The sequence below is a fragment of the Streptomyces sp. NPDC006332 genome, assembly GCF_040612855.1.
In the GTDB taxonomy this organism is placed as follows: domain Bacteria; phylum Actinomycetota; class Actinomycetes; order Streptomycetales; family Streptomycetaceae; genus Streptomyces.
In genome coordinates this window covers 229,043-286,713 of the sequence record NZ_JBEXRA010000001.1, presented here as the reverse complement: position 1 = coordinate 286,713, position 57,671 = coordinate 229,043, and the positions used below count along the sequence as shown (strand labels likewise).

Sequence of the window (57,671 nt, the reverse complement as noted above, 5' to 3'; positions counted from 1 at the left end):
CTTCCCGAAGGGCGTCGTCTCGATCACCTTCGACGACTCCCACAAGTCGATCCACGACCTGGCCCGGCCGGTGATGGACCAGTACGGCTTCTCGGGCACGGTCTACAACATCGCCGACGCGATCGGTACCGGCAGCTTCCTGACGGTTGATCAGATGCGCTCGATGCAGGACTTCTCGGGCTGGGAGATGGCCGGGCACTCCTACGCGAACGCCACCCACACCGCCAGCTACCCCAAGCTCACCGCGGAAGCGGCGGACGAGGACTTCCGCAAGCTGCGCGAGTGGCTGGTGGGCAACGGCTTCACCAGCGAGCACTTCGCCTACCCGCACGGGGCGTTCCAGAAGACCACGGACGGCGTGCCGGTGGACCAGATCGCGAGCCGGCACTTCACCACGGCCCGGTCGATCATCTCCGAGACGATCGAGTCCTTCGCCCCGGCCATGCCGTACCGCCTCAAGGCGCTGACCGGAGTCAACGACGGCACGGGCATCGGCGGTACCGCCCTGTCGCGGGTGACGGGCGCGGGCGGCAAGCTCGACCGCTGCGTCAACAACGGTGACTGGCTCATCCTGTGCCTGCACAAGGTCGTCGACGGCACTCCGGCGACCAGTACGGAGATCGGCAAGGCCGGTCTCGCCGAGCTGATGAAGGCGATCTCGGACCGGGGCATCCCGGTGCTCACGGTCGAGGAGGCGATGGCCTCCTACACCTGAGGCGCGGCCACGACGAAGAGGGGCGGCCGCCTGGCCGCCCCTCTTTCCTGTTCGTCCGGGCCTACCAGCCCTGGCCGTGTCCCTGGCCGTTGCCCTGCTGCCAGGACGGGTCCGGGTAGCCGCCCTGATGCTGGGGGTCGTACCCCTGCTGGTACGGGTCGTGCTGTCCGCCGCCCTGCCACTGCTGCTGCCCGGCCGGGGCCGCCGTCCCCCAGCTCACCTGCTGCTGCGGTACGTGCGCGTGCTGCTCGTCGTAACCGGGCAGCGGCTGCGGCTGGCTGGGGATGACACCGGAGGGGCGGGGCCGGGTACGCAGGGCCACGCCTTCGAGGCGCATCAACTGGAGCGTCTCGGTGACCTTCTTGTCCGAGTACGGGTCCTCCTCCTCGAAGATCTCCGTCACATCGGCCTCGTGGTCGCCTGCCACGGACACCTCGACGCCGCCCTGCCGGGTGCCCCAACTGCCCTTGTGCAGGGTGAACAGGGCGTAGAAACGCAGCGGGGTGAGCAGCGTCAGCTGGATCACGCCGTAGATCGGCGCGAGCAGGAACATGCCGAACCGCTTGATGAAGCCCATGCCGCGGCGCGGGAAGTCGAGGTAGCGCACGTTGCGGAGGTAGCCCATGAGCACCATGAAGACCAGGTAGTCACCGATGTGGTTGACGAACTGGGCGGGCTTCATGATGGGCAGGATGACCATCGAGTAGAACATCGCGGAGCCGAAGACCAGCCACAGGGCCAGTTCCATACAGGTCAGCCAGAAGGCGGGCCGGTACTTCTTCTGGTGGCGGAAGGCCCACAGGGACTCGCGGAAGAAGGACTTGTTCCAGCGGACCTGCTGGCGCAGGAAGTGCGGCAGCTTCTCGGGGACGGCCGTGTAGCCAACGGCGGTCTCCTGGAAGACCACCTGACCCTCCATCAGGCAGTAGTTGGTCATGCGGCGGTCGTCGCCGAAGACGGCCGGCTTGCCCAGGAACTGCTGGTTGAGGAAGTCGTCGAGGTACTTGCGCACCAGCGTGCCGCGGTAGGCGGACAGCGCGCCGCAGCAGCACAGGACCGACTTCAGGCGCGAGTACGCGGCCCGTTCGAAGAGGAAGGAGTTGCCGTAGCGCAGGTCCTGCAGGCGCGTGAAGATGTTGCTGTCGTGGTTGAGCGCCAGCACCATGCCGGTGGAGGCCATGATCTTCTCGTCGGCCAGCGGCATCAGCAGCTCACGGACGGTGTCCCGCGACAGGACGGTGTCCGAGTCGACGCACAGGAAGATGTCCGAGTAGGGCGCCGCCTGGAACCCCAGCGCGAGGGCCTCGCGCTTGCCCTTGTTCTCGGGCTGCACGCTGACCGTGTACTTGACGCCCTTGGCCTCGAACTCGCGGCGCATCTTCTTCGCCGTCCGGATGCCGGAGTCGTTGGCGCTGGCGTCGTCGATGATGTGGATCTCGTTGGGCAGCCGGCTCTGCGCGAGGAGGCTGCGCATGCCCTGCTCGAACATCACCGGGTCCTCGTTGTAGATCGGGATGACCGCGGTGACCCAGGCGTTCTCCAGGTACTCCAGCTCCTCCCGCCCGGCCTTGGCCGGACGGTAGAACAGGGCGCCGAACATCTTCAGCGCGAGCAGGCCCATGGCGCCCAGCGAGTACAGGTGCAGGGAGCCCGCGTCCAGCCGGGTGGCGATCAGCGCGGCGAGCCCGAGGAAGACGAGGTACGAGACCTTCAGATGCCGGCGTTTGCGGTGCCCGCGCTGGCCGCCGGAGTCGACGGCCCCGGCTATGTAGGTGTCCTCGGAAGTCACAGCTTGACCACCCGCGGGTGGTCGGCGGACTTGCCCCTGGTGTCGAAGAGCGCCCGGGCGCGGTCGGCGAGGTCGGCGAGGTCGATCTCGCGGTGCGGCTGGAGCAGGATGGTGAGGTCGGCCAAGGCGGCCTCGGCGAGGTAGTCGTCCGCCCGCTCGACGCTCTGGCCGGCGACCTTCCAGTCGTCGACACGCGGGTCGAAGTAGACGAGTTCGGCGCCGCGCGCGAGGAGGTTCTCCGCCACCGCGAGGGCCGGGCTCTCCCGCTGGTCGGAGATGTCCTGCTTGTACGTCACGCCGAGCAGCAGCACCCGGGAGCCCCGGACCGCCTTGCCCTGGTCGTTGAGCAGGTCGGCGGCGCGGTTGACCACGTGCACCGGCATGCGCTGGTTGATCTCCTGCGCGAGCTCCACGAACCGGAACGGGATGCCGAGCGAACGCACCTTGTACGACAGGTAGTTGGGGTCGATCGGGATGCAGTGTCCGCCGACGCCGGGGCCCGGGTAGAAGGGGGCGAAGCCGAACGGCTTGGTGGAGGCGCAGCGGATCGCGTCCCACAGGTCCACACCGATCTCGCGGCAGAACATAGACATCTCGTTGACGAGCGCGATGTTGACGTGCCGGTAGGTGTTCTCCAGCAGCTTGGCCATCTCGGCCTCACGGGTGCCCTTGGCCTCGACGACCCGGCTCACGAAGCGCTCGTAGAGGGCGCGGGCGGCCTTGGTGCAGTCCGCGGTGATGCCGCCGACGACCTTCGGGGTGTTCTCCAGACCGAAGGACGGGTTGCCCGGGTCGATGCGCTCCGGGGAGAAGGCGAGGTGGAAGTCGGTGCCGACCCGCAGCCCGCCGGCCTCCAGGCGGGGGCGGACGACCTCGTCCGTGGTGCCCGGGTACGTCGTCGACTCCAGCACCACGAGCGTGCCGGGCCTGAGGTGGGCGGCGATGTCGTCCACGGCGGCGTGCACCGCGCCGAGGTCGGGGGCGCCGTGATCGGTGAGCGGGGTGGGGACGCAGACGACGACCGCGGCGGCGTCGGCGATGACCTCGGCCCGGTCGACCGCCCGGAACCCCTGGTCGAGCATCGCACCGACCTCGGCGTCGGTGATGTCGTCCACATGCGAACGACCGGCGTTCAGTCCGTCGACCACGCGTCGGCTGTGGTCGAGACCGATGACCTTCAGGCCCGCGCCGGCGGCGGAGCGGGCCAGCGGCAGCCCCACGTAACCGAGTCCGACGACGACAAGATCCACCGTGGAGGATCTGCTCACAACAACATTCCCAACCCCGTTGTACCGACCTCTCGGCCGGCCCGGCGATACGTAGATCTCCCGATAAAATTCGAACAAACGCAGGGAGGCTAGCAAGGATTTTCACGCTTTAACCACAGTTTCTCGGCGTGCCGCTTGTCACGCGGACATCCGTACAACCCTGTGTGTGTTTCGTGTGTCTCAGGTCTCTGACGTACCAGCTCACGGCCTCGGGCCCTGGTGTCGCACCGCCCTCGGGGCGGGGACCTCACACCGGCCGCCAGGCCTCCAGCGCCAGGCCGGGCTCGTCCTTGCGTCGGGTCAGTTGCAGGTGTCCGGTGGACGGGGAGAGGGTGGCAGCGACCACCCGGTCGTCCTCGTCGACGGCCAGTGACACCTCCGAGTCCAGGGGGAGTTGGGGACCCGACTCGGTCCACCAGGCGCCGGCCGACTCCAGCTCGGTGGGGTACGCGGCGAAGGCGACCCGGCCGCCGACGGAGCGCTGGGCGAGCAAGGTGCAGTCGTGTCCGTCGAGTTCGCAGCGCACGGCGGCGACCGGGCCGGGGCCGGCGGAGGCGAGCAGGGTGACGGGCTTGGCGCCCGGGCGCCAGACGCACAGGTCCCCGGAGGCGTCGGTGAAGAAGAGCGTGCTGCTGTCCGGGGAGGTGGCGAGCGCGCGCAGGGTGCCGGGACGGACCGGGGCCTCGACCGTCTCGTCCAGGACCGGCTCGGCGCCAGCCTCCTCCTGACGCCAGTGCAGGAGCCGGCCGGACGTGGCCGCGTACAGCTCGACGCGTCCCGACTCCCCGGTCACGGCCGCCAACCCGTCCTGGGTGTCCTGCCCCTTGAGGTCGCGCCAGGGGTTCCAGCCGCCCTTCTCCTTCTGCGCCAGCATGCTCACCCCGCCGCCCTTGTTGCGGACGAAGACATGGGCGCGGCCCTCGGCGTCGACGGCGACGGCGGGCTCACCGGTGCGCTCGCCCGTCTTGTCGGGGTGCCCGATCGCACTCCAGTCGAGGGCCGCCAGCCGGGGCCGGAAGTGGGTGGAGTGCACCAGGGCGGACTGGCCGGGCTTGGTGGTCCGCCAGGCGACCAGATGGGCGTAGCCGTCGCCACCCTGCCCGACCGCGAGCACACCCTGCACTTTCTGGTCGCCGCCCACCCGGCGGGGAGCGTCCCACGGTCCGCCCGGGCCGCGCTCGGCCCGGCACAGGACGGCGTCATCCACGGGCAGGTACACACTGAGCCGGCCGTCACGGCCGCGTATGAGCCAGTCGCCGTTCACCGGTTCACCATAAGCGCAGGCGGCTGCTCGGCGCGTTCCGCCCCCCTGGCCGGCGGCCCCCGTGGGCTGTCGTCGCCGCGAGGGGGCAGGCTGGTGCACGAGAACCGCCGTACGAGAACAGGAAGTCGACGTCATGACCGACACGATCACCGTAAGCGTCCTGGGCACCGGGATCATGGGAGCGGCGATGGCCCGCAACCTGGCCCGCGCGGGGCACACCGTCCGGGCCTGGAACCGCACCCGCGACAAGGCCGAACCGCTCGGCGCCGACGGCATCACGGTCACCGGCACCCCGGCCGAGGCCGTGCGGGGCGCCGATGTCGTCCTCACCATGCTGTACGACGGTCCCGCCGCCCTCGACGTGATGCGTCAGGCGGCGTCCGGCCTGCGCCCGGGGGCCGCCTGGCTCCAGTCGACGACCGCGGGCATCGAGGTGATCGACGAGCTGGCCGACTTCGCCCGCGCGCACGGACTGGTCTTCTTCGACGCGCCGGTGCTCGGCACCCGCCAGCCCGCCGAGGCCGGACAGTTGCTCGTGCTGGCCGCCGGGCCCGCCGGGAGCCGCGACGCGGTGGCTCCGGTCCTGGACGCGGTCGGCGCCCGCACTGTGTGGACCGGCGAGGACGGCGCCGAGGGCAGCGCGACCCGGCTGAAGCTGGTGGCCAACAGCTGGGTCATCGCCGCCACCACGGCCGCCGGTGAGGTGCTGGCCCTGTCCCAGGCGCTCGGCGTGGACCCGCAGAGCTTCTTCGAGGCCATCGCGGGCGGCCCGCTCGACATGGGCTATCTGCGGACCAAGGCCCAGCTGGTGCTCGACGACCGGCTCACGCCCGCCCAGTTCGCGGTGGCCACGGCCGCCAAGGACGCCCGGCTCATCGTCCGGGCGGGCGAGCTGAGCGGCGTACGCCTCGACGTGGCCGCCGCGAGCGCGGAGCGGCTGGAGCGGGCCGCCGGGCAGGGGCACGCCGACGAGGACATGGTCGCCGCCTACTTCGCCAGCTTCGACGAGAAGCCTCAGCACTGAGGGATGGCGGCGCGGGCGTGGCACCCTGGCCGCATGGACGACAACGCCCCGCTGCTGGTGATCGTGGACGCCGCGAACGTCGTCGGGTCGGTGCCCGACGGTTGGTGGCGGGACCGGCGAGGGGCCGCGGAGCGGCTGCGGGACCGCTTGGCGGCGGACGGGATGCCGGGGCGTGATGGCCCCGTGGAGATCGTTCTTGTGGTCGAGGGCGCGGCGCGGGGGGTGGAGCCGGTGCCCGGCGTGCGGGTCGAGGCGGCGCCCGGCAGCGGGGACGACCACATGGTCGAGCTGGTCGCGCGGGCGGCCGGGCGGGCCGTGCTCGTCGTCACGGCGGATCGTGAACTCAGGCGCAGGGTGGGCGAGTTGGGGGCGGAGGTGACCGGTCCACGCACGGTCAGGCCGTCCTGACCGGGCCCACCGCCCCTGAAGGTGCCCGCTACGGCGCCGCGGTCGTTTCCTCCGTTCCGTGCGGCGGATCCGCCGACTGGTCGGCGGCGTCCCGCTGTTGCCGTCCGAGGCGGCTGTGACCGCGGCCGTAGAGGAAGTACACGACGAAGCCGATGGCCATCCAGATGCCGAAGCGCAGCCAGGTCTCGGCCGGCAGGTTGAGCATCAGCCACAGGGACGCGAGCACCGACACGATCGGCAGCACCGGCACCAGTGGGGTGTGGAAGGCGCGGGGCAGGTCGGGGCGGGTCCGGCGGAGGATGAGCACGCCGATGGCGACCACGATGAACGCGAACAGCGTGCCGATGTTCACCAGTTCGGCGAGCTCGCTCAGGCTGGTGAAGCCGGCCAGGATCGCGATGACCACGCCGAGCAGGATGGTCGGGCGGTGCGGCGTCTTGAACCGCGGGTGGACGTGGGAGAAGAAGCGGGGCAGCAGCCCGTCGCGGCTCATCGCGAAGAAGACCCGGGTCTGGCCGAGCAGCAGGATCATGCAGACCGTCGTCAGACCGACCGCGGCGCCGAAGCTGATGAAGCCCGCGAACCAGGGATGCCCGGTGGCCTTGAACGCGTCGGCGAGCGGAGCGTCCACCGACAGCTTGGTGTAGTGCTGCATGCCGGTCACCACGATCGACACCAGGACGTACAGCGTGGTGCAGATCAGGAGCGAGCCGAGGATGCCGCGTGGCATGTCGCGCTGCGGGTTGCGGGTCTCCTCGGCGGCCGTGGCCACCACGTCGAACCCGATGAACGCGAAGAAGACGACGGAGGCGGCGGTGAAGATGCCCATCACGCCGAAGTTGGACGGGGCCCAGCCGACCATCAGCTGGATGAGCGGGGCCTTGAGCCCGCTGCCCGCGTCCACGGCCTGCTCCTTGGGGACGAACGGGTGGTAGTTGTCGCCCTTGACGAGGAAGGCGCCCGCGACGATCACGGTCAGGACGACGGTCACCTTGATGGCGACCACGACGGCGGTGAAGCGCGCGGAGAGCTTCGTGCCGACCACGAGGATGCCGGTGAGGACCAGGACGAGGGCGGCGGCGAGGATGTCGAAGCCGAAGCCGTCGGCCCCCTCCCTGCCGCTGAGCGCCGCCGGCAGGTGCCAGCCCGCGTTGTCCAGCAGTGAGGCGATGTAGCCGGACCAGCCGACGGCGACCACCGCGGTGCCGAGCGCGAACTCCAGCACCAGGTCCCAGCCGATGATCCAGGCGGGCAGCTCACCGAGTGAGGCGTACGAGAAGGTGTACGCGGAGCCCGCCACCGGGACGGTGGAGGCGAACTCGGCGTAGCAGAGCGCGGCGAGCGCGCAGACGACACCGGCCACCACGAAGGCAAGGGCGGTGGCGGGACCGGCGTTGTTCTTGGCCACCGTGCCGGTCAGGACGAAGATGCCGGTGCCGATGATGACACCGACGCCGAAGACGGTCAGGTCCAGCGCGGAGAGGGACTTCTTCAGCGCGTGCTCGGGTTCCTCGGTGTCGAGGATGGACTGTTCGACCTTCTTCGTCCGGAAGAGGGTACTGCTCATGGGTACCTCCCACGCTGTGTCGCCCCGACATGATCGGGAGGGGGCGTAGTGCGTATGCCCCGGCGCGGGTATTTTCACGCGAACGGGCCGGTCATACCACTGTCAGGACAAGAGTGGGATGACCGGCCCGTTCGCTGGGGCCTGTGTCAGTCGCGGGCGGGCTCGACCTCTTCGACCTCGGCCGCCGTGCTGCCGATGGCGCTCCCCCCGCTCGTGCGGAGCCGGGAGTGGGGGATGCCGTCCAGCTTCGAGACCAGGCCGGTGACCTGGCGGGCGATGTCCGGCGCGGTCAGCCCGATCTCCGCCATGACCTCGGCGCGGGAGGCATGGTCGAGGAAGCGGGGCGGGATGCCGAAGTCGCGCAACGGCACGTCCACACCCGCGTCCCGCAGGGCCTGCGCGATCGTCGAGCCGACGCCGCCGACGCGGGAGTTGTCCTCGACGGTGACGACCACCCGGTGCCGCTCGGCGAGCGGGGCCATGGCCTCGTCGACCGGTTTGACCCAGCGCGGGTCGACCACGGTGGTGGAGATCCCCTGCTTGTCGAGCAGGTTGGCGATCTCCAGGCACATCGGCGCGAGGGCGCCCACCGAGACGAGCAGGACGTCCGGGGTGTCGGTGCCCGGTTCGCGCAGCACGTCCATGCCTCCGACGCGCCCGACGGCCGGTACGGCGGGGCCGACGGCGCCCTTGGAGAAGCGGACCACGGTCGGCGCGTCGTCGACGGCGACGGCCTCCCGGAGTTGGGCGCGGACCTGGTCGGCGTCGCGCGGGGCGGACAGCCTGAGGCCCGGCACGACCTGGAGGATCGACATGTCCCACATGCCGTTGTGGGAGGCGCCGTCGGTGCCGGTGACGCCGGCCCGGTCCAGTACGAAGGTCACACCGCACTTGTGGAGGGCGACGTCCATCAGGACCTGGTCGAAGGCACGGTTGAGGAAGGTGGCGTACACCGCGAACACCGGATGCACCCCGCCCGCCGCCAGCCCCGCGGCGGACACGGCGGCATGCTGTTCCGCGATGCCGACGTCGTAGATGCGGTCCGGGAAGGCGTCCGCGAACTTCTTCAGGCCGACGGGCTGCAGCATCGCCGCGGTGATCGCGACGATGTCCTCGCGCTCCTTGCCGAGCTGGACCATCTCGTCACCGAAGACGGAGGTCCAGTCGGCGCCCGAGGCCTTGATCGGCAGGCCGGTGTCCGGGTGGATGGGGCCGATGCCGTGGAAGCGGTCGGCCTCGTCCTGGAGGGCGGGCTGGTATCCGCGGCCCTTCTCGGTGAGGCAGTGCACGATGACGGGCCCGCCGAAGCGCTTGGCGCGGGCCAGCGCGGACTCCAGGGCCTCGATGTCGTGGCCGTCGATCGGGCCGACGTACTTCAGGCCGAGGTCCTCGAACATGCCCTGGGGCGCGATGAAGTCCTTGAGACCCTTCTTGGCGCCGTGGAGGGTCTCGTACAGGGGCCTGCCGACGACCGGGGTGCGCTCCAGGAGGTCCTTGCCGCGGGCCAGGAAACGCTCGTACCCGTCGGTGGTCCGCAGCGTCGCGAGGTGGTTGGCGAGGCCGCCGATGGTCGGCGCGTACGACCGCTCGTTGTCGTTGACGACGATGACCAGCGGACGGTCCCCGTCGGCGATGTTGTTGAGCGCTTCCCAGGCCATGCCGCCGGTGAGGGCGCCGTCACCGATCACGGCGACCACGTGGTCCTCGCGGTCGAGGATCTGGTTGGCCTTGGCGATGCCGTCGGCCCAGCCGAGGACCGTGGAGGCGTGGCTGTTCTCGATGACGTCGTGCTCGGACTCGGCCTGCGAGGGGTAGCCGGACAGACCACCCTTCATCTTCAGCCTGGAGAAGTCCTGACGGCCGGTGAGCAGCTTGTGCACGTACGACTGGTGTCCGGTGTCCCAGAGGACCTTGTCCTTGGGTGATTCGAACACGCGGTGCAGGGCGATGGTGAGCTCGACCACGCCGAGGTTGGGGCCGAGGTGGCCGCCGGTCTTGGAGACGGCGTCGACGAGGAAGGTCCGGATCTCCTCGGCCAGCTGGTCCAGCTGCTCCAGGCTGAGCCGGTCCAGATCGCGCGGTCCCCTGATGCGGGTCAGCAGCGGCACCCGTACCTCCTTGCAAGTAGAGCTGATCGAGCTGTTGCCGGGCTCGTCGAGTCTAATGTTCCGGCTGTGCGGCCGACGCCCGGGCGGTGCGTGATAGGTCACGCGATCGGCTGTACCCACGATGTGCCGTTCCTACGACATGACTGTGCCCGGCACCATCGCGGGCGCCGGGCACAGCAGTTCGTGCGGTTACGCGCGACCCGCGGTCTTCTGTGTCTTGCGGGTGACCGAGTCGATCACGACGGTGGTCAGCAGAACCGCCGCGGTGATCATGTACTTGACCGGCTCGGCGATGGACTCCAGCTGGAGGCCGTACTGGATCGAGACGATGACCAGCACACCGAGGAGCGCGTTCCAGGTCCGGCCACGGCCACCGAACAGCGAGGTGCCGCCGATGACGGCCGCGGCGATCGCGTTCATCAGCAGGTCACCGGTGCCGGCGCTCTGGTTGGCCGACGCGATCTTCGACGCCAGGAACAGGCCGCCGACCGCCGCGAGACCGCCGGAGATCGCGAAGACCGAGATCCGGACCGCGGTGACGTTGATGCCCGCACGCCGGGACGCCTCGACACTGCCGCCGAGCGCGAAGATCTTGCGGCCGTAGGCGGTGCGCCGCAGCAGGAAGTCGGTCGCGATCAGGAACACCAGGAACACCACCGTGGCCAGCGGCAGACCCTTGTACTGGTTGTACATGTAGGCCGCGGCGAAGGCGATGACGGCCAGCAGCACGGTCCGCAGGACGGTGTCGCTGAGCGGCCGGGACGGGACGCCCGCGGCCTCCCGGCGCCGGTTGCCCAGGAACGAGGTGAGGAAGAACACCGCGACCATGACCGCGGCCAGCGCGTACGCGGCGGCCACATCCGTGAAGAAGTACGTGGTCAGCTTGCCGATCAGACCGTCGCTGTCGAGGTTGATGGTGCCGTTCTCGCCCAGGATCTTGAGCATGAAGCCCAGCCAGAACAGCAGACCGGCCAGGGTCACCGCGAACGCGGGAGCGCCCAGTACGGCGAAGAAGAAACCGTGCGCCGCGCCGATGGCGGCGCCCGCGGCCACGGCGACGAGCACCGCCAGCCACTCCGGCCAGCCCTGGTTGACCGCCAGGACGGCCGCGATGGCGCTGGCCGCGCCACTGACCGAGCCGACCGACAGGTCGATCTCGCCGAGCAGCAGCACGAAGACGATGCCGACGGAGATCATGCCCGTGCCGACCATGGTGACGGTGATGTCGCTCAGGTTCTGCGCGGACAGGAAGTTGGAGTTCAGGCTCTGGAAGACGACGCAGATGACGATCAGGCCGATGACGACCGGGATCGAGCCGAGCTCGCCGGTCTTCATCTTGCGCTTGAACTCACCGAGGTAGCCCGTCAGGCCCTGCTCCCGGACGAGGAGCCGGGGGTCGACCGCGGTCACCGCGGCCGCTGCCGCATCGGGGTTGTCGACGGCGACGTCGGTCTTCGATGTCGCGGAGGTCTTGTCGAAACTCACTTGGAAACCTCCCCGTTCGTGCTGGTCGTGCGGGCCGCACGACGGGTCACGGCGTTTTCGGTGGCGCCGGTGATGGCGGAGATGATCTCCTCCTGAGAGGTCGTCTTGACCTCGAAGACACCGTTGTTGCGCCCCAGGCGCAGCACGGCGACCTTGTCCGCCACCGCCTTGACGTCGGCCATGTTGTGGCTGATGAGGATCACCGCGTGGCCGCGCTCGCGCAGCCGCTCCACGAGGTCGAGGACCTGCGCGGTCTGCTCGACACCGAGGGCGGCGGTGGGCTCGTCCAGGATGACCAGCTTGGGCTCGCCGAGCATGGAGCGGGCGATGGCCACCGTCTGGCGCTGGCCGCCGGAGAGCGAGGCGATCGGGATACGGACGCTCGGGATACGGATGGACAGCGTGCGCAGCAGCTCCTGCGAGCGTCGCTCCATCTCGACCTCGTCGAGCACGCCCCACTTCCTCACCTCGCGGCCGAGGAAGAGGTTGCCGACGACATCGATGTTGTCGCACAGCGCGAGGTCCTGGTAGACCGTCGCGATACCCAGGGCCTGGGCGTCGTGCGGCCGGTTGATCTGGACGGACCTGCCGTCCCACTCGATGACACCCTCGTCGATGGGGTGCACGCCGGCGATCGTCTTGACCAGCGTGGATTTTCCGGCGCCGTTGTCGCCCACCAGGGCGACCACTTCACCGGCGTGGACCTCAAGCTCTACGTCGGTGAGCGCCTGAACGGCACCGAACCGCTTGGAGACCCCGCGCAACGCCAGCACGGGCGTAGCGGACACGTGAACCATCTCCTTCGCCGCCTGACCCGGCGGGAGGTTGTGCAGAAAGAAGTCTGGGGGATGTTCCGTCCGGCGCCCCGCAACGAGCTTGCGGGGCTGTCTGATGTGCGGGGCGCCGGCGGAGCCTGGGGAGCAGCCGTGTCCCCACGGGAGATTCCGGTACGGGGGCTCTTGGCCGAACTCCCGTACCTGGAAGGGGACTTGAGGCTGCTTACTTGATGCCGGCCTCGTCGCAGGCGGCCTTGTACTTGCCGGTGCAGATCTCGGCGGCGGTGTAGAAGCCTTCCTTGATGACCGTGTCGTTGACGTTGTCCTTGGTCAGCGAGACGACCGGGACCAGGACGGACGGGACGTCGTTCGCGCTGCCGCTGGAGACCTTGTCCTTGGCGATGGAGCCCAGGCTCTCGCCCTTGGCCAGCGCGACGGCCATCTCACCGGCGACGCCGGCCTCCGTCGGGTACGACTTGAACACGCTCATGTACTGGTCGCCGACGAGGATCCGCTGGACGGCGGAGAGTTCGGCGTCCTGGCCGGTGACGGGGACCTTGAGACCGGCGGCCTTGAGGGCGGTGATGACACCGCCGGCCATGCCGTCGTTCGCGGAGTAGACGCCCGCGATGTTCTTGCCGCCGACCGCGGAGATCGCCGCCTCCATCTCGGAGTTGGCGTTGTCCGGCGACCACTCCTTGGTGTCGTACTCCTTGGCGATCGTGACCTTGCCGTCCAGGGCGGAATGGGCGCCCGCCTTGAACTGGGCGGCGTTCGGGTCGGTGACCGAACCGTTGACCATGACGATCTTGGAGGACTTGGTGGCCTTGGCACCCAGGGCCTTCAGCAGGGCGGCGCCCTGGGTCTTGCCGACCTCCTCGTTGTCGAACGAGGTGTAGGCGCTGATCGGGCCTTCGGCGAGGCGGTCGTAGGCGACGACCTTGATGCCCTGGTCCACGGCCTTCTGGACCGAGTTCTTGATGGCCTTCGCGTCCACGGGGTCCACGATGAGCACGTCCACCTTGTTGGTGATCATCGTGTCGACCTGCTGGGACTGCAGGCTCGCGTCCTGCCGCGCGTTGTTGTACAGGACCTTGGCCTTGTTGTCCGTGAGCTCCAGGATCTTCTTCTCGATCAAGGGCCTGTCGAACTTCTCGTACCGCGCGGTCTTGTTCTCCGGAAGGAGCAGACCGACCTTGATGTCGTTGCCCTTCGACGGGGAGCCGGAGGACTCGGCCTTGTCCCCGGACTCCTTGGCGCTGCCACAGGCGGCCAGTGAAACCGCCATGGCACTGGCGGCGACAGCAACGGCGGCACGACGCATACGCGTATTCACTTCAGAAACCTCCCTGACGAGGCCGCGTCATTGCGGCCGAGGTGGCTGGAAGTCAACTCGGCCGCACGTGCGACGTCAAGAAGTAAATCCTTAACGGGTTGGCAACGGTGCCATCCGTTCTCTAAGTGAAGGCGGGTGTCGCCGCATGCAGCGTGCCGTCCAAAAGGGTCGAATCGCCCATCTCGCTGAGCGCGAGGGCGAGCGCTCCGAGCACTTCGGCACGACCACCGAGGGCCCCTGGGAGAACGGAGAGCTGGCGTGCCGCACTGGGGATCGCATAGCGGCCCACGGACTCCCTGATCGGCCCGAGCACCAGCTCACCGGCCTCGGCGAGATCACCGCCCAGGACCACCCGGCTCGGGTTCAGCAGATTGCAGAGGTTGGCGACTCCACTGCCGATATGGCGGCCGACGTCGGCGATCACCCGACGGCAGCCAGGATCTCCGTCCCGCGCCAGGCGCACCACGCCTTCCATCGTCAGGTCGGTGCCGTGGCTGGACTGGAGCAGCGGCAGCACATAGCGCGCGGCCGCGAAGGTCTCCAGGCAGCCCCGGTTTCCGCACCGGCAGACCGGGCCGGACTCGTCAAGTGTAATATGTCCGATTTCTCCTGCGGTGCCCCCGGGCCCGCGGTAGATCTTCCCGCTGATCACCAGGCCCGCGCCGACACCGCTCGCGACCTTGATGTAGGCCAGGTCGCGCACCCCCCGCCCGCTCCCCCAGACCAGCTCGCCCAGGGCGCCGAGGTTGGCGTCGTTGTCCACGTGGACGGGCACGCCGAGCCGGCCGCGCATCTCCTCCGCGGGCCGGGTGCCGGACCAGCCGGGCAGGATGGCGGTCGAGCCGAGGGTGCCGGACTCCACGTCGATCGGGCCGGGGACGCCGAGCCCCACGCCGGCGATCTTGGAGCGGTCCACTCCGGTGGCCTCGATCAGCCGGGTGACCAGCTGTTCCGCCCGATCGAACCCCTGCGCCGAGGAGGCGTCCACATCCAGCGGCTCGGACTCCTCGGCCAGCACCTGATGGGCCAGGTTCCCGACCGCCACCCGCAGATGGGTGTGCCCGAAGTCGACCCCTATGACGATGCCGGCGTCCCCGCTCAGGGAGACGCTGCGGGCCCTTCGACCGCCCGCCGAGGTGGGCGTGACCTCGACGGTTCCGCCGTCCTTGAGTTCGCGCACGATGTTGGAGACGGTCGCAGCCGACAGGCCCGTCGTCCGCGCGATCTCCGCCTGCGTGAGCGACCCGGCCAGCCGCACGGCTCGTACGACCCGCTCCAGGTTGGCTCGGTGCAGCGACGACTGCGACCCCGGAGTCTCCACGACGACCTCCTGCGCGCGGGGCCGCTTCAACGAGGCCCCGTCTATGTCCAACTAGTGAACTCTAAGCTGACGCGTTCGGGTTGCCTCCCGTCAAGAGGTTGAACCGCATCCGGATTCTTGAACAGGCAAGCGAACGCCGCCCCCGGTCAGCCGGGAGCGGCGCCGCACACCGTGGTTCGAGCGGTTACTTCAGGGCTCCGGCGGTCAGTCCCTGCACCACCTGACGCTGGAAGACGATGTACGCCGCGAGCACCGGCAGCATCGCCATGACCAGGCCCGCGAACAGGCCGGACCAGTCGCCCTTGTAGCCCTGGCTGACCGCCAGCTGCACCAGGCCCTGGGTCAGGACGCGCTTGTCCGGGTCGGTGTTCAGCACGGTCGGCAGCATGTACTGGTTCCACTGCCCCAGGAAGTTGAAGATCCCCACGCTGATCAGGCCGGGCTTGGCCATCGGCAGCATGATCTGGAAGAACGTCCGGGAGTGCGAGGCCCCGTCCACGAACGCCGCCTCCGCGACCGAGGTCGGCAGGGTGCGGAAGAACGCGGTCAGGAAGAACACCGTGAACGGCAGCGAGTAGGCGATGTAGACCAGGATCAGCCCGTGGATCGTGTTCAGCAGGCCCATGTTGTTCACGACGTAGAACAGCGGGACCAGCGCCAGCATGATCGGGAAGCTCATGCCGCCGATGAACAGGTAGTAGATGAACCTGTTGCCCGGGAAGTCGAAGCGGGCCAGCACGTACGCCGCCATCGAGCCGAGCACCAGGGTGCCGATCAGCGACCCTCCCACCACCAGGATGGTGTTGAGGAAGTAGTCGCTCATGTTGGCCTCGGTCCAGGCCCGCGACCAGTTGTCGAAGTGCAGCGCGTCCGGCAGTGACCAGGGCGAGCCGAAGATGGCGCTGTCGCTCTTGAAGGACGTCATGACCGCCCAGACCAGCGGCAGCACGACCATGATCGCCCAGATCACCAGGATCCCGTGCGAGAAGGCGTTGAGGACGCCGCCCTCCTTCTTCTCCTTCCGAACGGGGCCGGCCGGGACGTCGACCTTGGCGACGGGCACACCGGACTCGGCCGGCAGCGGGGCGGGGGGCTCGGTCGTCTTCATCTGTCAGAACTCCAGCCGCTCGCGTCGTCCGAGCCGCATCACGAGGGCGGCGAAGGCCAGCGTGACGACGAGCAGGGCGACGCCGATGGTGGTGGCGTAGGCGGCCTGCCCGTCACGGAACGCCTTCTGGTACACGTACAGGACCATGACGGTGGTCGAGTAGTCGGGACCGCCCGGCCCGGTCGTCATGATCTGCACGACCGCGAACGACTCGGCGCCCAGGGCGAGGATGCCCATGTAGACCCAGCCGGACTGCACGGTGTCCCACAGCAGCGGCAGGGTGATCCGGAAGAACGTGGTGGCCCGGCCGGCCCCGTCGAGCAGCGCCGCCTCGTACATGTCCGCCGGGATGGAGGCCATACCGGCGGAGAAGAGGACCACGAAGAAGCCGACCGTGGACCACACGAGCACCGCCATCACACACCACAGGGCCAGGCTCGGGTCGCCCAGCCAGAGCGGCTGGACGCTGTCGAGGCCGATCCCGCGCAGCAGCGAGTTGATGGCACCGCTGTCCGGGTTGTACGCGAAAGCAAACAACAGGGCGACGATCGCGATCGAAAGCACCTGCGGGAAGAAATAGACGATCTTGTAGAAAGAGGAACCCCGAACTCCGGAAATGACCGGGCCGCCCCTCCTCCTGCGCCCGCCGACATTGATCATGAAGGCGAAGAACAGCGCCAGGCTGATCGTCACGAGCGGCAGCACGACCGCGAACATCAAGCTGTGCTGCAAGGACTTCCAGAAGATCTCGTCGTCCAGCATCCTCCGGTAGTTGTCCAGGCCGACCATCTTGAATTCGGGGCTCAGGCCGGTCCAGTCCGTGAACGAGTAATAGATGGACTGGATGAACGGCCAGACCACGAAGAGCGCGTACAGTCCGAGGGGCAGAGCCAGAAACCCCACGATGAACCGGTACTTGCCGTGCTGCATCGCTTCTCCGGTCCGTCTACTGGTGCTTGTAGTGCTTGATCGAGCTGTCCTTGGCGGTCTCGTCCGCGTAGCCCTGGATCTTCTTGATGGCCTCGGCGGGAGTGAGTCGGCCGGCCATCATCTCGCCCAGGCCGGAGACCCCGATCTTCTCCTTCTGCAATTGCACGTACCAGTCCTGCATCCGCGGATTCACCACGTTGCTGCCGGCCTTCTCCAGCGCCGCGACACCGGACTTCAGGCCCGGGGTGAGGGTGATGCCGTCGGTGCCGCCGTTGTACGCGGTCAGCGACTTGACCTTGCTGGTGAAGTTCTTCGAGGACGCCTCGCTGAGCATGATGCGCAGCTGCTCCATGCCGCCCTCGCCGTTCTTCGCCTTGGCCGGGACGATGAAGGGCTCGCCGCCGGAGGCCCAGATGGTGCCGAAGGGCATCTTGTCGGAGGAGTCGATGCCGGTGGGCGCGGAGACCGCCAGGTTGAAGTCCTTCGGGATGACGTTCGCCGACTCGTTCTCCACCCAGGAGCCGTTCGGGATGAACAGCGCCTTGCCCTTGGCCCAGGCGGTCTGCGACTGGATGTGGTCCAGACCGGGGGTGCCCTTGAGGATGTAGCCCTTCTTGTAGAGCTCGTAGTAGGCCTCGAAACACGCCTTGACGGCCGGGTGCTTCCAGGCGTTCGGCTCCAGGTTGTCGATGGCGTCGAGCACCTCGACACCGCCCACCTTGCCGATCATCGGGTAGAGCGAGAAGGGGAGGTAGTACGGGTACTTGCCCGCGTACGTCCAGCCCGCCATGCCCTTCTTCTTGGCCTTCTCGCACACCGCGAGCATCTGGTCCCAGGTCTCGGGATAGGTGGCGTCGAGCGAGTCCAGGGCCTTCTGCGAGTACCAGACGCCGTACACCGTGTAGGCGTAGTACATGATCCAGACCGGGTCGCCGTCGAGCTGGCCCATCTCCACGATGCCGGGGCGCAGCGTGTCGCGGACCTTCTTGTTCGGGTCGTCGTAGGAGGGGGCGTCCAGCAGCGGAGTGAGGTCGGTGAGCTGGTCTTTTCCGGCCAGGACGCCCATGTCCATCTGCTCGGCGCCGGAGTTGTCGATCAGGTCCGGCGGGGTGCCCTGGTTGAAGCGGGGCTGGAGCGTGGACTGGATCTTCTGGGTGGCGGAGAACTTCACCTTCGCCTTGGGGAAGTTCTTCTCGTAGATCTTCACGGCGTCCTCGGCGTACTCCTTGCCGAAGCCGCCGTCGAACAGGACGAATTCCATTCCCGCCGTGTCGTTCACGGCCAGCGGGTTCTTCGCGGTCTTCTTGCCCGCCTTGGCCTTGTCGCCGCTGTCGTCGCCGCCGCTGCTCGCGCAGGCCGACAGGAAACTCATGGTGGGAACGGAGATCAGGCCCAGCGCGGCCGACCGCTTGATCAGATCACGGCGGCCGACACCACCGGTGCCGTTGTTCTCGGCAGAAGTGGATCCCATGCTCAAGTCCTCGCCTTCTCCAGGACTCAGGCGGTGAACCGGATCCTCCCGGGCACCGCGGTCAGGTCAAACCGGGTCGTGCAGGAATTGCAGATCGTCACGATGGTCATGACGTGCGGATCGTGTGAATTGCCGACAGGTATAGTCCACTCCCTGCCAGCGGAGCAAGATCGAACGCAGGGTTGGCCACGGGTCTTTTCCGAGTTGAGACCTCGCGGAAATATGAGCGGGCTGTGTACCGCTTGCCGGAAAAATCCCTGACATAGCCCCCGAATGCCGCAGTCAACACCCTTGACATCACTGTCCACTTGAGCAACTACTGGTCCTTGCGCACAGAAGTTGACAACGTTGTCCCCAGCGCAGGAGGGGTGCTCGCGTATGCGGCAGCACAGGGTTCGGCTCAGACGGGGTTTATCGGGTGGGCGGGGTACGGCGGTCGTGCTGACGGCCGCCTTCGCGTTGGCGGTGAGCTCTCAGGGGGCGGCTGTGGCCCTGCCCCAGGCGCCCGCGGCCGCCGAGAGCGGGTTCGCGTCCTCGTTCGAGGCGGACGATCCGGCACCCGACTGGCTCAACACGGTCGACACGACGCCGGACGGCGGCAAGCGCGCCTCAGGCGTCGACGGCGGCTACAGCACCGGCATCCCGGGCAACATCACCGACCATGTCACGGAGGTGAGGGCGAGCGCCGAGAACACCGGCGGCGGCGAGGTGAAGGGCAACCTCGTCGACGGCGAACCCGGCACCAAGTGGCTCGCCTTCGAGCCCGCCGGCTGGGTGGAGTTCGACCTCGACCGGCCCGCCAAGGTGGTCACCTACGCCCTGACCTCGGCCAACGACCACCCCGAGCGCAACCCGAGGGACTGGACCCTCAGGGGCTCCACGGACGGCAAGGACTGGAAGACGCTCGACACCCGCGCGGACGAAACCTTCTCCGAACCGTTCCAGACGAGGTCGTACGACATCCCGGCGGACGCCGTCGGGGAGTACCAGCACTTCCGGCTGGACATCACGAAGAACAACGGCGCCTCCGACATCGTCCAGCTCGCCGACGTGCAGTTCTCCAAGGGCGGGAGCACCGGGCCTGTTCCGCAGGACATGCTCTCGCTGGTCGACCGGGGGCCGAGCGGCTCGCCCACCGCGATGGCGGACGCCGGATTCACCGGAAAGAGGGCACTGCGTTACGCCGGTCGCCACACGTCGAAGGGGCGGGCGTACTCGTACAACAAGATCTTCGACGTGAATGTGGCGGTCGACCGGCTGACCCGGCTGTCGTACCGGATCTACCCGGCGATGGCGAGCACCGACCGGGACTACGACGCGACGAACGTGTCGGTGGACCTGGCCTTCACCGACGGCACCTTCCTGAGCGAGCTCGGCGCGAGCGACCAGCACGGATTCGCGCTGTCGCCCGAGGGGCAGGGCGCCTCGAAGGTGCTCTACGTCAACCAGTGGAACAACGTGGTCTCGCGGATCGGGTCGGTCGCGGCCGGGAAGAAGGTCGACCGGATCCTGGTGGCCTACGACTCCCCGAGCGGGCCGGCGAAGTTCCGCGGCTGGCTGGACGACGTGACGCTGGAGCGGGTCGCGCCGGAGAAGCCGAAGGCGCATCTGTCGGACTACGCGCTCACCACCCGCGGCACCAACTCCAGCGGCGGCTTCTCGCGCGGCAACAACTTCCCGGCCGCCGCGGTCCCGCACGGCTTCAACTTCTGGACGCCGGTGACCAACGCGTCGTCGCTGAGCTGGCTGTACGACTACTCCCGGGCCAACAACGACGACAACCTGCCGACGATCCAGGCGTTCAGCGCGAGCCACGAGCCGAGCCCGTGGATGGGCGACCGGCAGACCTTCCAGGTGATGCCGTCGGCCGCGTCCGGCACCCCGGACACCGGTCGTGAGGCGCGTGAGCTGGCCTTCCGGCACGAGAACGAGACCGCGCGGCCGTACTACTACGGAGTGCGGTTCGAGAACGGGCTCAAGACGGAGATGGCGCCGACGGACCACGCGGCGGTGCTGCGCTTCACCTATCCCGGTGACGACGCGAGCGTCGTCTTCGACAACGTGACGGACCAGGCGGGGCTGACGCTCGACACCTCAGCCGGTGTGGTGACGGGGTACTCCGACGTGAAGTCCGGGCAGTCGGCGGGAGCCACCCGGCTGTTCGTGTACGGCGAGTTCGACAAGCCCGCCAAGGAGGGCTCGGCGAGCGGGGTCAAGGGCTACCTGCGCTTCGACGCGGGCGCCGACCGGACCGTCACCCTGCGCCTGGCCACTTCTCTGATCAGCCTCGACCAGGCGAAGGACAACCTGCGCCAGGAGGTCCCGGACGGGAAGTCCTTCGACGACGTCAAGCGCGCCGCCCAGCGTGCCTGGGACCGGATCCTCGGCAAGGTCGAGGTCGAGGGTGCCACCCAGGACCAGCTGACCACCTTGTACTCCAGCCTGTACCGGCTGTACCTGTACCCCAACTCCGGCTTCGAGAAGGTGGGTTCGAAGTACCAGTACGCCTCGCCCTTCTCCCCGATGCCGAGCCCGGACACCCCGACGCACACCGGCGCGAAGATCGTGGACGGCAAGGTGTACGTCAACAACGGCTTCTGGGACACCTATCGGACCACCTGGCCGGCGTACTCCCTGCTGACGCCCTCTCAGGCGGGCGAGATGGTCGACGGGTTCGTCCAACAGTACAAGGACGGCGGCTGGACCTCACGCTGGTCCTCCCCCGGCTACGCGGACCTGATGACCGGCACCTCCTCGGACGTGGCCTTCGCGGACGCGTACGTCAAGGGCGTCGACTTCGACGCGAAGTCGGCGTACGACGCGGCCGTGAAGAACGCGACGGTCGTACCCCCGTCCGCGGGTGTGGGCCGCAAGGGCATGGCGACCTCGCCGTTCCTCGGCTACACGAGCACCGACACCCACGAGGGACTGTCATGGGCTCTGGAGGGCTGCCTCAACGACTACGGCATCGCGAGGATGGGGCAGGCGCTCTACGCGAAGACCCACGAGAAGCGCTACAAGGAGGAGTCGGAGTACTTCCTCAACCGCGCCCAGGACTATGTGAACCTCTTCGACTCGAAGGCCGGTTTCTTCCAGGGCCGCACCGAGACCGGTGACTGGCGCGTCGAGTCCTCGAAGTACGACCCGGCGGTGTGGGGCTTCGACTACACCGAGACCAACGGCTGGGGGTACGCCTTCACCGCCCCGCAGGACAGCCGGGGCCTGGCCAACCTGTACGGCGGACGCGCGGGGCTGGCGAAGAAGCTGGACGCGTACTTCTCCACCCCTGAGACGGCCTCGCCGGACCTCATCGGCTCCTACCCCGGCGTCATCCACGAGATGACGGAGGCACGGGACGTCCGGATGGGCATGTACGGGCACTCCAACCAGGTGGCCCACCACATCAACTACATGTACGACGCGGCCGGCCAACCCTGGAAGACCCAGAAGAACGTCCGCGAGGTGCTGCAACGCCTGTACGTCGGCAGCGAGATCGGGCAGGGCTACCACGGCGACGAGGACAACGGCGAGCAGTCGGCCTGGTTCCTGTTCTCCGCGCTCGGCTTCTACCCGCTGGTGATGGGCAGCGGCGAATACGCCGTCGGCTCCCCGCTGTTCACCAAGGCGACGGTCCACCTGGAGAACGGCCGGGACCTGGTCGTCAGGGCGCCGAAGAACAGCACGAAGAACGTGTACGTGCGGGGACTGAAGGTCAACGGCCGTTCCTGGACGTCGACTTCGCTGCCGCACTCGCTGCTGGCGAAGGGCGGGGTCCTGGACTTCGACATGGGAGCGAAGCCGTCGTCGTGGGGCACCGGCAAGAACGCCGCCCCTGTGTCGATCACCCAGGACGACCGGGTGCCGGCCCCGCGTGCGGACGTACTGAAGGGCGCGGGTGCCCTGTTCGACAACACCTCGGCGACGGACGCGAGGGTGGCCTCGGCCGTGGACCTGCCGGTCTCCGGGCGGGTCAAGGCGCTCCAGTACACGCTGACCTCGTCGGCGGACCGGACGAAGGCGCCGGCCGGCTGGACGCTCCAGGGCTCCGCCGACGGGACCACGTGGAAGACGCTGGACGCACGTTCCGGGCAGTCCTTCGCGTGGGACAGACAGACCCGTGCGTTCTCGGTGAAGACCCCGGGTAGCTACCAGAAGTACCGTCTGGTCGTCGATGGCGAGGCGGTGGTGTCGGAGGTGGAACTGCTCGTCTGAGCAGCCGAGTTGGGGGTTCCGTGCCGTTGAGCGTGCCTGTCCTGCCCGAGGATGCCGACCCGGCCTGGCTGCCGCCCGAGGCCTTTCGGCCGCTCGGCGGGCGGCGGACCCTGATCCGCGGATCGGGGCCGCTGGTGGAGACGGTGCACGCGGAGGTGGCCGAGGCCTGCGCCCGGTTCGGTGGTCGTGTCGTACGCGACCCCGAGCCGGGCGCTCCCGGGTACGACCTGGTGCTGGAACTGACGGGCGCCGAGGAGTCCGAGGCCTTCACCTTCCTCCGCGAGGGCGGCCGGACGACCGTGACCGCGTCCGGGCAGGCCGGGCTGCTGTACGGCCTGTTCCACGTCGTCCGGCTCGGCGAGGAGGCCTTCGCGGGGGAGCCGACTCGGCGGAACCACCGTCCGGCGGTGGCGCTGCGGATGGTGGACCACTGGGACAACGTGGCGGTGCACCCGGTCATGGGCCAGGTGGAGCGCGGCTACGCGGGCGGTTCGCTGTTCTGGGCGGACGGCCGGGCGCGCCGGGAGCAGGCCCGGGTGCGCGCCTACGGTCGGCTGCTGGCCGCCTGCGGGATCAACGCGGTGGCGGTGAACAACGTCAACGTGCACGAGACTGAGGCGCACCTGCTGACGGACCGGATCGGTGAGGTCGCCGACATCGCGGCCGCGTTGCGTGCGTACGGGATCAGGACCCATCTCTCGGTCGGCTTCGCCTCGCCCCTGGTGCTCGGCGGGTTGCCGACGGCCGACCCGCTGGACGAGACGGTGCGCGGCTGGTGGGCCGAGGTGACCGCGCGGGTGTACGAGGCGATACCGGACTTCGGCGGCTACGTGGTGAAGGCCGACTCGGAGGGGCAGCCGGGCCCCTTCGCGTACCGGCGCAGTCACGCGGACGGCGCGAACATGCTGGCCGCCGCACTCGCGCGGTACGGCGGGACCGTGCACTGGCGGGCCTTCGTCTACGACCACCGGCAGGACTGGCGGGACCGGACGACGGACCGGGCGCGGGCCGCGTACGACCATTTCACCCCGCTGGACGGGGAGTTCGCCGCCAACGCGATCCTCCAGGTGAAGCACGGTCCGCTGGACTTCCAGGTGCGCGAGCCGGTGTCACCGCTGATCGGCGCGATGCCGCGGACCCGGCTGGCGGTGGAGGTGCAGGCCACCCAGGAGTACACCGGGCAGCAGCGGCACGTGTGCTGGCTCGGGCCGATGTGGAGCGAGGTGCTGCGGTTCCGGCCGGCCGGGCGGGAGCCCGTCGGGGAGTTGGCGCGGGGCGGCCTGGTGGCGGTGTCCAATGTCGGCGACGACCCGTTCTGGACCGGGCATCCCCTCGCCCAGGCGAACCTGTACACCTTCGGACGGCTGGCCTGGCGGCCGGACGCGGATCCCGGCGACCTCCTCGACGAGTGGATCCGGCTCACCTTCACGCCCGGCGCGACCTCGGACCCCGGTCGCCTGGAGGCGGGGCTGCACGCCGTGCTGGACGGTTCGTGGCGGACGTACGAGAAGTACACCGCGCCGCTCGGGGTGGGCTTCATGGTGCAACCGGGCCATCACTACGGCCCGAGCGTCGACGGCTACGAGTACAGCCCCTGGGGGACCTACCACTTCGCCGACCGGGACGGCATCGGTGTCGACCGGAGTGTGGCGACCGGGACGGGCTACGCGGGCCAGTACCCGGGGCCCTGGGCCGAGGTGTACGAGCCGCCGGACACCTGCCCCGACGAACTGCTGCTGTTCTTCCACCACATGTCCTACGGGCACCGGCTGCACAGTGGGAAGACGGTGATCCAGCACATCTACGACACCCACTTCGAGGGCGTGGAGGAGGTGGCGGAGGCCCGGCGGGCCTGGGCCGCTCTGGTGGACCTCGTCTCCCCGGCGCGCCACGCGCGGGTCGCGGAGCGGTACGAGGAGCAGCTCCGCAGTGCCCGCGAGTGGCGCGATCAGGTCAACAGCTACTTCTTCCGCAAGTCAGGTGTGCCCGACGCACATGGGCGCCGTATCTACTGAAGCCGCGGCTACTGAAGTCGCCTCTACTGAAGTCGCAGGATCACTGTGCCGAGCGGATCGAGGGTGAGCGGCTCGCCCTGGGCGACGTGTTTGCCGGTGAGCAGGTCGGTGGCGGTGACGTGGGCGGTCAGGTGGGCCGGTTCGGGGGCGTGGTTGAGGAGGAAGAGGAGGCGGGTCCCGTCGGGGGCGACGCGGGTGGCGGACTCGACGGTCGACTGGTCGGCGTACGGGCCGAGCAGGTCGTGGCGGGCGAGGACCCGGCGTACCACCTGGTCGACGCCCGGCTGGTCCAGGGCGGTGGCGACGTACCAGCCCTCCCCCTCGCCGAACCGGTTGCGGGTCACCGCGGACGTGCCCGCGTAGAAGTCGGCGCCGTAGGTGCCGACCGGCTCGGCGCCGCGCGGCTGCACGATCTCGAAGACGAGGCGTGCCTCCGCCTCGAGTTCCGGGATGTGCTGGGCGAACTCCGGTGACCGGGCGTCCCATTCGTCGACACGGATGCCCATGAGGGAGGCGAGTGGACCGGGGACGTCGGCGAGGAAGGCCAGGTCGTGTTCGTCGACGCGGCCGGAGAGGAAGGTGGACAGGACCGTGCCGCCGCGAGCGGCGACCGCTTCGAGGCGGGCGGCCAGGTCGCCCTTGACCATGTGCAGGACGGGCGCGAGCACCACGTCGTACGGCGTGAGGTCGGCGGTCTGCGGGACCACGTCCAGGTCGGCGCCGGCCTCGCGGGCGGCCCGGTAGTAGGCGTGGACGGTGTCCTGGTAGCGGACCAGGCGGGACGGGCCGTCGGAGATCTCCAGGGCCCACCAGCTGTCCCAGTCGAAGACCAGGGCGGTGCGGGCGGGAGTGCGGGCACCCAGGGTCGCGCTGCCCAGCAGCTCCAACTCCCGTCCCAGGTCCGCTACTTCACGGAAGACTCGGGTGTCGTCGCGGCCCGCGTGGCCGATCACCGCCCCGTGGTACTTCTCGCAGGCGCCGCGGGAGGCGCGCATCTGGAAGTAGAGGGCGGCGTCGGCGCCGTGGGCGACGGCCTGGAAGGTGGCGAGCCGCAGTTCCCCGGGTCGCCGCAGCGGGTTGACGTCACGGCAGGCGGTGGTGGACGGGGTCTGTTCCATCAGCCAGAAGGGGGCGCCGTCCCCCAGGCCGCGCATCAGGTCATGGGCGAGGGCGGGCCAGGTGGGCGGGGCGTCGAGGGGCGGGTAGCTGTCCCAGGACACGAAGTCGAGGTGGGGCGCCCAGCGGTGGTAGTCGAGGGGGCGAAACATGCCCATGAAGTTGGTGGTGACGGGGGTGTCGGGGTCATGGACGCGGATCACCTCCTTCTCGGCGAGGAAGCAGCCGAGCAGCGCGTCGGTGGTGAAGCGGAAGTAGTCGAGGGTGGTGCCCTGGAAGGCGGTGTGGTCGGGGCCGCGCCAGTGTTCGGTGAGGGCGCTGGGGGGCTCGATCTCGTCGAAGTCGGTGTAGCGGTGCGACCAGAAGGTCGTGTACCAGGCGTCGTTGAGGGCGTCGAGGGTGACGTACTTCTCGCGGAGCCAGCGCCTGAACGCGTCGGCGCACAGCTCGCAGTAACAGGTGCCGCCGTACTCGTTGTTGATGTGCCAGGCGAGCAACGCCGGGTGGTCCGCGTACCGTTCGGCGAGCCGTGCGGCCAGCGCGGTGGAGAGTCGTCGGTACGCGGGTGAGCTGGGGCAGAAGTTGTGGCGCTGGCCGTAGCGGTGCCGTCTGCCCTCGAAGTCGGTGCGGCACACCTCGGGGTACTTCCTGGCGAGCCAGGGCGGCAGGGCGGCCGTGCCGGTGGCCAGGCAGACCTGCCGTCCCTCGGCGGCGGCCCGGTCGAGGATCCGGTCCAGGATCGTGAAGTCGTAGGTGTCCTCGGCCGGTTGGGTGAGCGACCAGGAGAAGACACCGACGGTGAGGGTGTCGATGCCGGCCCGGGTGAACAGGCGGTGGTCCTCGTCCCACACCTCCTGCGGCCACTGCTCGGGGTTGTAGTCGCCGCCGTAGGGGATCTTCGGGGTGCGGGGCGGTGTCATGCGGTGAAGTCCTCCTGGGTCTCGGCGATCACCGACCGGCTGCCGTGCAGCAGGGACAGCAGCAGTGGGGCGGCGAGCAGGGCGGGCAGGGCCTCGGTGAGCAGGACGGTCATGGCGCTCGTGAGGACGAGCAGCGAGGCGGCGCCGAGGGTGGCTCGGCCGCGGCGGATCAGGAAGTACCCGGCGAGGCGGGCGGTGTCCCGGGCGCGGAAGGCGAACAGCGAGGTGAGCACGAGCGCGTGCGCGCCCCACAGGAGCGAACCGACGCCGATGACCGCGAGCAGGGCGGCCCACCAGCGGGGCAGTCCGGTGGCGGAGAAGTGGGTGAGGGTGAAGCCGATCACGGTGAGCCAGGCCAGCAGCGGCGTCCACAGCTTCAGGGCCGGGAGCGCGTTGAGGCGCCAGCCACGCCGGTAGGCGCGGGCCGGGTGGAGGTCGGTGAGGTCACGGTCGCGGTGATGGAGCGCGTACAGGGCGGCTGACAGGGCCGGGCCGAGAGGCAGCAGGCATACGGCGGCCAGCGGCAGGTTGGCCGGGTCGGTGCCCACGACCAGCAGCCCGGCCAGGCCGGGTGCGGCCGCGCAGAGCAGCAGGACCTCGACGGTGACCAGGGTGTGGATCAGCGCGGCGGCGCGGGAGAGGGGACCGTCACCGAAGGCGGTGGCCTGAGGTGTGCTCACTGCGCGTGCTCCCTTCCGGGCAGCCAGAACCGGCCGCACGGCTCGGCGGGGACGCGGATCACCCGTTCTCCTTCTGGTAGCGGTCGTACGCCTTGTTGTGCATGTCGAGGAGCCGCTGCACGTTCTTGGCCTTCAACTCGCTGACGTAGGTGTCCCATTCGGACAGCGGGCGTTTGCCGAGGACGAACTTGAGGGTGTTCTGCGTGACGTGGTCCCGCAGCGGGGTGTCCCACAGCGACGCCTGCTCCTGCTCGACGGACTGCAGCGGGTGGGCCGGGGCGACGGGCAGTTGCTTGCGCTGGGTCATGGCGTCCTGGAACTTCTGCTCGTCGGGGCTGAACATGGAGGAGACCAGTTCCCAACTGCCGCCGTAGGCGAAGACGCCGTTGTAGAAGCCGTAGTCCTTCTGCATGTCCTTCGGGGCGTCAGGGTCGGAGCCCATCAGGCTGATGCCCTTCTTCGGCCGGTACCGGCCCCCGGAGCGGGTGTAGGTGACGCCCTCGACTCCCCACCGGGCGAACCGCTGGCCCTCGTCCGAGTACCAGAGCCAGTCCACGAACTGCATCATCGCGACGAAGGAGTCGCTCTTGAGGGCCTTGCTGGAGATCATGACGCCGTTCTCCAGCCGGATGCCACCCAGCACCACCGGTCCCGCCGGACCGAGCGGCACCGGGATCATCTCGATCCTCGCTCCCCTGACCTGCTTCTCCAGGTTGAAGCGGTACTCCTGCACCAGCACCTGGGGGTTGGCGCTGATCGCGAAGGACTTCTGCCCGAGCAGCTTCTGCGTCGCGTCGTCGTCGGTCTGGGTGAAGCTCTCCGGGTCGACCAGTTTCTCGGCGACCAGCTTGCGCACGAACTCCAGCATCTGCCGGAAGGCGTCACTCGCGCCGGTGAAGACGAACTCACGCGCGTTCGCGTCCCAGCTGATGTTGTCGTACGTCCAGCCCGCCCTGACCCCGTACGCCTGGCCGAGGTAGCTGAAGAGCGCGGCGGCCGGGTAGGGCGTGTTCTTGCTCCAGCGGTCGGAGAAGGGGTAGCGGTCCGGGTACTCCCGTCTGATCGCCGTGAACACGTCGTGCACCTCGTCCCAGGTGGTGGGCGCGGTCAGACCGAGCCGGTCGAGGACGTCCATGCGCAGCGCCAGCGAGTAGCCGGACCTGGCCTTCTCGTGCAGGCCGGGCAGCAGGTAGAACTTGCCGTCGGACTGGCGAATGGAGTCGAGCTCCGGCTCCAGCTTCCACTTCTTCACCTTGTCGCGGAAGTTGGGCATCAGGTGCAGGTAGTCGCTCACCGGGAGGATCGCGCCCGACGACACGAACGCGACCTCCGAGGGGTGGTACGTCTTGGGGATCAGGAACGGGGCGTCGCCGGAGCCGATGAGGACGCTGCGCTTCTTCTCGTAGTCCATGAGGGGGACGGAGACGGGCTTCAGGGTGACGCCGGTGCGCTTGGTCAGCTCCTTCCAGAACAGCCAGTCGTTCTTCATCGGGTAGACCGGGTTCTCGTTGTGCAGGACCGAGAACGACAGTGGCTCGGCCGCCTTGAACTGCTGGCCCGCCCGGTACTCCTTCATCGCGCCGTTCTGCTTCTTCGACAGGTCCTTGGAGCCGCCGCCGTCGTCGCCGCCCCCGCAGCCGGTGAGGGTGGCGAGGCCGACGAAACCCGCGGCGGCCAGGATCTGGCGGCGCGACAGCTGTCCTGCGTTCTTCACGGGAACTCCTTTGTTCCGTACGCCGGTTGAGGAGAGGTGCGGCACGTGCCGAGGCGGTCAGCCCTTGACCGCGCCGAGCATCACGCCCGACACGAAGTAGCGCTGCACGAAGGGGTACACACAGAGAATGGGCAGTGAGGTCAGCACGATCGTGACGGCCTGGATGTTCGCCCCGACCTGGCTGAGCTGCGCGTCGGCGGCGCCGGCGTTGCCGCCGGTGGTGGCGCCGGAGATCAGGTTGCGCAGGTAGACGGTGACCGGCATCAGCTCGGTCCGGTCCATGTAGAGGAACGCGCTGAACCAGGAGTTCCAGAAGGACACCGAGTAGAAGAGCACCATCGTGGCGACGACCGCCTTGGACAGCGGCAGCACGATCCTGAGCAGGATGCCGTACGCGCTCAGGCCGTCGATCTGCGCGGCCTCCTCCAGTTCGGTCGGCAGGCTCTCGAAGAAGGCCTTCATCACCAGCAGGTTGAAGACACTGATCGCGTTGGGCAGCGCGATCGCCCAGACGCTGTTCTTCAGGCCGAGGTCGGTGACCAGGATGTAGTTGGGGATGAGGCCGCCGGTGAAGAACATGGTGAACACCGCGATGCCGACGAGCGCGCCGCGTCCCTTGAGGTTCCTCTTCGACAGGACGTAGGCGTAACAGGTCGTCAGGACCATGGCGACGGCGGTGGCGACCACCGTGTACAGCACCGTGTTGCCGTAGTTCCGCCAGAACATCGAGTCCTGGAACACGATCTTGTACGTGGTGAGGTTGAACCCCTTGGGCCACAGCGTCACCTGGCCGGCCCGGATCTGGCGTTCCGCGCTGAAGGAGCGGGCGACGATGTTGAGGAACGGGTACAGGGTCACCCCCACCACCAGGGTGAGGACCACCCCGTTGACGCCCTGGAAGACGCGGTAACCGCGGGTCGGCTGGTTGACGGACGTACGTGGACGGGCGGGGCGCCCGGACAGCAGGTTCACCACAGGCTCGTCCCCACGGTGCGGCGCGAGAGCTGGTTCGCGGTCGTGATCAGCACCAGGCCGATGACCGCCTCGAACAGGCCGATGGCGGCGGCGTAGCTGAAGCTGTTGGACTCGACTCCGGAGCGGTAGACGTACGTGGAGATCACGTCGCCGGTCGGGTACGTCAGCGGGTTGTACAGCAGCAGGACCTTCTCGAAGCCGACCGCCATGAACGTGCCGATGTTGAGGATCAGCAGCGTGACCATGGTGGGGCGGATGCCGGGCAGGGTGACGTGCCAGATCTGCTGCCAGCGGCCCGCGCCGTCGATGCGCGCGGCCTCGTACAGATCGTCGTCGATGGTGGTGAGCGCGGCGAGGTAGAGGATCGTGCCCCAGCCGGCGGTCTGCCAGATCTCCGAGCCGACGTAGATGGTGCGGAACCACCCCGGTTCCTGGATGAACCGGATCGGATCGTGGCCGAGCCACCCGAGGACGTGGTTGACGGGACCGTCGGTGGCGAGCATCTGCAGGGTGATGCCCGCGACGATCACGATCGACAGGAAGTGCGGCAGGTACGACACCGACTGCACGAACCGCTTCAGCGACCGTCTGCGCACCTCGTTGAGCAGCAGTGCCAGCACGATCGGGATCGGGAAGCAGAACACCAGCGTGAGTCCGCCGATCCACAGGGTGTTGCGGAACACCTGCCAGAACGTGGGGTCGGTGAGGAACATGCGCACATAGCGCAGTCCCACCCACTGCTCACCGAAGAGGGAACCGCCCGGCTCGAAGCGCCGGAAGGCGATCACGTTGCCGATCATCGGCAGGTAGCGGAAGACGAGGAAGAACAGCAGGGGCAGAACGGCGAGCGAGTACAGCTGCCAGTCCCGGCGCAGTGCCCGGCGCCAGCCGGTGCGCGCGGGTGTCCGCGCGCGGAGACGGGGGGCTGCCCCGGCCGGTGGCGGGTCCTGGGTGCCCGGCGGTGGGGCCGATGTTGTGGACGTGCTCATGCTCGGGCCTCCCGTGGCATGGGACGCGGAACCGAAACTTTCGAGCTCTTACCGGTAACTTCGCGGCAACTTAGGGGCAGCAGAAAGCGCTGTCAATGGGGGCCGCGTGAGGGGATGTTGGGCCGTGGGGCGGTTGTGGCGCTCTGGATTCACCACGGGACGAGGGTGGAAGAGATGAAGGGATCGACGCGATCACGTCAAAAGTTTCTGACTTCTGACCGCAACGATCGGACCGGTCTGCCCCGTTGACGCCTGTGAGGTACCGCCGTGCCAGCGTTCGACCTGCCGCTGAAGGAACTCGAACACTACCGACCGGAGTTGGAGGAGCCCGCCGACTTCGACGAGTTCTGGCTGAGCACCCTCAAGGAGGCCGGGCAGACGGACCCGGTGGTCTCGGCGCGGCCGGTGGCGACGGGCCTGCGGCTGACGGAGACCTGGGACGTGACCTTCCGCGGCTTCGCCGGCGAGCCGGTGCGGGCCTGGTTCAGCCGGCCGGCCGGGGTGCCCGAACCGCTGCCCGCCGTCGTCGAGTACGCCGGCTACGGCCGCGGCCGAGGCCTCCCCCACGAGCGGCTGACCTGGGTGAACGCCGGGTACGCGCATCTGCTGATGGACAACCGCGGGCAGGGCGACCAGTACGGCTGCGGCGGCGACACCCCGGACCCGCACGCGAGCGCGCCCGGCGGCCCGGGCCCCGCGGTACGCGGTCTGCTCGACCCGCGGGACCACCACCACCGCCGCCTGATCACGGACGCGGTCCGCGCGGTGGCGGCGGTACGGGCGTTGACGGGGGTGGACGCGTCCCGCACCGTCGCCGTCGGCAACAGTCAGGGCGGCGGGCTCGCCCTCGCCGTCGCCGGGCTCGTCCCGGATCTCGCGGCGGTCCTGATCACCGCGCCCTTCCTGTGCGGGATCCGGCGGGCACTGGACCTCACCGACGCGGGCCCCTACGGCGAGATCACCGCGTACCTGTCCGTCCACCGGGGCGCCGAGCGCTCCGCGTACCGCACGCTCTCCTACCTGGAAGGCGTCTCCTTCGCCCGGCGCGCGCAGGCCCCGGCGCACTTCGGGGTGGGCCTGCGAGACACGGTGTGCCCGCCGAGCGGGGCGTACGCCGCGTTCAACACGTGGGCGGAACTGACCGGCGTGGACCCCCGCAAGGAGATCCACTCCTATCCGTACAACGGTCACGAAGGCGGCGACGCGGTGCATGTTCGTCGGCAACTGGGCTGGCTGGCGGAGGTGTTGAGTGTCAGTGAGGCCGCCCCCGGGTCGACGTGAACCCGGGCAGGTCCGTGTTCTGCCACGGCTTCACGCCTGCGAGGCGCTCGCCCTCCGTGGGGCGGTGACGGTGGTCGAGCTGGGATCTGCCCCGCACCAGGGCAGGTCCCGCGCTGTCACAAGCCAGTCATCGACGTCAGAAAACGACGTGCTTCCGCATCGTCCTCGGCATTTCCGCGAGTGCGGATGCCGGGATGCTCGATGGGAAGGGCGGGGCCGCGGCTGATCTCGTCGTACGCCGATTGTCGGAGGCTGCTGGCAATATCGCCGCCATGAACACCGTCCGTACCACCCCACCACGGCCGTTGGACGTGGCCGCGATCTTCCTTCAACTGGCCCCGCTGGCACGCACGACAACCCGGCTGCATCCCCGCCCCGGTTCTCCGTCACCGTACGACAGTTCGGTCGGCGGGCCGCTGCTGTGGCCCGCCGGGCAGCCATGGCTGTACTGCGACAAATGGCATGAGGGTCCGGTCTCCCCCCTTCTGCCCGTGGCGCAGCTGTACGTGCGCGACGTGCCCCAGCTGCACCCGCCCGGACGGACCGATCTGCTCCAGGTGCTGTGGTGTCCCTCCGAGCACCCGCCGGAGTACAAGCCTACGACGGAGCTGTTCTGGCGAACTGCCGCCGACGTCACCCACACCCTCGCTTCGCCGCCCACACCGACCGAGGCGCAGTACGGCTACACGCCCGAGCCGTGCGTGCTCGCACCGGAGCAAGTCACCGAGTACCCCAACATTCTGGAGCTGGACGAGGAGTTGAAGCAGCAGCTGAGGGACTGGACCGCGTGGCAGGCGGCCGGCGTCGAGATAGCTGATTCCTATGAGGAACCGGATGAGTTCTACTCCGCCGAGTTGTCCGAAGCTCCCGGATGGAAGGTGGGTGGCTGGCCGCCGTGGGGCCTCACCGATCCCATCGCCCGGTTCTGCATCAACTGTGGCTCCGCGATGAGCCCGTTGCTGACCATCGCCTCGGATGAATGCCGCGACTACAGGAGGGGTTGGGTCCCGAACGAGGAGCAGGCCATCGCCGTGATCGACAACGACATTGTGTCGAACCCGCCCGGTATCCAGGTCTCCGACGCAAACAATCTGCAGATCTACTTCTGCCCGAAGTGCTATACGCATACCGACCTGATCCAATAAGCCATTGCTGAAGGCCCCGCGAGGGCTGGGGCGTGCGGCTGTTCCATTGGCCCGGCCACTCAGCATGTCGCTGGGGCGCTGAAGCGTCCCGGCAACATCGTCTTGATCACGTCTCCGACCAGGATCGGTAGTCCGGGTGTCCCGCTGGGGTCGCGGCTGCCTCATCGTGCGGGGTGCGTGGGCCAGGCACCGTCGTCAGGATGGACAGGTCCAAGTCGAGGCTGTGCGCGTCCAAGCAGTCCTGGACGACGAGATGGCCGCTGTCCTGGACCGGGCCGGCGTTCCCGCCTGACCGTCGAGCAGAACCGCCCGGCCCGGCGCCGTTCCCTACGGGGCGTTGGCAGGTGGTGCGTGTACCGGTCCAGCACCTCAGCAGGTCCTGAAGAACGTCAAGGACCTGGTGGACGAGGGCGCTCGGGCGGCGGGGTGGCCGTGCGGGTGCGGTCTCTCATTCGTGCGGTGCCGGCCGGATCAACTCCGGTGGCACTGAGCAACTCCAGGAGATCTGACTGCCACTGGTCAGCCACACAAGGGACCAGCTCATCATGCCTGTTGCGTGCAAGAGATCCAGATAACGGCCTGTTGTACCAGCCGACCACGATCGTTCTCACCGATAACCGCTGTACCGATGTTCCGACCGCCGCGGAAATCACGGCAGTTGAACCAGGCAACGGGGTGGCAGGCCAGGGCACGGCCTGACCTGCCACTGCCTCACGAAGCCGTCGGTGTCTGCTCGTGGCTGCCATAGGGGCGCGTGATGATCTCCATGCCGTGCCCGGCCGGGTCCATGAAGTACAGGCCGCGTCCACCGTGGTGGTGGTTGATCTCTCCGGGCTGCTTCAGACGCGGATCGGCGTAGTACGTGATCCCGGACTGCTGGATACGGTCGAAGGCCGCGTCGAACTCCTCGTCGGAGACGAGGAACGCGTAGTGCTGCATGACGATCGACTCCGCCGGGATGGCGGCGAAGTCCAGGGTGACCCCGTTGCTGGTGGCCACGGGAATGAACGGGCCCCACTCGGCCCCGACCTCAAGCCCCAGGATGTGTGCCAGGAACTCGGCCGACTCCCGGTTGTCCCGGGCATGGATGATGGTGTGATTCAACTCGACTGACATGTGTGGAATGCCTCCGTAAGGCACCTCACGGCACCTCCATGCCTCACCCAGCCGGTGACCGACACGCGATGCGTGCGCATGATCTTAAACAGCCGCGCCTACACCGTCGAGGCAACTTCCGAGGAGGTAGACCTTTTCGGCCACGGAGCGTCACCCCGCCCCCCAGGCCAGGTCGAGAACTGGCGACAGTTGAATACGCGAGTCCACCAGTACCGAGGCCGGGTCGCCGTCGAAGGCGCCGGTATGGTCGGAAGCCGACTCGTCACCCCCGCCGGGTGAGGCAACCGGTTCCGCGCCGAAGGCCGTCGTCGCGGGTGAGCAGACCGGGTTCCCGGGCCCGGCCGGGAGGCACGCGGCCGTCACGCGGACCCGGTGAAGACACCCGCCCACCGGGTCCGCCTCTGGATCCTGTCCGAGTCCGCTGCCGACGCAGGTTCAGCCGACCCGGCAGGGCAAGGTCGTCGTACTGTCCCCGCCGGCCCCGGAGACGACGTAGCCGAACGTCGTACTCTTCCCCGGCGCCAGTGAGCCGTTCCAGTCGGCGTTGTGCACCATCACGTTCTGTCCGGTGTAGGTGGCGTTGCCGCTCCACAGGCTCTCGACCTTCTGGCCGCCCGGCAGCGTCCAGTCGACCATCCAGCCCAGCATCGGGACGTCGCCGGAGTTGGTGACCGTCACCTCGGACTGGTAACCGCCGTTCCAACTGCCCGTCGTCTTGCGGGTGGCCGTGCAGGTGCCCGGTACCGGATCGGTCGGGTTGCCCGGCTCGTGGATGCCGGTGACCTCGCCGTTGCCGCCGTCGAAGACGACGTCGGAGCAGGAGTAGAAGGTCTCCGCGCTGTCCGAGCGCTGCCACACCATGTAGATGATGTGCCGCCCCGACTTGTTGGCCGGGAGCTGACCGGACCAGGAGTAGTTGGCCTCGACCGTGCCCGGGCTTCCGTTGAGCGGCGGGTGGTCGACGCTCAGGAACGGCTGGGCCTCCATGGCGTCCCAGGTGAGGGGCTTCTTGGGGTCGAAGCCGTCCTTGGTGACGTAGACGTAGAACCAACCCGGGTGCGCGGCCCAGGCGTTGTAGGAGAAGTCGACCGTCTTGCCCGAGGTGAGGTGGGTGAGCGGCCAGTCGTCGCGGGCCGCGTTGAAGCCCGTGAAGTTGGTGTTGCCGCCGCTGCACAGCTCACCGTCCGGCACGAAGCCGCGGGTGCGGCCGGCGCCGTCCGAGCGCAGCACCGAGAACCAGTTGTAGAACGGCGTGGTGCCGCTGACCTGTTGCGCGTTCTTGCAGGCCGGGTTGATCGGTTTGATCTCACCGGTGTTGGTCAGTGCGTCCTGCCAGCACAGGAAGGTGCGGCTGGCGGGCTTCATCGGGGTACCGTGCGCCTCCGCCTCGCCGCCTGCCGTGACGACCAGGCTGAGCGCCGGGATCGTGGCGAGCAGGGAGACCAGTACGAGGAAGAGGGCACGGGCACGGGTGGGGAGCGGGAAGCGGGGGCCGGGCGTCGAGCGGCGTGGGGAGTCCGGGGACTCCACATCTGTTTTTGTCGTGATCATGACATATCAGTCCGTTCCTTGAGGTACGGGCCGTGGATGCGTGCATGCGGATGCGTGCGCGCGATCACGCGTGTGCGGATACGCGTATGCGCGCGTGCGGATGCGGGGGGTGGGAGCGACCCCGGGCGGGTTCCGGTCCACCATGTGGGAGCGCTCCCACCCACCTCTTTGGGACGCTAGCGCCGACCAGCCGACTTGTAAACGGCTGACGCACGGAGGTTGTTGGTGCCCTACCGGGGAGATGGGGCAGCCTACGAGGCTTCCTCGCTCGGGACGGCTGTCGGCAACGTTCCGGCCCTCGGCCGGTCCGGGCGCACCGAGAACGCCGTGTCGCCCGCGACGGCCACGATCGCGTCCTTGACGAGCAGCAGGCTGGGGATCGTGTTCTCCGCCGAGGTTCCCGGGTCGTCGAGCTTGCCGGTGTTCCATCGCGCCCTCCCGGTGTCCCGGTCTAGCGCGAGGAGGCGGCCGTAGCGGTTGGCGAAGTACAGGGCGTCGTACGTCGTGGACAGCACCGGTGCGGACAGGTTCTCGACCTGGGTGGCCCGCTGCCACAGGCGCGCCCCGTCACTCGCCCTGATCGCGGTGACGGTTCCGTCGGGGCGGACGAAGTACACGGTGTCGTCGACGAGGGTGGCCTCGCCGCGTGGGGTGTCCGGCAGGAAATTCCGGATGACCTTGCCTTCGACCGGGTTCACGTGCAGCAGGGCCGCGTACGGCTCGTCGCGGCCGTCGCTCGACTCGGACTCGGCGCTCTTGCGCTCCGCGAACAGCGGCTGCCCGTCGACCGCGCCGAGCGGCGTCGCCGTCTGGGGCAGCGAGGCGATCTCGTGGGCCGCGCCGTCGGCCGGGCCGAGGCGCAGAAGACCGACCGGGCCCGTGGTGGGATCGACGGCGTCGGTGCACACACCGTAAGGGGCGCCGCCCAGGACCATCGGGGCGCAGCCGGTGCCGGCCTTCGACTTCGCCGGGGTTCGCCACAGGTCCCTGCCCGTCCGGGGGTCGAGCGCGACGAGCTCCGACGTCTTGTCCGACATCGTCAGGACGCCGCCGTTGAAGAGGGCGGCGGGATGACCCGTGTCGACGGTGCGGATCCAGACCCGCTTCCCGGTGTCCGCGTCGAGAGCGATCACCCGCTGGTCCGCGTTCACCTCGTCCGGCTGCTCGTACACGTACACGATCCCGTCACGTACGCCGAGGGGCCGGTCGGCCGCCTGCGCGCTGTTGCCGTAACGCCACTCGACGCGGCCCGTGGCGGCCGCGATCCGGGCGACCGTGAAGCCGGTCCCCGCGCAGTACAGGGAGGCTTTGGCGGACACGCAGCCCGCCTCCACGGCGCTCACGTCGATGGCCGTGGGCTCCTCCTTCACGGGGCGCGTGAGCTTCGCCTGCCAGGGCCGCCAGCCGGTGAGCAGCTCCGGGCCGGCAGTGGCGGCGGAGGGGTCGGCGGTCGTGTCCGGGCTCGTCGCCAGGTGGTACGCCGACACCCCCGCCGCGGTGACGGCCAGGGCCGCGCCGAGGACGACGAAGCGGCGCACCCGGCGTCCGCGGCCGCCGGCCCGGGTGGTGGCGGTGACGGCTGTGGTGGCGGTGGCGGCTGTGTTCGGTGTCGCCGTCGTGTCACCGTGGCCTCGGTGGTTCCTGCGGATCACCGGGGCGGTCGGCGGGGTCGCCGTCGCGGCCGCCGTCGCCGTGTCGGGGAGGCTCCTGAACATCCGGTGCAGTTCGGCCAGTTGGGGTCTGGCGGCTGGGTCCTTGTCGAGGCAGCGCTCGACCATGGTCCGCAGCGGCTCCGGCACACCGTCCAGGGAGGGCTGCTCGTGCACGACCTGATAGCCCGTCATGTACGGGCTGCCGCCGTCGAAGGGACGGTTGCCGGTGGACGCGTACACCAGCAGCGAGCCCAGCGAGAACACGTCCGAGGCGGCGGTGACGTCCCGGGGCGAGGCGAACTGTTCCGGGGACATGAAGGGCGGGGTGCCGATCAGGTGTCCCGTCATCGTGAGGGCCTCGTTGTCGGCGGCGCGGGAGATGCCGAAGTCGATGACGCGCGGGCCGTCCTCGGCCATCAGGACGTTGCTCGGCTTCAGGTCCCGGTGCACGACTCCGGCCTGGTGGATGTCCCGCAGTGCCTCGACGAGGCCGAGGGCCAGGGTGCGCAGCGCGCGCCCGCCCAGCCCGCCCTCCCTGGCGACGATGCCCTCCAGGGTGTGGCCGGGCACGTACAGCGTGGCCATCCACGGCAGTTCGGCGTCGGGATCGGCGTCCACCACGGGGGCGGTGAAGGCCCCGCTGACCCGGCGGGCCGCCGCGATCTCCTGCCGGAAGCGGGTGCGGAACTCCTCGTCCTGGGCGTACTGGGCGTGGACGACCTTGACCGCGACCTGCCGTCCCGAGGCCGAGCGGCCGAGGTAGACCACCCCCATGCCGCCGCTGCCGAGCCGGTCGACGAGGGTGTAGCCCCCTATGGACCCGATGGACTCCGGCTCCCCCGTGCTCAGCGACATGTGCCGGTCGCCCCTCCTGAATCCCTGTGCCCCACACGGCTGTTCGGACGCATCACCCTAGTACCTCGCCCGTGGGCCGCCGCGCGTAGGGCCTGTCGGGCGGATCAGGTCGCAGGAAATGGGCGGTGCCCCATGGACGCTGGTGAGCGGGGCCTGGCGCGTTTACCTGCGGCGGCCACCTCCGCACGCCCGTCGGGCGGTCCACGGCCAGGATGCCTAGCCCGCAGCCGTGCGCCTCACGCGGCAGACCTTACGAGGGTGCCGGACTCATGTGACGGCACGATCTACGGAGATCGCCAATTGCCATGGCCGAAGGGGGCATTGGCACTCCTCGGCCACAGGATTCCCTTGAGCCGCTTTCCACGCAGCGCTCACTCTGATCACTGGCTTCCGCTCACCAGGCCGGAAGCGTCGTCAGCGTTCAGGGGAGGACGCCACCCATGCGAAGACACCACGCCTTCTGGGCCGTGGCAGGAGCGGCCGGATTGCTCACGGGCGCGATCGTGCCTGCCGCGGCCGGTTCCGGATCGCAGGCCACCGCGCCGGACGCCACGCCCACGCACAGCGGCGCCGGGGCCGGTGCCACGAAAACGCAGACCGTCACTCTCATCACCGGTGACACCGTGTCCGTCACCGCCGGACCGGACGGCAAGTACGCCGTAGACGTGCAGCGCGGTAAGGGCCGCGAGGCCGCCACCTTCCTGTCCAGTGAGAAGGACGGCGAGGTGAGCGTCCTGCCCTCGGACGCCGTCCCGCTCGTCCAGGCGGGCCGTCTCGACCCGGCCCTCTTCAACATCACCCAACTCGTGGAGCAGGGGTACGCCGACGCGAAGACCGGCACCACCCCCGTGATCGCCACGTACACCAAGGGCAACGCGACCCCCGACGGCGCACGCCGGGTACTCGCGCTGCCCACCATCGACGGCGCCGCACTCAGCGCCAAGAAGTCGACCGCCTTCTGGTCGGACATCGCCCCCGCGCTCGGCACCGAACCCACCACCAAAGCCGCGAAGCAACTCGGCGAGGGCATCGACAAGATCTGGCTCGACGGCAAGGTCGAGGCGTCCCTCGATGTGAGCGTGCCGCAGATCGGCGCGCCCGAGGTGTGGAAGTCCGGCTACGACGGCAAGGGCGTCAAGATCGCCGTCCTGGACACGGGCGTGGACACCGGCCACCCGGATCTCGCCGGGAAGCTCGCCGAGACGAAGAGCTTCGTGCCGGACCAGGCGGTGCAGGACGGCCACGGACACGGCACCCACGTGGCGTCCACGATCGTCGGCTCGGGCGCGGCCTCGGACGGCAAACGCAAGGGCGTGGCCCCGGGCGCGGAACTGCTGGTCGGCAAGGTGCTGGGCAACGACGGCCGCGGCCAGGACTCCTGGATCATCGCGGGCATGCAGTGGGCGGCACACTCCGGCGCGAAGATCGTGTCGATGTCGTTGGGCGGTGACGCGTCCGGCCCCTCGGACGTGCTGAGTGAGACGGTCGACGAGCTGTCCGCGTCCACCGGCACCCTCTTCGTGATCGCCGCGGGCAACTCCGGCCCGTCCGAGCAGACCGTCGGCACCCCGGGCATCGCCGACTCGGCGCTGACGGTCGGCGCGGTCGACAAGGCCGACAAGCTGGCCTCGTTCTCGAGCCGGGGTCCGCGCCTCGGGGACTCCGCGGTCAAGCCGGAGATCACCGCGCCCGGCGCGGCCATCACCGCCGCCCGCGCGGCCGGCACCACCATGGGCACGCCGGTCGACGACTACTACACGACGTCGAGCGGTACGTCGATGGCGACCCCGCATGTCGCGGGCGCCGCGGCGCTGGTCGCGCAGGCCCACCCCGACTGGACGGGCCAGCAGATCAAGCAGGCACTGGCGACCACCGCGAAGACGAACACCGTCAACTCCGTGTTCGAGCAGGGCGACGGCCGAGTCGACGCCGTACGGGCCGTCAACCAGGGCGTCTTCGCGACACCGGCCCTGAGCTTCGGCAAGTACGAGGAGACCGACACCGAAGCCGACAGCAAGGACATCACCTACACCAACACCACTGACAAAGCGGTGGAGTTGAAGGTTGCCTCGTCCCTCCCCGATGCCGCTCTGAACGCGGGCACCGTGACCGTCCCGGCGAAGGGCACCGCCACCGTCCGGGTGACCGTCGACCCCGCCGAGGAGGAGACCGGCCGGTACACCGGCCACATCACCGCGACCGCCGACGGCGTCCAGGTCACCACCGCCATCGGCTTCGAGAAGTTGGCGAAGACCTATGACCTGAAGGTGTCGCTGCTGGGCCGCAACGGCAAGCCGTCCACCTCGGCGTCGGTCTTCATGCTCCAGGAACTGAACGGCGCGTATGAGGACACGTACGGGTTCCTCGGCAGCGGCTACACGTTCAAGGTGCCTGCCGGTACGTACAGCATGGGGTCCTGGATCTCGGAGCGGGACGCGGCCGGACTGGAAGTCGCCACCTCGGTCGTCGGTGATCCGGAGATCAAGGTCGACGGCGACACCGAGCTCGTCCTCGACGCCCGCAAGGCGGTCGAGATCAAACCGAAGACCAAGGAGGACTCCGAGTTCCAGGGCTTCAGCACCAACTGGCACCGAGAGGGCCCGGGCACTGCGTGGGGCCTGACCTACAGCCAGAACTGGTGGACCGACCGCATCTACGTGGCGCCCACCAAGAAGGTCACCCAGGGCATGTTCGAGTTCTCCTCGAGGTTCCGGCTGTACGCGAAGGAGCTGACGGCGAGCGTCACCAGCCCCGAGAAGTACGCGCTGCCCCTCGACTACGCGCAGACGTCCACCGGCTTCCCGGTGAAGATCAACGGTGACCGCACGGTCCGGGCGGTGGACGCGGGCAGCGGCACCGCGGCCGACTTCGACGGGCTCGACGTCAAGGGCAAGGTGGCGGTCGTCCGGGTGGGCGCCGGCGCGACGGCGGACGAGGCACTGGCCAACGCGACCGCGGCCGGGGCCGGTTACGTCCTCGCCTACCACGAGACGCCCGGGTACTGGATCTCCTGGGTGAAGAGCGCGACCATCCCGCTGATGACGGCCACAGGCGAGGACGGCGCGAAGCTCGGTGCCCTGCTCAAGAGCGGGAAGAAGGTCAACCTGAGGCTGAAGGGCACCGCGGTCAGCCCGTACGTGTACAGCGTGATGTTCCCGCAGGCGGGCGCCGTCTCGGCCAACCAGACGTACGACCTGAACGGCTCCACCACGGTGAAGCAGACGGTTCGCTACCACGCGGGCCAGGCCGGCCAGGTCGGCAAGGACGCCGTGTACCGGTACCGCCCCTGGCAGAAGGCCGACATCGCGACGACCAACAATGTCCGGCTCGGCACGGAGCGCACCGAGTACTACAACGTCTCCGACAGCCGGATCTGGCACGCGGTCTATCCCGACTCGAACGCGAACAGGCCCCAGTGGGACTCCGTGCAGACCTTCGACAAGGCGGGCAGGCTGCCCTCCGAGGACTGGCTGCGCCAGGTCGTCCGCCCGGCGGCCAGTGAGCAGTACGGCCTCTCCCAGCGCACCGGCGACAAACTCACCTTCACGATCCCGGAGTTGAGTGACTCCACGCCGGGTCACTACGCCTCGGTGGACAACGCCCAGGACACCGCGAAGGGCAAGCTGTACAAGGACGGACAGCTGGTCGGTGACACCACACTCGGCGGACTCGGCACCTTCGACGTCCCGGCGGCGAAGGCCGCGTACCGCCTCGTGCTCGACGCTCGGCGCACCGCCGGCTGGGCCGCGTACTCCACCGGCACCCACACCGAATGGTCCTTCGCCTCGGCGCACACGGACCAGCGGACGGCGCTGCCGCTGCTCTCGGTCGACTACGACGTGGACGGGCTCGACCTCCTCAACCGCGTCGACCGCAAGCACAAGTCGGAGCTCGGTCTCTCCGTACGGAATCAGTCGGGCGGCGTCACGACCGGTGACCTGAAGGCATGGGTCTCCTACGACGACGGCACGACCTGGAAGGCGGTGAAGGTGAAACACGGCGAGCTGAAGCTCAAGCACCCGAAGGGCGCCAAGTTCGTGTCGCTGCGCGTCCGGGCCGCCGACCGGAACGGCAACGCGGTCGATCAGACCGTGCTGCGGGCGTTCGGTCTGAAGTAGGCGACCGGAAGCTGGTGACCTCAAGCCGGCCACCTGAAGCTGGTGATGTGAGGCTGGTGACCTGAGGCTGATGACCTGAAACGATCGGCCTGAAGTCAACGGCCTCCCAGGATGGTCAACAGCCTTAACAAAGATCGCCTACCGTGCCGAGCCATGGTGAACACGGCGTATGACACGGCAGGGCAGACCCCCGCCGCGAGCCCCTGGGCCGCGGTGGGGGTCTCCGCGTTCGACGAGCTGCTGTACCAGGCGATCCTCAACCAACCCGACGCGGGCGCGGCCGGCTGGGCTTTGCTCACCGGTGCCTCCCCGGCCCGGGTTCGCGAGGCCTGCAACCGGCTGCTCACGCTGGGGTTGCTGCAACCGCCGGACTCCATGGGCGGGTTACGGGCGGTCGACCCCCGGGTGGCGATCCGCGCGCTGATCCGGCGGCGCGAGACGGAGTCCGAGCTGCTGGCCGCCACTGCCGAGGAGATGGCGACCGCGTACGAGGCGGGGCTGCTGCGCGAGGAGCCGTCCCGGCTGGTCGAGGTGGCCTCCGGCGAGGGCGCCATCGCGGCACGCCTGGAGGAGATGTACGCGCGCGCGGAGCACGAGGTGTGCCTGTTCGACACACCGCCGTATCTCGCCCCGGCGGGTCCGCAGGTGGATCTCCAGGCCGATCTGCTCAACCGCGGCATCGTCTCGCGTGGCATCTACGCGGCGACCGGCCTGGAGGACCCGAAGGTCCTGTCGCGGGCCCTCAGGATGGTCGAACTCGGTGAGCAGGCCCGGGTGTTGCCGTCCGTTCCGCTCAAGCTGCTGGTGGTCGACGGATGCCGGGCGCTGCTGCCGCTGACGGCCTCCGTGGCCGGCGGCTACTGTGCCGTCGTGGTGTGGCACTCGGCGGTGACCGAGGCCCTGCAGAAGCTCTTCGAGCTGGCCTGGCAGCAGGCGACGCCGCTGGGCCAGGCCGCCGACGACAGTGAACTCTCCGAGAGCGAGAGGACGTTGATGCGACTGCTGGCGGCCGGAATGAAGGACGAGGCGGTGGCTCGCCATCTGGGGGTGAGTCTGCGGACCCTGCGGCGGCGGGTGAGTGAGCTGCAGGAGCGGCTGGGTGCGGCGAGCAGGTTCCAGCTGGGGATGCGGGCTTCCCAACGCGGCTGGGTGTAGCGGCGCGCAGGCCGGCCGTCGGCTGCTGTGTCCGAAGCGTGCATTGGCACGCTTCGGCCACAGGAATCCCTTGAGGCACCTCCCGCGCACCGCTCACTCTGTCCATGGCTTCGGCCCACCAGGCCTGAAGCCTTTTCAGAGTTCAGGGGAGGAAGTCCACACATGCGAAGACTCCACGCCCTCTGGGCCGTGGCAGGAGCGGCCGGACTGCTCGCGGGGGCCATCGTCCCCGCGACTGCCGGCCCCCGGTCCCCGGTCGCCACGTCAAGCGCCACGAGCACACCGGACCTCACCGGGTCCGGCGCCACGAGTACGCAGACCGTCACTCTCATCACCGGCGACACCGTGTCCGTCACCGCCGGACCGGACGGCAAGTACGCCGTAGACGTCCGGCGCGGCAAGGGCCGCGAAGCCGCCACCTTCCTGTCCAGCGAGAAGGACGGCGAGGTGAGCGTCCTGCCCTCGGACGCCATCCCACTGGTCCAGGCGGGCCGTCTCGACCCGGCCCTCTTCAACATCACCCAACTCGTCAAGCAGGGATACGCCGACGCGAAGGCCGGCACCACACCGGTGATCGCCACGTACACGAAGGGCAACGCGACCCCCGACGGCGCACGCCGGACGCTCACGCTGCCCGGGATAGACGGCGCCGCACTCAGCGCGAAGAAGTCGACCGCCTTCTGGGCCGACATCGCCCCCACCCTCGGCACCGAACCCACCACGAAGGCCGCCAAGCAACTCGGCGAGGGCATCGACAAGCTCTGGCTCGACGCCAAAGTGACCGCGGCCCTCGACGTCAGCGTGCCGCAGATCGGCGCGCCCGAGGTGTGGAAGTCCGGCTACGACGGCAAGGGCGTCAAGATCGCCGTCCTGGACACCGGCGTGGACACCGCTCACCCGGATCTCGCCGGGAAGCTCGCCGAGACGAAGACCTTCGTGCCGGACCAGACGGTGCAGGACGGCCACGGACACGGCACCCACGTGGCGTCCACGATCGTCGGCTCGGGCGCGGCCTCGGACGGCAAACGCAAGGGTGTCGCGCCGGGCGCGGAACTGCTGGTCGGCAAGGTGCTGGGCAACGACGGCCGCGGGCAGACCTCCTGGATCCTGGAGGGCATGGAGTGGGCGGCGAAGTCCGGCGCGAAGATCGTCTCCATGTCCCTCGGCGGTACGGCCTCGGGTCCCTCGGACGTGATGAGTGAGACCGTCGACGAGCTGTCCGCGTCCACCGGCACCCTCTTCGTGATCGCGGCGGGCAACGCGGGACCGGGCAAGCAGACCGTGGGCACCCCGGGCATCGCCGACTCGGCGCTGACCGTGGGCGCCGTGGACAAGGCCGACAAGTTGGCCTCGTTCTCCAGCCGCGGCCCTCGCCTCGGCGACTTCGCGGTCAAGCCGGAGATCACCGCACCGGGCGTGGCCATCACGGCGGCACGCGCCGCCGGCACGACGATGGGCACACCGGTCGACGACAACTACACGACGGCGAACGGCACGTCGATGGCGACCCCGCATGTCGCGGGCGCCGCGGCGCTGGTCGCGCAGGCCCACCCCGACTGGACGGGCCAGCAGATCAAGCAGGCGCTGGCGAGCACAGCGAAGACCATGCCGGACGCCAACGCCTTCCAGCAGGGCGACGGCCGGGTGGACGCCGTACGGGCGGTGCGGCAGGGCGTCTTCGCGACGCCCGCACTGAGCTTCGGAAAGTTCGAGGACGGCGACACCGAGGTCGTCACCAAGGACATCACGTACACCAACACCACTGACACAGCAGTGGAGTTGAAGCTGTCGTCGAGTCTCTCCAAGGCCGCCCCGGCCGCCGAAACGGTCACCGTACCCGCGAAGGGCACCGCCACGGCCGCGGTCGGTGTCGATCCGGCGAAGGTGGAGCAGGGCCAGTACACCGGCCACATCACCGCGACCGCCGACGGCGTCCAGCTCACCACGGCCATCGGCTTCGCGAAGGCGCCCAAGACGTTCGACCTGAAGGTTTCCCTGCTGGGCCGGGACGGCAAGGCGGCAGGCTCGGCGATCTACACGCTCCATGAGCTGAACGGCGCGTATCCCAAGGAGTACGGCTTCATGGCCGCCACCGAGACCTGGGAGGTCCCGGCCGGTACGTATTCCATCGCCACCTGGATCCCCGACCGGGACGCGGGCGGCGTGGCCGTCGGCACCTCGGTCGTCGGCGATCCCGAGATCAAGGTCGACGGGGACACCGAGGTGGTCCTCGACGCCCGCAAGGCGGTGGAGATCAAACCGAAGACCAAGGAGGACTCCGAGTTCCAGGGCTTCAGCACCAACTGGCACCGAGAGGGCCCGGGCAGCGCCTGGGGGCTGACCTACAGCCAGGGCTGGTGGACCGACCACGTCTACGTGGCGCCCACCAAGAAGGTCACCGAGGGAACGCTGGACTTCTACGCCAAGTTCCGGCTGTACGCGAAGGAGCTGACGGCGAGCGTCACCAGCCCGGAGAAGTCCGCGCTGTCGCTCTACTACAGCCAGACGTACAACGACTTCCCGACGAAGTTCAGCGGTGACCGCACGGTGCGGGCCGTGGACGCGGGCGGCGGCACCGAGGCGGACTTCAAGGGGCTCGACGTCAAGGGCAAGGTGGCGGTGGTCGGACTCGGCGCCACCGAGTGGGCGGACGAGGCGCTGGCCAACGCCACGAAGGCGGGGGCCGGGTATGTCATCGCGTACCGCAAGAACCCGGGCTTCTGGCTCACCGCCGTGGACCGTGCGACCAGCGTCCCCCTCATGATCGCCACCGGCGAGGAGGGCGCCAGGCTCACCGGCCTGTTGAAGACCGGCAAGAAGGTGACACTGAAGCTGGGCGGCACACCGGTCAGCCCGTACGTCTACAACCTGCTCGCCACCCAGAGCGGCGCCATCTCCGCGAACCAGACGTACCGCTTGGACAGCTCCAACACGGCGAAGTCCAGGGCCAGTTACTACGGGGCCAAGGCCGGCCAGATCGGCTCGGACACCGTGTACACGTACCGCCCCTGGCAGCTCTACGCCATCGAGAGCAGCCAGTACATGCAGCTCGGTACCGTGCGCACCGAGTACAACTACGTCGACCCCGACACCCGCGTCTGGCACAACGTCTACCCCGACTGGCAGGCGGGCAAGGCCCAGTGGAGTCCGCTGCGGACCTACACCAAGGCGACCACGGAGCCCACCGAGGAGTGGCTGCGGCAGGTCGTCCGCCCGGGGGCCAGCGAGGAGTACGGGCTCTCCCAGCGCACCGGCGACAAACTCACCCTCTCCGTACCGGAGTTGAGCGACGCCACGCCGGGCCACTACGGATACGTCGACGGCACCCAGGACACCGCGCAGGGCAAGCTGTACAAGGACGGACAGCTGGTCGGCGACTCGCTCCTCGGCGGCTACGGCACCTTCGACGTACCGGCGGGCAACGCCTCGTACCGTTTCGTACTGGACGTGCAGCGCCGGGCCGACTGGGCCGCGTACTCGACGAGCACCCACACCGAATGGTCCTTCGCCTCCGCGCACACCGACGCCGAGACGCCGCTGCCGCTGCTCACCGTCGGCCTCGCCCCGAAGAAGCTCGACCTCCTCAACCGTGCTGACGGGAAGAAGGAGTTGGAGATCGGGCTGCCGGTCAGCGATCAGCTGGGAAGCGTCAGGGCGAGCAGCCTGAAGGCGTGGGCCTCCTACGACGACGGCACGTCCTGGAAAGAGGTGAAGGTCAAGAACGGCAAGGCGAAGTTCAAGCCCGCCAGGGGATCGCAGTTCGTGTCGCTGCGTGTGCGGGCCGCCGACAAGGACGGCAACCGGATCGAGCAGACCGTGCTGCGGGCGTTCGGCCTGAAGTGATCTGAAGTGGGCCGTCCACGACGGTCGGGCCGCGCTCCCCATGAGGGAGCGCGGCCCTTCGCCGTTCGGCTTACCTGCGGGGCAGGCTGCTTACTCGCGGTGCAGGCTGCCTACTCGCGGAGCAAGCTGCTTACTTGCGGATCAGGCTGCGCAGTACGTACTGCATGATGCCGCCGTTGCGGTAGTAGTCCGCCTCGCCGGGGGTGTCGATGCGGACGACCGCGTCGAACTCCACGCCGGTGTCGGTGGTGACCTTGACCGTGCGCGGGGTGGTGCCGTTGTTGAGCTCCTCGACGCCGGTGAAGGAGAAGGTCTCCTCACCGGTCAGACCGAGGGAGGCGGCCGAGGCACCCTCCGGGTACTGGAGCGGGAGCACGCCCATGCCGATGAGGTTCGAGCGGTGGATGCGCTCGTAGGACTCGGCGATGACGGCCTTGACGCCGAGGAGCGCGGTGCCCTTGGCGGCCCAGTCGCGGGACGAGCCGGAGCCGTACTCCTTGCCGGCCAGGACGACCAGCGGGATGCCCTGCTCGATGTAGTTGCGCGAGGCGTCGTAGATGAACGACACGGGCGCGTCGGGCTGCGTGAAGTCGCGGGTGTAACCGCCTTCGGTCCCCGGCGCGATCTGGTTGCGCAGGCGGATGTTGGCGAACGTGCCGCGGATCATGACCTCGTGGTTGCCTCGGCGCGAGCCGTAGCTGTTGAAGTCACGACGCTCCACACCGTGCTCGGTGAGGTACTTGCCGGCCGGGGTGTCGGCCTTGATGGCGCCGGCCGGGGAGATGTGGTCGGTGGTGACCGAGTCGCCCAGCTTGGCCAGGACGCGCGCTCCGGCGATGTCGGAGACCGGGGTGGTCTCCATCGTCATGCCCTCGAAGTACGGGGGCTTGCGGACGTAGGTCGACTCGGCGTCCCACTCGAAGGTGTTGCCGGTCGGGATCGGCAGCGCCTGCCACTGGGCGTCGCCCGCGAAGACGTCCTGGTAGGACTTGTTGAACATGTCCTCGCCGATGGCGTTCGCCACGACGTCGTTGACCTCGGCCTCGGAGGGCCAGATGTCCTCGAGGTGGACCGGGTTGCCGTCCTGGTCGATGCCCAGGGCGTCCTTGGTGATGTCCACCTTCATGGAACCGGCCAGGGCGTACGCGACGACCAGCGGCGGGGACGCCAGGTAGTTCATCTTGACGTCGGGGTTGATCCGGCCCTCGAAGTTCCGGTTGCCGGAGAGGACCGAGGTGACCGCGAGGTCGTGGTCGTTGACGGCCTTGGAGACCTCCTCCGGCAGCGGGCCGGAGTTGCCGATGCAGGTGGTGCAGCCGTAGCCGACGAGGTTGAAGCCGACCTTGTCGAGGTAGGGGGTCAGACCCGCCTTGTCGAAGTAGTCGGTGACGACCTTGGAGCCCGGGGCGAGGGTGGTCTTGACCCACGGCTTGCGGGTCAGGCCCTTCTCCACGGCCTTCTTCGCGACCAGCGCGGCGGCGACCATGACGTACGGGTTGGAGGTGTTGGTGCAGGAGGTGATGGCCGCGACCGTCACCGCGCCGTGGTCGATCTCGTACGTCGAGCCGTCGGGGGCGGTCACGGTGACCGGGTTGGACGGGGCGCCGTTCGGGGCGACGGCCGGGGAGTCGGAGGCCGGGAAGGACTCCTTGCCCGACTCGTCCACGGAGTCGACGTAGTTGAGGACGTCGGACTTGAACTGCTGGGCGGCGTTCGCGAGGACGATGCGGTCCTGCGGGCGCTTCGGGCCGGCGATCGAGGGGACGACCGTGGAGAGGTCGAGCTCCAGCTTCTCGGAGAAGTCCGGCTCGGCCTTCGGGTCCAGCCAGAGGCCCTGCTCCTTGGCGTACGCCTCGACGAGCGCGACCTGCTGGGCGTCACGGCCGGTCAGCCGCAGGTACTTCAGGGTCTCGTCGTCGATCGGGAAGATCGCGGCGGTGGAGCCGAACTCCGGCGACATGTTGCCGATGGTGGCGCGGTTCGCCAGGGAGGTGGCTGCGACGCCCTCGCCGTAGAACTCGACGAACTTGCCGACCACGCCGTGCTTGCGCAGCATCTCGGTGATCGTGAGCACGAGGTCCGTGGCGGTGGTGCCGGCGGGCAGCTCACCGGTCAGCTTGAAGCCGACGACGCGCGGGATGAGCATGGAGACCGGCTGGCCGAGCATCGCGGCCTCGGCCTCGATGCCGCCGACGCCCCAGCCCAGCACACCGAGGCCGTTGACCATGGTGGTGTGCGAGTCGGTGCCGACCAGGGTGTCGGGGTACGCCTGACCGCCCCGGGTCATGACCGTACGGGCCAGGTGCTCGATGTTCACCTGGTGGACGATGCCGGTGCCCGGCGGGACGACCTTGAAGTCGTCGAACGCGGTCTGGCCCCAGCGCAGGAACTGGTAGCGCTCGCGGTTGCGGCCGTACTCCAGCTCGACGTTCTGCGCGAAGGCGTCGTTGGTGCCGAACTTGTCGGCGATGACCGAGTGGTCGATGACCAGCTCGGCCGGGGAGAGCGGGTTGACCTTCGCCGGGTCGCCGCCGAGCTCCTTGACGGCCTCACGCATGGTGGCGAGGTCCACGACACAGGGCACACCCGTGAAGTCCTGCATGATCACGCGGGCCGGCGTGAACTGGATCTCCTGAGAGGGCTGGGCCTGCGAGTCCCAGCCACCGAGGGCGCGGATGTGGTCGGCGGTGATGTTCGCGCCGTCCTCCGTGCGGAGCAGGTTCTCGAGCAGGACCTTGAGGCTGTAGGGCAGGCGGGCCGAGCCCTCCACCTTGTCCAGCCGGAAGATCTCGTACGACTCGTCGCCCACCTGCAGCGTGCTGCGGGCGTCGAAGCTGTTCGCCGACACGACAGTCTCCTTCATTTCTGTGCGCTTACCACCGCATCCTGCCGCCACGCCCTCTTGGCTCATCCGCTAAGGTAAGGCTAAGTTAGGTAGGCCTTACCGCCAGACCTGGCGGAAGCGTGCGACTGCAGTACGCCTCGGCAGATATCTCGATGTCGAGATAACTCTAGTACACGGGCGCGGAATGGTCATGCCCGGGCCCCGCTGTCCGTCATTGGGCCGGGATCGCGGGTTCCCGCAGAGCGCCGCGGATCAAGCGCGCCGGCCGGAGAGGCGCATTCTGGAGGTGCTGGACGGCTTGCCGCCGGCTGCCCCTGTGGGGCCAGAGAGCCGGGCGGGCCCGCCTGTCGGACGTGGCCACCGCACCACCCCGGAGGCTTCGACTCGTTCCGGGAGGTCTGCGGTGGCCACCAGCGGCGCTGAAGGGAAGCTCAGGCGCTGCCCACTTGGTTACATCCCGACCGGGTTGAGGTAGGTGGCCGGGTGGGTGGCGCCGTCCTGCTTGAGGATCTGGCCGCCGAACGGCCACTTCAGGGTGAAGTGCTCCGTCTCGTTCGGCGGGGTGACCAGGAACTTCGCCGGAACGAACTTCTCCTTCTGGGGCGTGGAGCCGGCCACCGGGAGCAGGGTGATGCTGAAGTCCACCGTGTCCCCCTGCTCCAGGGTCATCTTCACGGGCTTCTTGGAGGAGCGCGCCAGCGACCAGGTGCCGTCGGTCGTCTGAGCGCCGACCATGTCGACACCGGCGAAGCCGGACAGGGTGCAGGTGCGCCGGCTCTTGTTGGTGAACCAGATGGACGCCTGGGTCTGCTTCTCGGTCTGCGCCATCTCCGGCGCCGCGTCCTCGCCCGTGGCGAAGCCGGCCTTCAGGTCCGCGGTGTGGCAGCGGGTCGGCTCGGCGGGAGCGGCGGAGGCCGGGATGACGGCAGCGGCAGTTCCGGCGACGACGACGGCCGCAAGGGTCACGGCGGTCAGCTTGTTCTTCATGAAGTGTCGGGTTCCCCTCGAATACGAATCAGCGCGCGAGGTCAGTGCGCGCTTGCGCACCTGAAGATGTGCAACGCCCGGTAGGAGTTCGGTCTGTTGGAGAACTTTTTCGACAGCCACGCCGACCGTCATGCCCCGGCGCCTTCCGGGTATCCGGTACGGAACGAAAGGGGGCGGGCATGCCGCTTACGTTCCGCAAGAGTTTCCGGATCCTTCCCGGAGTGCGCCTGAACATCAACAAGCGCTCCTGGTCCATCACGACCGGCGGCCACAACGGGCCGCGGCACACCCACAGCAGCACGGGACGTCGTACGACATCGATGGATCTACCCGGACCTTTCGGGTGGCGTCGCACCACCAACGCCAAACGGCGTTGACCGTCCATCACCCGAACGGACCTCCCCAGGAGGCGCCATCTCATATCTGAGATAACCTCAGCCTCATGGCAGACGACTACCTCGTACGTATCGGCAGGCTCATCCGTGACGCCCGACAGCACCGGGGCTGGACACAGGCACAGCTTGCCGAGGCGCTCGGCACCAGCCAGAGCGCCGTCAATCGCATCGAGCGCGGCAATCAAAACATCAGCCTTGAGATGATCGCCCGAATCGGTGAAGCACTGGACAGCGAAATCGTCTCTCTGGGCTATGCGGGCCCGATGCATCTTCGGGTGGTCGGCGGTCGTCGGCTGTCCGGCGCCATCGACGTGAAGACGAGCAAGAACGCGTGTGTGGCACTGCTGTGCGCCTCCCTGCTGAACCGGGGGCGCACGGTGCTGCGCCGGGTGGCCCGCATCGAGGAGGTGTACCGCCTGCTGGAGGTGCTCAACTCCATCGGCGTACGCACCCGCTGGATCAACGACGGCGTCGACCTGGAGCTGGTGCCGCCGGCCGAGCTGGACATCGCGGCGATCGACGCCGAGGCCGCCGTACGGACGCGGTCCATCATCATGTTCCTCGGTCCGCTGCTGCACCGCATGAACCACTTCAAGCTGCCGTACGCCGGCGGCTGCGACCTCGGTACCCGCACCATCGAGCCGCACATGATCGCGCTCAGGCGGTTCGGGCTGGACATCGCGGCCACGGAAGGGCAGTACCACGCGGTCGTCGACCGTGCCGTGCGTCCGGACCGGCCGATCGTGCTGACCGAGCGCGGGGACACGGTCACCGAGAACGCGCTGCTGGCCGCCGCGCGGCACGACGGCGTCACCGTCATCCGCAACGCGTCCTCCAACTACATGGTCCAGGACCTGTGCTTCTTCCTGGAGGCGCTCGGCGTCAAGGTCGAGGGCATCGGCACCACCACGCTCACCGTGCACGGCGTTCCCACCATCGACGTGGACGTCGACTACTCCCCCTCCGAGGACCCGGTCGAGGCGATGAGCCTGCTGGCCGCCGCCGTCGTCACCGCGTCGGAGCTGACGGTCCGCCGGGTGCCGATCGAGTTCCTGGAGATCGAGCTGGCGGTCCTGGAGGAGATGGGCCTCGACCACGACCGCACGCCGGAGTACCCCGCCGACAACGGCCGCACCCGGCTGGTGGACCTCACCGTCCGGCCCTCCAAGCTGGAGGCGCCGATCGACAAGATCCACCCGATGCCGTTCCCCGGCCTGAACATCGACAACGTCCCGTTCTTCGCGGCCATCGCGGCCATGGCCTCGGGCAAGACCCTGATCCACGACTGGGTCTACGACAACCGCGCGATCTACCTCACCGACCTCAACCGCCTCGGCGGACGCCTCCAACTCCTCGACCCGCACCGGGTGTTGGTGGAGGGCCCGACCCGCTGGCGGGCCGCCGAGATGATGTGCCCGCCGGCCCTGCGCCCCGCCGTGGTCGTACTGCTCGCGATGATGGCGGCGGAGGGCACGTCGGTACTGCGGAACGTGTACGTCATCAACCGCGGGTACGAGGATCTGGCCGAGCGGCTGAACTCGGTGGGGGCGCAGATCGAGATCTTCCGGGACATTTGATACGAGGATGCCGCCCGCGCTGGGCGCTGCGGGCGCCGGGGATCGGTACGACGTGCTCACCCCGGGTGAGCAGCCAGGCCAGGGGCCAGCTGGGAGACGGTGACGGCCTTGGCCGCGGCCAGGTCGCCGAGCGTGCCCGCGGCCTCGACGGTTCTTCTCGACGTTGTCGGGCTGCCGGCGGGGGCGACGTTGGGTATGTCGGTGACGTCGTATTCGTCGGAGGGCTTGGCGGGATGGGGAGAACAGCGGGACGGCCCAATCGGCCCTCTCATCTGCATGGTGCCGGACGTCCTCCGGCACGCGTTCTCACGGGGATTGCTGTTTGTCGTCGGGCCGTGGCGCTTTCAGGCCCGCGCGAGCGTCGACCGAGGCCGCACCCGACGGAGCTGACCAGCACCGGGCGACTCGATCGCCGCAGAGACGCCGCCGCCTGGAAGCGAACAGGGCCACGCGTATGTCGCCCGGACCCGGCTCCCGCCCGTGCGCCTGCCCGGGCCCCACCCGTCGCGACCGGCTGCCGACTTGCCCCGGTGTGCTAGACAGGGAGTAACCAAAGGGGCATTTTGCAGCAGCTCACGCTCGGAATCATGTCGCAGACCCGCAAGGAAAACGAGCATCGTCTGCCCGTTCACCCCGCTCATTTCGACCGCATCGACGCCGGTCTCCGCAAGCGCATCTACCTCCAGGAAAACTACGGAGAGCATTTCGGCGTCCCGGACAGCCGGCTCGCCCCGCTCGTCGCGGGCTTTCGCACGCGCGAGGAACTCATCGCCGACTGCGATGTCATCCTGCTGGCCAAACCACTGAACGAAGACCTGGCGGAACTGCGCGAGGGCCAGGTCCTGTGGGGCTGGCCGCACTGCGTCCAGGACGAAAGGCTCACCCAGACCGCCATCGACCGACGGCTGACCCTGATCGCCTTCGAAGCGATGAACCACTGGACCCGCAGCGGCGCCTTCAACCTGCACGTCTTCCACAAGAACAACGAGCTGGCCGGGTACTCCTCGGTCCTGCACGCCATGCAACTGACCGGCGCGACAGGCGACTACGGGCGGAGGCAGCGCGCGGTTGTCATCGGCTTCGGCGCGACCGCCCGCGGGGCGGTGACCGCGCTCAGCGCCCTGGGCGTGCACGACGTCGACGTGCTCACCGCACGTGGCGTCACCGCCGTCAGCTCCCCCATCCACTCCGCGCGGATCGTCCACTTCGACCACGACAAGGCCGACGACACCCTCGACCCGCGACGCAGTGTCGCCCTCACCGAGGACGGCCCGCTGCCACTGGCCGAGTTCCTCGCCGGGCACGACATCATCGTCAACTGCGTACTGCAGGACACCGACGCGCCGCTGATGTTCCTGATAGACGAGGACCTGCCCAAGCTGGCCCCCGGCACCCTGGTCATCGACGTCTCCTGCGACGAGGGCATGGGCTTCGACTGGGCCCGGCCCACCACCTTCACCGACCCGATGTTCACCGTCGGCGACCACGTCCGGTACTACGGGGTGGACCACAGCCCCTCCTACCTGTGGAACTCCGCGACCTGGGAGAACAGCGAGGCCCTCCTGCCCTATCTGGACGTCGTGCTCCAAGGGCCCGACGGCTGGGACACCGACGACACGATCCGCCACGCCATCGAGATCCGCGAGGGCGTCGTCCAAAACCCCAAGGTGCTCGCCTTCCAGCACCGCACCGCAACGTACCCGCACGCCCACGAGGAGACCCGGGCGGCGTCGCGGCCATAGCCTGCAGGCATCCGGTGTTCAGCCGTCCTCCGGCCGCTGTCCCGAGCCGCCGCGCGGCGGGCACCTCGCGGAGCAGTTCGAATCCGGCTCGTCCGTAAAGCTCCGAGACACTGACCGATCTTGTCCCGCTCGTCCGACGGAAATAGGGGTGCCGGATCTGGGGCGCGCGTCCTGTGGCGCCGCAGGGCTGGTCCGCCGGCTGTGGGACCGGGTCTGGTCATTCATCATCCAGCGCCGCTTCCTGGGCGTCGTGCCGGATTCGCGGAGCGGCATGGCCCTCAGCCGTGCAGCCGGTCAACGTCCGGTGCGTCGGCCCGCGTCACAGCACGGGGCAGCCCGTGAGCCCGGCCGCGCCATCCGCATCCAGGCCGAGGAGTCACGTATGCCGCTCAGTCCGACCACGTCCACGACGGTCACACCGTCGGACACCGTCCCGCTGCCCCAGGGCTACGAAAGGGACGTCCCTCGTCCCGGCGCTGTGCCTCCTCGCCCTCGCTCTGCTCTGGTTCGGCGAGAGCGGGCACAACCACCACCACGCGGACTCCGTCGGCCGAGTCCGGCCCGCGTCGCCACCCGCCGCGCCGGACATCAACCATTCTCCATGTACGGCAGTTGGCAGGAGATCTCATGACCACCGCACTACAACCCCCGCTTCCCTCCCATCCCCTCCTGCGCCTGCGCCTGGCACCGCGCGGCGGCATGCCACGCCCCATCGATGGAGCGTGGTGGCCTCGTTCGTACGACCTGCTGACCGAACTCCCCCAACTGCTCGCCGGGTTGCCGCGCGCGTGGGGCCATATCACCAGCGTCACGGTCAACGGGGCGACCTGGTCCGCGGTGCCCGGCCGGATGCTGGTCGCCAACCAGGTCGTAAGGCTGCACAGGACCCTCACGGCATCTGCCGCGCACACCATCGTCCTTCTCACACCCGGCCAGGGGCGCTGGGATCTGCTGGTCGTGCCACCGAATACGACCGAGGAGGCCGCGGAACCGCTCATGGCAGCCGGGGCGGACGGACAGGCGCGAGAAGCTGTGAAGAAACCTCGATGTTGATCTCGTGGGCCCGGGCGGGGGTCAAGCGTGTCTCGCGACAGAGCCGCGCCGTCCGAGCTCGGCCGGGTCACTCGCAACAGGCGACGGCAACGCCGAGGCAGGAACGACCGCGTCTCCGGGAGCCTGAAACAGGCCGTGGAGAAGACCAAGGACGCCTTCAGGCGGAACGGAAGTGGCCCCCGATGATGTACGACCAGACACGCGCCCGGCAATCCGCCGGCCAGACTCCGGCCGCGGCCGGACGCCGCAGCCCGAGCCCGGAGCCGCTGCTCCCGTCGGACGAACAGGACAAGATCGTCCAGCGCCTCCGGCACGCCCTCAACACCTTCGCCGACACCCCGCTCGAGGCGCTGGAAGAGGCCGAGAGCGCCTACGACGAAGCCACCGCACAGCTCGTGAACGCCCTCGCGGAACGACGGCGTCTCCTGCGCGCCGGCCGGCAGGACCAGCAATCCGACGCGCAGTCCGACGAACTTCGCCATGCGCTGAGGCAGTACCGGGAGATCACCCAGAGACTGCTCCACCTCTAGGCGGTCACTACTCCGCGTCGCGGTCGAGCGCGGAGTAGTGTCGACAGTACCGAGGGCATTTCGCGCACCGGCTTCCACGCCGGGTCGTTCTCGGCGAGAGATGAACCCGGGCCGCCGCAGAGGCGGCCCGGAGACGGGTCCGCATCATGTCGGCGACCTTGCACCCGACCCTGCCGCACCTCGAACCCGTCGCAACCCCGGCCGCGCGTCTCGCCCTGAAGACGGACGGCGCCTCCCGTGGACTCCTGGATGGCGCCTGGTGGCCCCGCTCCCGGGATCTGCTGAGTGAACTGCCCGCGCTGACCGACCTGTTGGACCCTTTGTGGGGCCGCATCACGCGCATCGCTCAGCCCCAAGGGGTCTCAGGCGGCGCCGCTCCCGCAGACGAGACGTGACGGGCGTCGCGGCCACGTGCCGCAGCGGCCGCTCAGAGGTGGCCGTCCAGGAACTTCCGTACCTCGGCGATGGTCATAGGCCCCGTGCCGTGCGCCACCGCCTCTCCCTCCTTCAGCAGGACGTAGGACGGGGCTTCGGTGATCCCGTATCGCTCGGTTGCGGCCGGACAACGCGTGATGTCGGCGCGGACGGCCGTCAGGCGGCCCGTGTAGTCGTCGGCGATGCCACCCACGACGAGG

At 68.9% G+C, this 57,671-nt stretch carries 39 protein-coding genes and 1 pseudogene (2 of these 40 running past the window's edge); 16 read left to right on the top strand and 24 right to left on the bottom strand.

Annotation, left to right across the window (positions count from 1 at the left end; translation table 11 throughout):
* Positions 1 to 715, top strand: partial view of a polysaccharide deacetylase family protein gene (locus ABZ027_RS01130; protein ID WP_356763022.1) — the final stretch only. It extends 749 nt beyond the left edge of the window; the window shows 715 of its 1,464 coding nt (coding positions 750-1,464); its start codon lies off the left edge, out of view; it ends in the stop codon at positions 713 to 715.
* Positions 716 to 776: 61 nt separating this feature from the next.
* Here the strand turns inward: ABZ027_RS01130 and ABZ027_RS01125 are convergent, their stop codons facing one another.
* From ABZ027_RS01125 to ABZ027_RS01115, 3 genes are all read right to left on the bottom strand, one after another.
* A complete protein-coding gene (locus ABZ027_RS01125; protein WP_356763020.1) occupies positions 777 to 2,504 on the bottom strand; it encodes a glycosyltransferase in 1,728 nt (575 codons plus the stop codon).
* Entirely contained in the window at positions 2,501 to 3,772 is a 1,272-nt protein-coding gene (locus tag ABZ027_RS01120) for a nucleotide sugar dehydrogenase (protein WP_356763018.1), read from the bottom strand. The genes ABZ027_RS01125 and ABZ027_RS01120 overlap by 4 nt, the downstream gene beginning before the upstream one ends.
* A gap of 247 nt (positions 3,773 to 4,019) precedes the next feature.
* On the bottom strand, positions 4,020 to 5,036 hold the full coding sequence (locus tag ABZ027_RS01115; protein ID WP_356763016.1) for a hypothetical protein: 1,017 nt from the start codon (positions 5,034 to 5,036) through the stop codon (positions 4,020 to 4,022).
* 133 nt (positions 5,037 to 5,169) lie between these two features.
* Between ABZ027_RS01115 and ABZ027_RS01110 the strand changes: the two genes are divergently transcribed.
* The gene (locus ABZ027_RS01110) at positions 5,170 to 6,060 is read left to right on the top strand and encodes an NAD(P)-dependent oxidoreductase (RefSeq protein ID WP_356763013.1); all 891 of its coding nucleotides are present in this window, start codon (positions 5,170 to 5,172) and stop codon (positions 6,058 to 6,060) included.
* Between the two features lie 33 nt (positions 6,061 to 6,093).
* Positions 6,094 to 6,468: an NTP pyrophosphohydrolase gene (locus tag ABZ027_RS01105; RefSeq protein ID WP_356763011.1), complete on the top strand. Its 375-nt coding sequence runs from the start codon at positions 6,094 to 6,096 to the stop codon at positions 6,466 to 6,468.
* A 28-nt stretch (positions 6,469 to 6,496) separates the two neighbouring features.
* Here the strand turns inward: ABZ027_RS01105 and ABZ027_RS01100 are convergent, their stop codons facing one another.
* The 9 genes from ABZ027_RS01100 to ngcE all read right to left on the bottom strand — a co-directional run bounded on the left by ABZ027_RS01100 (position 6,497) and on the right by ngcE (position 18,570).
* Positions 6,497 to 8,035, bottom strand: coding sequence for an amino acid permease (locus ABZ027_RS01100; RefSeq protein ID WP_356763009.1), 1,539 nt, complete (start codon positions 8,033 to 8,035; stop codon positions 6,497 to 6,499).
* Positions 8,036 to 8,181: 146 nt separating this feature from the next.
* Positions 8,182 to 10,143, bottom strand: coding sequence for a 1-deoxy-D-xylulose-5-phosphate synthase (gene dxs / locus ABZ027_RS01095; RefSeq protein ID WP_356763007.1), 1,962 nt, complete (start codon positions 10,141 to 10,143; stop codon positions 8,182 to 8,184).
* Between the two features lie 189 nt (positions 10,144 to 10,332).
* Positions 10,333 to 11,628, bottom strand: a complete 1,296-nt coding sequence (locus tag ABZ027_RS01090) for a sugar ABC transporter permease (RefSeq protein ID WP_356763005.1) — start codon at positions 11,626 to 11,628, stop codon at positions 10,333 to 10,335.
* Positions 11,625 to 12,425: an ATP-binding cassette domain-containing protein gene (locus tag ABZ027_RS01085; RefSeq protein WP_356763003.1), complete on the bottom strand. Its 801-nt coding sequence runs from the start codon at positions 12,423 to 12,425 to the stop codon at positions 11,625 to 11,627. The genes ABZ027_RS01090 and ABZ027_RS01085 overlap by 4 nt, the downstream gene beginning before the upstream one ends.
* A gap of 202 nt (positions 12,426 to 12,627) precedes the next feature.
* The gene (locus ABZ027_RS01080) at positions 12,628 to 13,728 is read right to left on the bottom strand and encodes a substrate-binding domain-containing protein (RefSeq protein WP_356763431.1); all 1,101 of its coding nucleotides are present in this window, start codon (positions 13,726 to 13,728) and stop codon (positions 12,628 to 12,630) included.
* A 133-nt stretch (positions 13,729 to 13,861) separates the two neighbouring features.
* Positions 13,862 to 15,061 (bottom strand): ROK family transcriptional regulator, encoded by a 1,200-nt coding sequence (locus tag ABZ027_RS01075; RefSeq protein WP_356763429.1) that lies wholly within the window; start codon positions 15,059 to 15,061, stop codon positions 13,862 to 13,864.
* A 184-nt stretch (positions 15,062 to 15,245) separates the two neighbouring features.
* Entirely contained in the window at positions 15,246 to 16,169 is a 924-nt protein-coding gene (locus ABZ027_RS01070; protein WP_356763001.1) for a carbohydrate ABC transporter permease, read from the bottom strand.
* A gap of 3 nt (positions 16,170 to 16,172) precedes the next feature.
* Positions 16,173 to 17,099, bottom strand: coding sequence for a sugar ABC transporter permease (locus ABZ027_RS01065; RefSeq protein ID WP_356762999.1), 927 nt, complete (start codon positions 17,097 to 17,099; stop codon positions 16,173 to 16,175).
* A 16-nt stretch (positions 17,100 to 17,115) separates the two neighbouring features.
* Positions 17,116 to 18,570, bottom strand: coding sequence for an N-acetylglucosamine/diacetylchitobiose ABC transporter substrate-binding protein (gene ngcE / locus ABZ027_RS01060; RefSeq protein WP_356762997.1), 1,455 nt, complete (start codon positions 18,568 to 18,570; stop codon positions 17,116 to 17,118).
* A 378-nt stretch (positions 18,571 to 18,948) separates the two neighbouring features.
* Between ngcE and ABZ027_RS01055 the strand changes: the two genes are divergently transcribed.
* Together ABZ027_RS01055 and ABZ027_RS01050 are read left to right on the top strand one after the other, a co-directional pair.
* Positions 18,949 to 22,782: a GH92 family glycosyl hydrolase gene (locus tag ABZ027_RS01055; protein WP_356762995.1), complete on the top strand. Its 3,834-nt coding sequence runs from the start codon at positions 18,949 to 18,951 to the stop codon at positions 22,780 to 22,782.
* Between the two features lie 20 nt (positions 22,783 to 22,802).
* Positions 22,803 to 24,797, top strand: a complete 1,995-nt coding sequence (locus ABZ027_RS01050) for an alpha-glucuronidase (RefSeq protein ID WP_356762992.1) — start codon at positions 22,803 to 22,805, stop codon at positions 24,795 to 24,797.
* A gap of 23 nt (positions 24,798 to 24,820) precedes the next feature.
* Here the strand turns inward: ABZ027_RS01050 and ABZ027_RS01045 are convergent, their stop codons facing one another.
* Genes ABZ027_RS01045 through ABZ027_RS01025 form a run of 5 tightly spaced genes read right to left on the bottom strand, consistent with a single transcriptional unit; the run spans position 24,821 to position 31,191 of the window.
* Positions 24,821 to 26,833 carry a beta-galactosidase gene (locus tag ABZ027_RS01045; protein WP_356762989.1) on the bottom strand — a complete coding sequence of 671 codons (2,013 nt, stop codon included), beginning with the start codon at positions 26,831 to 26,833 and terminating at the stop codon, positions 24,821 to 24,823.
* Complete coding sequence (locus ABZ027_RS01040) at positions 26,830 to 27,513, bottom strand: hypothetical protein (protein ID WP_356762987.1); 684 nt, start codon at positions 27,511 to 27,513, stop codon at positions 26,830 to 26,832. Before ABZ027_RS01040 ends, ABZ027_RS01045 begins: the two co-directional genes overlap by 4 nt.
* Before the next feature lie 58 nt (positions 27,514 to 27,571).
* Entirely contained in the window at positions 27,572 to 29,227 is a 1,656-nt protein-coding gene (locus ABZ027_RS01035; protein ID WP_356762985.1) for an extracellular solute-binding protein, read from the bottom strand.
* Between the two features lie 57 nt (positions 29,228 to 29,284).
* A complete protein-coding gene (locus tag ABZ027_RS01030; RefSeq protein WP_356762983.1) occupies positions 29,285 to 30,199 on the bottom strand; it encodes a carbohydrate ABC transporter permease in 915 nt (304 codons plus the stop codon).
* Complete coding sequence (locus ABZ027_RS01025; protein ID WP_356762981.1) at positions 30,196 to 31,191, bottom strand: ABC transporter permease subunit; 996 nt, start codon at positions 31,189 to 31,191, stop codon at positions 30,196 to 30,198. Before ABZ027_RS01025 ends, ABZ027_RS01030 begins: the two co-directional genes overlap by 4 nt.
* 267 nt (positions 31,192 to 31,458) lie before the next feature.
* Between ABZ027_RS01025 and ABZ027_RS01020 the strand changes: the two genes are divergently transcribed.
* Both ABZ027_RS01020 and ABZ027_RS01015 read left to right on the top strand, forming a co-directional pair.
* Entirely contained in the window at positions 31,459 to 32,472 is a 1,014-nt protein-coding gene (locus ABZ027_RS01020) for an acetylxylan esterase (RefSeq protein ID WP_356762979.1), read from the top strand.
* Positions 32,473 to 32,744: 272 nt separating this feature from the next.
* Positions 32,745 to 33,617 carry a hypothetical protein gene (locus ABZ027_RS01015; protein ID WP_356763427.1) on the top strand — a complete coding sequence of 291 codons (873 nt, stop codon included), beginning with the start codon at positions 32,745 to 32,747 and terminating at the stop codon, positions 33,615 to 33,617.
* A 711-nt stretch (positions 33,618 to 34,328) separates the two neighbouring features.
* On the opposite strand, the gene ABZ027_RS01010 is transcribed toward ABZ027_RS01015, so the two are convergent.
* The 3 genes from ABZ027_RS01010 to ABZ027_RS01000 all read right to left on the bottom strand — a co-directional run bounded on the left by ABZ027_RS01010 (position 34,329) and on the right by ABZ027_RS01000 (position 38,791).
* Complete coding sequence (locus ABZ027_RS01010; RefSeq protein ID WP_356762977.1) at positions 34,329 to 34,733, bottom strand: VOC family protein; 405 nt, start codon at positions 34,731 to 34,733, stop codon at positions 34,329 to 34,331.
* A gap of 435 nt (positions 34,734 to 35,168) precedes the next feature.
* On the bottom strand, positions 35,169 to 36,284 hold the full coding sequence (locus ABZ027_RS01005) for a lytic polysaccharide monooxygenase (RefSeq protein ID WP_356762975.1): 1,116 nt from the start codon (positions 36,282 to 36,284) through the stop codon (positions 35,169 to 35,171).
* A gap of 251 nt (positions 36,285 to 36,535) precedes the next feature.
* A complete protein-coding gene (locus tag ABZ027_RS01000) occupies positions 36,536 to 38,791 on the bottom strand; it encodes a PQQ-binding-like beta-propeller repeat protein (RefSeq protein WP_356762973.1) in 2,256 nt (751 codons plus the stop codon).
* 440 nt (positions 38,792 to 39,231) lie between these two features.
* On the opposite strand from ABZ027_RS01000, the gene ABZ027_RS00995 reads away from it, so the two are divergent.
* The 3 genes from ABZ027_RS00995 (at position 39,232) to ABZ027_RS00985 (ending at position 47,907) form a co-directional block, all read left to right on the top strand.
* The gene (locus ABZ027_RS00995) at positions 39,232 to 42,909 is read left to right on the top strand and encodes a S8 family serine peptidase (RefSeq protein ID WP_356762972.1); all 3,678 of its coding nucleotides are present in this window, start codon (positions 39,232 to 39,234) and stop codon (positions 42,907 to 42,909) included.
* Positions 42,910 to 43,062: 153 nt separating this feature from the next.
* Positions 43,063 to 44,064, top strand: coding sequence for a LuxR C-terminal-related transcriptional regulator (locus tag ABZ027_RS00990; protein ID WP_356762969.1), 1,002 nt, complete (start codon positions 43,063 to 43,065; stop codon positions 44,062 to 44,064).
* Between the two features lie 162 nt (positions 44,065 to 44,226).
* Positions 44,227 to 47,907, top strand: coding sequence for a S8 family serine peptidase (locus ABZ027_RS00985; RefSeq protein ID WP_356762967.1), 3,681 nt, complete (start codon positions 44,227 to 44,229; stop codon positions 47,905 to 47,907).
* A gap of 130 nt (positions 47,908 to 48,037) precedes the next feature.
* Here the strand turns inward: ABZ027_RS00985 and acnA are convergent, their stop codons facing one another.
* Together acnA and ABZ027_RS00975 are read right to left on the bottom strand one after the other, a co-directional pair.
* Complete coding sequence (acnA, locus tag ABZ027_RS00980) at positions 48,038 to 50,755, bottom strand: aconitate hydratase AcnA (protein WP_356762965.1); 2,718 nt, start codon at positions 50,753 to 50,755, stop codon at positions 48,038 to 48,040.
* A 447-nt stretch (positions 50,756 to 51,202) separates the two neighbouring features.
* A complete protein-coding gene (locus tag ABZ027_RS00975; RefSeq protein WP_356762963.1) occupies positions 51,203 to 51,739 on the bottom strand; it encodes a DUF4232 domain-containing protein in 537 nt (178 codons plus the stop codon).
* Positions 51,740 to 51,918: 179 nt separating this feature from the next.
* On the opposite strand from ABZ027_RS00975, the gene ABZ027_RS00970 reads away from it, so the two are divergent.
* Both ABZ027_RS00970 and ABZ027_RS00965 read left to right on the top strand, forming a co-directional pair.
* Positions 51,919 to 52,116, top strand: a complete 198-nt coding sequence (locus ABZ027_RS00970) for a DUF4236 domain-containing protein (RefSeq protein ID WP_356762961.1) — start codon at positions 51,919 to 51,921, stop codon at positions 52,114 to 52,116.
* Between the two features lie 65 nt (positions 52,117 to 52,181).
* Positions 52,182 to 53,711, top strand: coding sequence for a UDP-N-acetylglucosamine 1-carboxyvinyltransferase (locus ABZ027_RS00965; protein ID WP_356762959.1), 1,530 nt, complete (start codon positions 52,182 to 52,184; stop codon positions 53,709 to 53,711).
* A gap of 56 nt (positions 53,712 to 53,767) precedes the next feature.
* Here the strand turns inward: ABZ027_RS00965 and ABZ027_RS00960 are convergent, their stop codons facing one another.
* Complete coding sequence (locus ABZ027_RS00960; RefSeq protein ID WP_356762957.1) at positions 53,768 to 53,983, bottom strand: hypothetical protein; 216 nt, start codon at positions 53,981 to 53,983, stop codon at positions 53,768 to 53,770.
* Between the two features lie 291 nt (positions 53,984 to 54,274).
* Between ABZ027_RS00960 and ABZ027_RS00955 the strand changes: the two genes are divergently transcribed.
* The 4 genes and pseudogenes from ABZ027_RS00955 to ABZ027_RS00940 form a co-directional block, all read left to right on the top strand.
* Positions 54,275 to 55,453 carry a N(5)-(carboxyethyl)ornithine synthase gene (locus tag ABZ027_RS00955; protein ID WP_356762955.1) on the top strand — a complete coding sequence of 393 codons (1,179 nt, stop codon included), beginning with the start codon at positions 54,275 to 54,277 and terminating at the stop codon, positions 55,451 to 55,453.
* 627 nt (positions 55,454 to 56,080) lie between these two features.
* The gene (locus ABZ027_RS00950; RefSeq protein ID WP_356762953.1) at positions 56,081 to 56,506 is read left to right on the top strand and encodes a DUF5994 family protein; all 426 of its coding nucleotides are present in this window, start codon (positions 56,081 to 56,083) and stop codon (positions 56,504 to 56,506) included.
* A gap of 182 nt (positions 56,507 to 56,688) precedes the next feature.
* On the top strand, positions 56,689 to 57,036 hold the full coding sequence (locus ABZ027_RS00945) for a hypothetical protein (RefSeq protein ID WP_356762951.1): 348 nt from the start codon (positions 56,689 to 56,691) through the stop codon (positions 57,034 to 57,036).
* 57 nt (positions 57,037 to 57,093) lie between these two features.
* A pseudogene (locus ABZ027_RS00940) lies at positions 57,094 to 57,380 on the top strand (DUF5994 family protein); the annotation flags it as partial.
* Positions 57,381 to 57,463: 83 nt separating this feature from the next.
* Here the strand turns inward: ABZ027_RS00940 and ABZ027_RS00935 are convergent.
* Positions 57,464 to 57,671 carry the 3' portion of a thioredoxin domain-containing protein gene (locus ABZ027_RS00935; protein WP_356762950.1) on the bottom strand. Its footprint extends 131 nt past the window's final position, so only the last 208 of its 339 coding nucleotides appear in the window; the start codon falls outside the window, past its right edge — the gene reads right to left on this strand; its stop codon occupies positions 57,464 to 57,466.

What these genes read in the sequence shown, in the direction of transcription:
- ABZ027_RS01080 (WP_356763431.1), bottom strand. Translation starts at nt 13,728, where the DNA reads ATGCGTCGTGCCGCCGTTGCTGTCGCCGCCAGTGCCATGGCGGTTTCA.
- ABZ027_RS00990 (WP_356762969.1), top strand. Translation starts at nt 43,063, where the DNA reads ATGGTGAACACGGCGTATGACACGGCAGGGCAGACCCCCGCCGCGAGC.
- ABZ027_RS01025 (WP_356762981.1), bottom strand. Translation starts at nt 31,191, where the DNA reads ATGAGCACGTCCACAACATCGGCCCCACCGCCGGGCACCCAGGACCCG.
- ABZ027_RS00985 (WP_356762967.1), top strand. Translation starts at nt 44,227, where the DNA reads ATGCGAAGACTCCACGCCCTCTGGGCCGTGGCAGGAGCGGCCGGACTG.
- ABZ027_RS00965 (WP_356762959.1), top strand. Translation starts at nt 52,182, where the DNA reads ATGGCAGACGACTACCTCGTACGTATCGGCAGGCTCATCCGTGACGCC.
- ABZ027_RS01100 (WP_356763009.1), bottom strand. Translation starts at nt 8,035, where the DNA reads ATGAGCAGTACCCTCTTCCGGACGAAGAAGGTCGAACAGTCCATCCTC.
- ABZ027_RS01000 (WP_356762973.1), bottom strand. Translation starts at nt 38,791, where the DNA reads ATGTCGCTGAGCACGGGGGAGCCGGAGTCCATCGGGTCCATAGGGGGC.
- ngcE (WP_356762997.1), bottom strand. Translation starts at nt 18,570, where the DNA reads ATGGGATCCACTTCTGCCGAGAACAACGGCACCGGTGGTGTCGGCCGC.
- ABZ027_RS00975 (WP_356762963.1), bottom strand. Translation starts at nt 51,739, where the DNA reads ATGAAGAACAAGCTGACCGCCGTGACCCTTGCGGCCGTCGTCGTCGCC.
- ABZ027_RS01045 (WP_356762989.1), bottom strand. Translation starts at nt 26,833, where the DNA reads ATGACACCGCCCCGCACCCCGAAGATCCCCTACGGCGGCGACTACAAC.
- ABZ027_RS00945 (WP_356762951.1), top strand. Translation starts at nt 56,689, where the DNA reads ATGATGTACGACCAGACACGCGCCCGGCAATCCGCCGGCCAGACTCCG.
- ABZ027_RS00970 (WP_356762961.1), top strand. Translation starts at nt 51,919, where the DNA reads ATGCCGCTTACGTTCCGCAAGAGTTTCCGGATCCTTCCCGGAGTGCGC.
- ABZ027_RS01005 (WP_356762975.1), bottom strand. Translation starts at nt 36,284, where the DNA reads ATGATCACGACAAAAACAGATGTGGAGTCCCCGGACTCCCCACGCCGC.
- ABZ027_RS01070 (WP_356763001.1), bottom strand. Translation starts at nt 16,169, where the DNA reads ATGAAGACGACCGAGCCCCCCGCCCCGCTGCCGGCCGAGTCCGGTGTG.
- ABZ027_RS01085 (WP_356763003.1), bottom strand. Translation starts at nt 12,425, where the DNA reads ATGGTTCACGTGTCCGCTACGCCCGTGCTGGCGTTGCGCGGGGTCTCC.
- ABZ027_RS01110 (WP_356763013.1), top strand. Translation starts at nt 5,170, where the DNA reads ATGACCGACACGATCACCGTAAGCGTCCTGGGCACCGGGATCATGGGA.
- ABZ027_RS01105 (WP_356763011.1), top strand. Translation starts at nt 6,094, where the DNA reads ATGGACGACAACGCCCCGCTGCTGGTGATCGTGGACGCCGCGAACGTC.
- ABZ027_RS00995 (WP_356762972.1), top strand. Translation starts at nt 39,232, where the DNA reads ATGCGAAGACACCACGCCTTCTGGGCCGTGGCAGGAGCGGCCGGATTG.
- ABZ027_RS00950 (WP_356762953.1), top strand. Translation starts at nt 56,081, where the DNA reads ATGACCACCGCACTACAACCCCCGCTTCCCTCCCATCCCCTCCTGCGC.
- ABZ027_RS01015 (WP_356763427.1), top strand. Translation starts at nt 32,745, where the DNA reads ATGAACACCGTCCGTACCACCCCACCACGGCCGTTGGACGTGGCCGCG.
- ABZ027_RS01010 (WP_356762977.1), bottom strand. Translation starts at nt 34,733, where the DNA reads ATGTCAGTCGAGTTGAATCACACCATCATCCATGCCCGGGACAACCGG.
- ABZ027_RS01065 (WP_356762999.1), bottom strand. Translation starts at nt 17,099, where the DNA reads ATGCAGCACGGCAAGTACCGGTTCATCGTGGGGTTTCTGGCTCTGCCC.
- ABZ027_RS00960 (WP_356762957.1), bottom strand. Translation starts at nt 53,983, where the DNA reads ATGAGAGGGCCGATTGGGCCGTCCCGCTGTTCTCCCCATCCCGCCAAG.
- ABZ027_RS01055 (WP_356762995.1), top strand. Translation starts at nt 18,949, where the DNA reads ATGCGGCAGCACAGGGTTCGGCTCAGACGGGGTTTATCGGGTGGGCGG.